At 47.5% G+C, this 57,671-nt stretch carries 51 protein-coding genes and 2 tRNA genes (2 of these 53 only partly in view); 43 read left to right on the top strand and 10 right to left on the bottom strand.

Annotated elements, in window-relative coordinates:
* Positions 1 to 734, bottom strand: partial view of an NADP(H)-dependent aldo-keto reductase gene (locus BCT27_RS13175; protein WP_102395996.1) — the 5' portion only. Its footprint begins 301 nt before the window's first position; the window shows 734 of its 1,035 coding nt (coding positions 1–734); it begins with the start codon at positions 732 to 734; its stop codon lies off the left edge, out of view.
* A gap of 326 nt (positions 735 to 1,060) precedes the next feature.
* Here BCT27_RS13175 and BCT27_RS13170 point away from each other — a divergent pair, with 326 nt between their 5' ends.
* Complete coding sequence (locus BCT27_RS13170; protein WP_102317444.1) at positions 1,061 to 1,360, top strand: DUF6482 family protein; 300 nt, start codon at positions 1,061 to 1,063, stop codon at positions 1,358 to 1,360.
* On the opposite strand, the gene mutH is transcribed toward BCT27_RS13170, so the two are convergent.
* A complete protein-coding gene (mutH, locus tag BCT27_RS13165; protein ID WP_102317445.1) occupies positions 1,357 to 2,043 on the bottom strand; it encodes a DNA mismatch repair endonuclease MutH in 687 nt (228 codons plus the stop codon). The two genes, BCT27_RS13170 and mutH, sit on opposite strands and share 4 nt — an antisense overlap.
* 620 nt (positions 2,044 to 2,663) lie before the next feature.
* Here mutH and rppH point away from each other — a divergent pair.
* The 5 genes from rppH (at position 2,664) to BCT27_RS13140 (ending at position 8,078) form a co-directional block, all read left to right on the top strand.
* Positions 2,664 to 3,188: an RNA pyrophosphohydrolase gene (gene rppH / locus BCT27_RS13160; RefSeq protein ID WP_017009117.1), complete on the top strand. Its 525-nt coding sequence runs from the start codon at positions 2,664 to 2,666 to the stop codon at positions 3,186 to 3,188.
* Between the two features lie 66 nt (positions 3,189 to 3,254).
* Complete coding sequence (ptsP, locus tag BCT27_RS13155) at positions 3,255 to 5,513, top strand: phosphoenolpyruvate--protein phosphotransferase (protein WP_102317446.1); 2,259 nt, start codon at positions 3,255 to 3,257, stop codon at positions 5,511 to 5,513.
* A 10-nt stretch (positions 5,514 to 5,523) separates the two neighbouring features.
* Positions 5,524 to 6,330 carry a sulfite exporter TauE/SafE family protein gene (locus BCT27_RS13150; protein ID WP_102317447.1) on the top strand — a complete coding sequence of 269 codons (807 nt, stop codon included), beginning with the start codon at positions 5,524 to 5,526 and terminating at the stop codon, positions 6,328 to 6,330.
* 13 nt (positions 6,331 to 6,343) lie between these two features.
* The gene (gene lgt / locus BCT27_RS13145) at positions 6,344 to 7,141 is read left to right on the top strand and encodes a prolipoprotein diacylglyceryl transferase (RefSeq protein WP_102395995.1); all 798 of its coding nucleotides are present in this window, start codon (positions 6,344 to 6,346) and stop codon (positions 7,139 to 7,141) included.
* Positions 7,142 to 7,238: 97 nt separating this feature from the next.
* A complete protein-coding gene (locus BCT27_RS13140; protein WP_102390905.1) occupies positions 7,239 to 8,078 on the top strand; it encodes a thymidylate synthase in 840 nt (279 codons plus the stop codon).
* 189 nt (positions 8,079 to 8,267) lie between these two features.
* Here the strand turns inward: BCT27_RS13140 and BCT27_RS13135 are convergent, their stop codons facing one another.
* A complete protein-coding gene (locus tag BCT27_RS13135) occupies positions 8,268 to 9,413 on the bottom strand; it encodes a Na/Pi symporter (protein ID WP_102317448.1) in 1,146 nt (381 codons plus the stop codon).
* 422 nt (positions 9,414 to 9,835) lie between these two features.
* On the opposite strand from BCT27_RS13135, the gene nhaA reads away from it, so the two are divergent.
* From nhaA to BCT27_RS13115, 4 genes are all read left to right on the top strand, one after another.
* Positions 9,836 to 11,026 carry a Na+/H+ antiporter NhaA gene (nhaA, locus tag BCT27_RS13130; RefSeq protein ID WP_017012539.1) on the top strand — a complete coding sequence of 397 codons (1,191 nt, stop codon included), beginning with the start codon at positions 9,836 to 9,838 and terminating at the stop codon, positions 11,024 to 11,026.
* Positions 10,998 to 11,270, top strand: coding sequence for a hypothetical protein (locus tag BCT27_RS13125; RefSeq protein WP_017008764.1), 273 nt, complete (start codon positions 10,998 to 11,000; stop codon positions 11,268 to 11,270). Before nhaA ends, BCT27_RS13125 begins: the two co-directional genes overlap by 29 nt.
* Before the next feature lie 76 nt (positions 11,271 to 11,346).
* On the top strand, positions 11,347 to 12,234 hold the full coding sequence (gene nhaR, locus BCT27_RS13120; RefSeq protein WP_017008765.1) for a transcriptional activator NhaR: 888 nt from the start codon (positions 11,347 to 11,349) through the stop codon (positions 12,232 to 12,234).
* A 105-nt stretch (positions 12,235 to 12,339) separates the two neighbouring features.
* On the top strand, positions 12,340 to 12,633 hold the full coding sequence (locus tag BCT27_RS13115; protein ID WP_102317449.1) for an ArsR/SmtB family transcription factor: 294 nt from the start codon (positions 12,340 to 12,342) through the stop codon (positions 12,631 to 12,633).
* A gap of 244 nt (positions 12,634 to 12,877) precedes the next feature.
* Here the strand turns inward: BCT27_RS13115 and rpsT are convergent, their stop codons facing one another.
* Positions 12,878 to 13,138: a 30S ribosomal protein S20 gene (rpsT, locus tag BCT27_RS13110; RefSeq protein ID WP_017008767.1), complete on the bottom strand. Its 261-nt coding sequence runs from the start codon at positions 13,136 to 13,138 to the stop codon at positions 12,878 to 12,880.
* Positions 13,139 to 13,432: 294 nt separating this feature from the next.
* On the opposite strand from rpsT, the gene murJ reads away from it, so the two are divergent.
* The 10 genes from murJ to BCT27_RS13055 all read left to right on the top strand — a co-directional run bounded on the left by murJ (position 13,433) and on the right by BCT27_RS13055 (position 28,288).
* On the top strand, positions 13,433 to 14,992 hold the full coding sequence (gene murJ, locus BCT27_RS13105) for a murein biosynthesis integral membrane protein MurJ (protein ID WP_026024473.1): 1,560 nt from the start codon (positions 13,433 to 13,435) through the stop codon (positions 14,990 to 14,992).
* 61 nt (positions 14,993 to 15,053) lie between these two features.
* On the top strand, positions 15,054 to 16,013 hold the full coding sequence (ribF, locus tag BCT27_RS13100) for a bifunctional riboflavin kinase/FAD synthetase (protein ID WP_102395994.1): 960 nt from the start codon (positions 15,054 to 15,056) through the stop codon (positions 16,011 to 16,013).
* Positions 16,014 to 16,020: 7 nt separating this feature from the next.
* A complete protein-coding gene (gene ileS / locus BCT27_RS13095; RefSeq protein WP_102390903.1) occupies positions 16,021 to 18,849 on the top strand; it encodes an isoleucine--tRNA ligase in 2,829 nt (942 codons plus the stop codon).
* A 34-nt stretch (positions 18,850 to 18,883) separates the two neighbouring features.
* Positions 18,884 to 19,396, top strand: a complete 513-nt coding sequence (lspA, locus tag BCT27_RS13090) for a signal peptidase II (RefSeq protein WP_017012543.1) — start codon at positions 18,884 to 18,886, stop codon at positions 19,394 to 19,396.
* A gap of 175 nt (positions 19,397 to 19,571) precedes the next feature.
* A complete protein-coding gene (gene fkpB, locus BCT27_RS13085; protein WP_017008771.1) occupies positions 19,572 to 20,003 on the top strand; it encodes an FKBP-type peptidyl-prolyl cis-trans isomerase in 432 nt (143 codons plus the stop codon).
* Between the two features lie 11 nt (positions 20,004 to 20,014).
* Positions 20,015 to 20,959 (top strand): 4-hydroxy-3-methylbut-2-enyl diphosphate reductase, encoded by a 945-nt coding sequence (ispH, locus tag BCT27_RS13080; protein WP_102317454.1) that lies wholly within the window; start codon positions 20,015 to 20,017, stop codon positions 20,957 to 20,959.
* Positions 20,960 to 21,166: 207 nt separating this feature from the next.
* Positions 21,167 to 21,976, top strand: a complete 810-nt coding sequence (gene dapB / locus BCT27_RS13075; RefSeq protein WP_102317455.1) for a 4-hydroxy-tetrahydrodipicolinate reductase — start codon at positions 21,167 to 21,169, stop codon at positions 21,974 to 21,976.
* A 494-nt stretch (positions 21,977 to 22,470) separates the two neighbouring features.
* Positions 22,471 to 23,610, top strand: coding sequence for a glutamine-hydrolyzing carbamoyl-phosphate synthase small subunit (carA, locus tag BCT27_RS13070; protein ID WP_017008774.1), 1,140 nt, complete (start codon positions 22,471 to 22,473; stop codon positions 23,608 to 23,610).
* A gap of 16 nt (positions 23,611 to 23,626) precedes the next feature.
* Positions 23,627 to 26,863 carry a carbamoyl-phosphate synthase large subunit gene (carB, locus tag BCT27_RS13065; RefSeq protein ID WP_102317456.1) on the top strand — a complete coding sequence of 1,079 codons (3,237 nt, stop codon included), beginning with the start codon at positions 23,627 to 23,629 and terminating at the stop codon, positions 26,861 to 26,863.
* A 573-nt stretch (positions 26,864 to 27,436) separates the two neighbouring features.
* Positions 27,437 to 28,288 carry a magnesium transporter gene (locus BCT27_RS13055; RefSeq protein ID WP_102395993.1) on the top strand — a complete coding sequence of 284 codons (852 nt, stop codon included), beginning with the start codon at positions 27,437 to 27,439 and terminating at the stop codon, positions 28,286 to 28,288.
* On the opposite strand, the gene dacB is transcribed toward BCT27_RS13055, so the two are convergent.
* Both dacB and BCT27_RS13045 read right to left on the bottom strand, forming a co-directional pair.
* Positions 28,263 to 29,684 (bottom strand): serine-type D-Ala-D-Ala carboxypeptidase, encoded by a 1,422-nt coding sequence (dacB, locus tag BCT27_RS13050; protein WP_102395992.1) that lies wholly within the window; start codon positions 29,682 to 29,684, stop codon positions 28,263 to 28,265. The genes BCT27_RS13055 and dacB overlap by 26 nt on opposite strands.
* 99 nt (positions 29,685 to 29,783) lie before the next feature.
* Entirely contained in the window at positions 29,784 to 30,713 is a 930-nt protein-coding gene (locus BCT27_RS13045; protein ID WP_102395991.1) for a porin, read from the bottom strand.
* A gap of 488 nt (positions 30,714 to 31,201) precedes the next feature.
* On the opposite strand from BCT27_RS13045, the gene greA reads away from it, so the two are divergent.
* Entirely contained in the window at positions 31,202 to 31,675 is a 474-nt protein-coding gene (greA, locus tag BCT27_RS13040; protein ID WP_198597560.1) for a transcription elongation factor GreA, read from the top strand.
* Between the two features lie 64 nt (positions 31,676 to 31,739).
* On the opposite strand, the gene yhbY is transcribed toward greA, so the two are convergent.
* The gene (yhbY, locus tag BCT27_RS13035) at positions 31,740 to 32,036 is read right to left on the bottom strand and encodes a ribosome assembly RNA-binding protein YhbY (protein WP_017008781.1); all 297 of its coding nucleotides are present in this window, start codon (positions 32,034 to 32,036) and stop codon (positions 31,740 to 31,742) included.
* Between the two features lie 131 nt (positions 32,037 to 32,167).
* Between yhbY and rlmE the strand changes: the two genes are divergently transcribed.
* From rlmE to nlpI, 15 genes are all read left to right on the top strand, one after another.
* Positions 32,168 to 32,797 (top strand): 23S rRNA (uridine(2552)-2'-O)-methyltransferase RlmE, encoded by a 630-nt coding sequence (gene rlmE / locus BCT27_RS13030; protein ID WP_017008782.1) that lies wholly within the window; start codon positions 32,168 to 32,170, stop codon positions 32,795 to 32,797.
* Positions 32,798 to 32,847: 50 nt separating this feature from the next.
* The gene (gene ftsH / locus BCT27_RS13025) at positions 32,848 to 34,794 is read left to right on the top strand and encodes an ATP-dependent zinc metalloprotease FtsH (RefSeq protein ID WP_102395989.1); all 1,947 of its coding nucleotides are present in this window, start codon (positions 32,848 to 32,850) and stop codon (positions 34,792 to 34,794) included.
* 86 nt (positions 34,795 to 34,880) lie between these two features.
* On the top strand, positions 34,881 to 35,732 hold the full coding sequence (gene folP, locus BCT27_RS13020; protein ID WP_140425050.1) for a dihydropteroate synthase: 852 nt from the start codon (positions 34,881 to 34,883) through the stop codon (positions 35,730 to 35,732).
* Positions 35,729 to 37,066, top strand: coding sequence for a phosphoglucosamine mutase (gene glmM / locus BCT27_RS13015; RefSeq protein ID WP_102395988.1), 1,338 nt, complete (start codon positions 35,729 to 35,731; stop codon positions 37,064 to 37,066). Before folP ends, glmM begins: the two co-directional genes overlap by 4 nt.
* 199 nt (positions 37,067 to 37,265) lie before the next feature.
* Complete coding sequence (secG, locus tag BCT27_RS13010) at positions 37,266 to 37,601, top strand: preprotein translocase subunit SecG (protein ID WP_102317463.1); 336 nt, start codon at positions 37,266 to 37,268, stop codon at positions 37,599 to 37,601.
* A 21-nt stretch (positions 37,602 to 37,622) separates the two neighbouring features.
* Positions 37,623 to 37,709 (top strand) — tRNA-Leu (locus BCT27_RS13005).
* A 77-nt stretch (positions 37,710 to 37,786) separates the two neighbouring features.
* A tRNA-Met gene (locus tag BCT27_RS13000) sits at positions 37,787 to 37,863 on the top strand.
* A gap of 171 nt (positions 37,864 to 38,034) precedes the next feature.
* The gene (gene rimP / locus BCT27_RS12995) at positions 38,035 to 38,490 is read left to right on the top strand and encodes a ribosome maturation factor RimP (protein WP_026024477.1); all 456 of its coding nucleotides are present in this window, start codon (positions 38,035 to 38,037) and stop codon (positions 38,488 to 38,490) included.
* A 21-nt stretch (positions 38,491 to 38,511) separates the two neighbouring features.
* On the top strand, positions 38,512 to 39,999 hold the full coding sequence (gene nusA / locus BCT27_RS12990) for a transcription termination factor NusA (protein ID WP_017008787.1): 1,488 nt from the start codon (positions 38,512 to 38,514) through the stop codon (positions 39,997 to 39,999).
* 21 nt (positions 40,000 to 40,020) lie between these two features.
* Positions 40,021 to 42,705 (top strand): translation initiation factor IF-2, encoded by a 2,685-nt coding sequence (gene infB / locus BCT27_RS12985; RefSeq protein WP_102317464.1) that lies wholly within the window; start codon positions 40,021 to 40,023, stop codon positions 42,703 to 42,705.
* 85 nt (positions 42,706 to 42,790) lie between these two features.
* The gene (gene rbfA, locus BCT27_RS12980; RefSeq protein WP_017008789.1) at positions 42,791 to 43,189 is read left to right on the top strand and encodes a 30S ribosome-binding factor RbfA; all 399 of its coding nucleotides are present in this window, start codon (positions 42,791 to 42,793) and stop codon (positions 43,187 to 43,189) included.
* Positions 43,189 to 44,136: a tRNA pseudouridine(55) synthase TruB gene (gene truB / locus BCT27_RS12975; RefSeq protein WP_017008790.1), complete on the top strand. Its 948-nt coding sequence runs from the start codon at positions 43,189 to 43,191 to the stop codon at positions 44,134 to 44,136. The genes rbfA and truB overlap by 1 nt, the downstream gene beginning before the upstream one ends.
* A gap of 143 nt (positions 44,137 to 44,279) precedes the next feature.
* Positions 44,280 to 44,549 carry a 30S ribosomal protein S15 gene (rpsO, locus tag BCT27_RS12970; protein ID WP_017008791.1) on the top strand — a complete coding sequence of 90 codons (270 nt, stop codon included), beginning with the start codon at positions 44,280 to 44,282 and terminating at the stop codon, positions 44,547 to 44,549.
* Between the two features lie 427 nt (positions 44,550 to 44,976).
* On the top strand, positions 44,977 to 47,109 hold the full coding sequence (gene pnp, locus BCT27_RS12965; RefSeq protein WP_102395987.1) for a polyribonucleotide nucleotidyltransferase: 2,133 nt from the start codon (positions 44,977 to 44,979) through the stop codon (positions 47,107 to 47,109).
* A 149-nt stretch (positions 47,110 to 47,258) separates the two neighbouring features.
* Positions 47,259 to 48,161 (top strand): lipoprotein NlpI, encoded by a 903-nt coding sequence (gene nlpI, locus BCT27_RS12960; RefSeq protein ID WP_102317467.1) that lies wholly within the window; start codon positions 47,259 to 47,261, stop codon positions 48,159 to 48,161.
* A gap of 119 nt (positions 48,162 to 48,280) precedes the next feature.
* Here nlpI and BCT27_RS12955 read toward each other — a convergent pair whose 3' ends face one another.
* The 3 genes from BCT27_RS12955 to BCT27_RS12945 form a co-directional block, all read right to left on the bottom strand.
* Complete coding sequence (locus BCT27_RS12955; RefSeq protein WP_102395986.1) at positions 48,281 to 49,147, bottom strand: U32 family peptidase; 867 nt, start codon at positions 49,145 to 49,147, stop codon at positions 48,281 to 48,283.
* A gap of 13 nt (positions 49,148 to 49,160) precedes the next feature.
* Positions 49,161 to 50,156: a ubiquinone anaerobic biosynthesis protein UbiU gene (gene ubiU, locus BCT27_RS12950; protein WP_102395985.1), complete on the bottom strand. Its 996-nt coding sequence runs from the start codon at positions 50,154 to 50,156 to the stop codon at positions 49,161 to 49,163.
* Positions 50,157 to 50,348: 192 nt separating this feature from the next.
* On the bottom strand, positions 50,349 to 52,409 hold the full coding sequence (locus BCT27_RS12945) for a sensor domain-containing protein (RefSeq protein ID WP_198597559.1): 2,061 nt from the start codon (positions 52,407 to 52,409) through the stop codon (positions 50,349 to 50,351).
* A 199-nt stretch (positions 52,410 to 52,608) separates the two neighbouring features.
* Between BCT27_RS12945 and ubiT the strand changes: the two genes are divergently transcribed.
* The 7 genes from ubiT to BCT27_RS12910 all read left to right on the top strand — a co-directional run.
* Positions 52,609 to 53,136, top strand: coding sequence for a ubiquinone anaerobic biosynthesis accessory factor UbiT (gene ubiT, locus BCT27_RS12940; RefSeq protein WP_198597562.1), 528 nt, complete (start codon positions 52,609 to 52,611; stop codon positions 53,134 to 53,136).
* Positions 53,120 to 53,623 (top strand): GNAT family N-acetyltransferase, encoded by a 504-nt coding sequence (locus BCT27_RS12935; RefSeq protein ID WP_017008798.1) that lies wholly within the window; start codon positions 53,120 to 53,122, stop codon positions 53,621 to 53,623. The genes ubiT and BCT27_RS12935 overlap by 17 nt, the downstream gene beginning before the upstream one ends.
* Before the next feature lie 118 nt (positions 53,624 to 53,741).
* Positions 53,742 to 54,137: a DNA polymerase III subunit psi gene (locus tag BCT27_RS12930; protein ID WP_102317472.1), complete on the top strand. Its 396-nt coding sequence runs from the start codon at positions 53,742 to 53,744 to the stop codon at positions 54,135 to 54,137.
* Positions 54,127 to 54,573 carry a ribosomal protein S18-alanine N-acetyltransferase gene (gene rimI, locus BCT27_RS12925; protein WP_102395983.1) on the top strand — a complete coding sequence of 149 codons (447 nt, stop codon included), beginning with the start codon at positions 54,127 to 54,129 and terminating at the stop codon, positions 54,571 to 54,573. Before BCT27_RS12930 ends, rimI begins: the two co-directional genes overlap by 11 nt.
* Before the next feature lie 405 nt (positions 54,574 to 54,978).
* Positions 54,979 to 56,568 carry a peptide chain release factor 3 gene (gene prfC, locus BCT27_RS12920; protein WP_102395982.1) on the top strand — a complete coding sequence of 530 codons (1,590 nt, stop codon included), beginning with the start codon at positions 54,979 to 54,981 and terminating at the stop codon, positions 56,566 to 56,568.
* 99 nt (positions 56,569 to 56,667) lie between these two features.
* Complete coding sequence (locus tag BCT27_RS12915) at positions 56,668 to 57,453, top strand: TatD family hydrolase (RefSeq protein WP_102389591.1); 786 nt, start codon at positions 56,668 to 56,670, stop codon at positions 57,451 to 57,453.
* A gap of 184 nt (positions 57,454 to 57,637) precedes the next feature.
* Positions 57,638 to 57,671 carry the start of a NupC/NupG family nucleoside CNT transporter gene (locus BCT27_RS12910; protein ID WP_102317476.1) on the top strand. It continues 1,208 nt past the right edge of the window, so 34 of the gene's 1,242 nt are visible here — the first part of the coding sequence; it begins with the start codon at positions 57,638 to 57,640; its stop codon lies beyond the right edge, outside the window.

Here is a 57,671-nt window from a genome sequence, read left to right as displayed (position 1 = left end):
TCGAGGTATTTGCCCGTTAATGCCCCAAAGGCAAGGGGCGAATACGCTAGCAGTTCGACACCTTCGTGGTGGCTGATTTCCGATAAACCAACTTCGAAACTGCGGTTTAACAGGCTATAGGGATTTTGAATGGAGACGATGCGGCTCAAGCTGTGCTTTTCTGCCAACTTTAAGTAATTCATCACACCCCAAGGGGTTTCATTGGACACACCGATGTATCGAATCTTTCCTTCGCGCACGAGTTCCGTCAAGGCATCCAACGTTTCTAGGATGCTGACCCCTGAATTTTCGTCTTCATGCTGGTAGTTGAGCTGACCAAAGCTGTTCACATGGCGTTGTGGCCAATGCACTTGATACAAATCGATATAGTCGGTCTGTAATCGGGCAAGGCTGTCTTCAACGGCTTGGCGAATGTTACGACGATCCAATGACATGTTTTCGCGAATGTAGGGAACACCGCGTGGTCCGGCAACCTTGGTGGCAATGATGCGTTTGTCACGCTGGCCTGATTTTTTTAACCAAGTGCCGATATAGGATTCGGTTAATCCCTGGGTTTCAGGTGTTGGCGGCACGGCATACATTTCAGCGGTATCAATAAAATTCACGCCAAGATCGGTGGCGAGTGCGAGCTGTTCGTGCGCTTCAGCTTCCGTGTTTTGTTGGCCATATGTCATGGTGCCTAAACAGATCTTGCTGACGTCTAAGCTGGTATGAGGAAGGGTATGGTATTGCATCCGATCTCCTTGGATTGCGAGCGTAGTCAGTGAAAAACAATGCGTTACAGACAGGACATGCCCAATGGCGATATTGGGCGAAGAAATACGACAAACACTTCCATCTTAGGAGATTTTGTTGGAGGTACAAACTCCTTTATGACTGTTGAAAGCAAGGCAGCCTTGGACGCCGCCATTTTTGCAGGATCGAAGAGGATCTCTCCTCACCTTTAGTGTGTTTAATTCTTGAAACTGGTGTGAATTAACGTCTGTTTTCACCATGGGAAGTGTTTGTTTTTCGATGAAATGCACTATAGTTAACATATGGTTAACAATGTGGTAACGATATGAAATTAAAGCAATTGAAGAACTGGATTCTTTCTCACCCAGATAATGTACCTCATTGTTACGTTGTGGCACACGCGGGTGGCGCTAAGTACATTGTGGAAGTGGAAGTTAGGCATCAGCTTGAACCCCTTAAAGATGACAAGCATGACGAAGTGATGCACTTCGATAGCATTGAGCAGGTGAGTGATAAGCTGCGAAAAATAGGGATAAAGAAAGTGACGTTGAGGCTGCTTGACCCTTATGACGAGTTTGGCCCTGCTGATACATCATGCAAAGAAGACATGGAAATCACGCTTTAAAAGGCATCGTCCTCTGGCAGCATGAAGTGTGCTGCCAGTATCCTGCTTGTAAACTGCTTCCTGAGATAAAACCCCCTTGGCAGCGTTTTTATTGGTTGTCCGTTTGCGCCATATGCTTCGGTTACGACTTTGCTATTGGCTGCCTTAGGGCGCAATTGAAGATATTCACCATGCTTCGCGGTTATTTGATGCACTTTTCCAAGGACAATAAATTCCATCAACTCTTCCCAGTCCGCTTTTAGCTGCGCTTCTTCTTCTTCTGATGGTTGCCATATCAGTGGCATGCCAACATGTCGCTCGCAAACGGGGATTTCACGCTCACCTTCTACCGGTATCCACAGCACTTTCGAAAGCTTATTGCGGATATGACTACTTTCCCATGTTAGGCCATGCACATTGGTGAGCGGGGCTACGCATACAAAAGTGGTTTCAAGTGGTTTTCCTATGTGGCTAATAGGGATCGATTTGAGCTCTATGCCCAAGTCTTGAAAATCTTGTTCCGGCTTGCTTCCTGCGGTTGCGCCTAAGCAGGTTTCGAGCAGCATACCAACCCAACCTTTCTCCCGACGAAGATCGGCAGGGCAGACCAAACCATACTGCTCTGCCAATTCACCAAGCGTAAACCCAGCCAATGCTGTTGCTCGCTCAAGCAATTCGTTTTCAGAAGTAGGTGCAGGGATCATGGTCTATTCCGTTCAAGATTCTTCGCTGAGCACGCTACCAGCCTCGTTGAGAAAAAACCAGTGTCGAGAAGATGATCATATGGGATTACCCATTAAATGCAGTTATCCACAGCGAAAAGTGTCGATTTAGTGCTGAACGATAATATGTATGCTTATACAGTGTTTTTTTAGGTTTAATTTGAAGGTTTTGCAGGTTTAAGGCGATAAATTGCACAAGTGGTGTGGGTAACTCTCGCTTTGGTGGATCTTTAACCAGTTTAAGATCTTGCCGTTTTTATCCGACACGATCTTCTTTCTATTCTCTTGTGGCTTGCTTTTATCTTGTTGTAATTATTGGTTTTATGTTTTATTTCTCTAGGTGTGTAAAACGCAGTTAGCATGGTGAATTAAAATGAAAACAGATGTTTAAGTCCTTTCTACACAAATCTATCCACAGAAAGCGTGAATAAATGTGCGCTTGGTCTCACCGAACTGTTTATAACTCTAGGTTTAATGTCTTTTCAGCACAGAAGGCGGTTGAAGCCCCCAAAAAATGCGTTTCATACGCAATGTTTGTTTACCACTGTGCACATAGTATGAAAAAATCACTGTTAATAGAGATTTATATTTGAGGTCGTCCAGTGATAGATGGCGATGGCTACCGTCCCAATGTAGGGATTGTTATATGTAATAGCCACGGTCAGGTTCTCTGGGCTCGTCGATACGGACAACACTCTTGGCAGTTTCCACAAGGTGGCATTGATGAAGGAGAAACCCCTGAACAAGCCATGTTTCGAGAGTTATACGAAGAAGTCGGATTAACTAAAAAGGATGTCCGAATTCTGGCAACAAGCCGACATTGGCTACGCTATAAGTTGCCTAAACGTTTAGTTCGTTGGGATTCAAAGCCTGTGTGTATCGGACAAAAACAGAAATGGTTTTTGCTGAAACTGGAATGTGACGAGTCTAAGGTGAACATGCAACGCGGGGGTACGCCAGAATTCGACGGTTGGCGTTGGGTGACTTATTGGTACCCTGTGAGGCAAGTGGTGTCATTCAAGCGCGACGTGTATCGCCGTGCAATGAAGGAATTCGCCGCCATTGCGATGCCTTTTCGTGAGCGAAAAGTGAAGCGCAAAGGAAAGCGAGGTTCTCCAAAAAACTAGAACAGTAAATTGCGCGTTCGGTAAAGGCTAGGTCTACGAAAGCAAAGGAAAAGAAAGAGGGTGCTGATGCTAACGAAACTGCGAGACATCGTGCACAACGTTGCGTCATCAAGCGACGTGAAGCAAGCCCTCAATACTTTGGTGGGAGAGACCTGCACTGCAATGGAAACAGAGTGTTGCTCTGTTTACATTGCGGACCATGAACGACACGTTTACGAACTGATGGCGACGAAGGGATTGAACTCCCGTGCACGCCGTGTTTCTCTCTCTTTCGAAGAAGGTTTGGTCGGGCTAGTTGGTCGTCGTGCTGAACCCATCAACCTTGCCAATGCATCAACCCATGCGGACTTCAAACACTTTCCTGATATCGGCGAAGATCATTTCAATTCCTTCTTAGGCACGCCCATTATTTATCGTCGACAAGTGCTCGGTGTGCTGGTGGTTCAGCAACGCGCACCTCGTCAGTTTGATGAAAGTGAAGAATCGTTTCTTATTACACTCGCCGCGCAACTGGCTGTCGTGTTTGCACATTCTAAAGCACAAGGTGTGTGGCCAAGTGACGGCAGTGGGTCCATGTTATTGCAGGGGGCTGCAGCGTCGCCGGGTGTTGCTATTGCCGAAGCGTGGTGTGATGTCTCTCAGCCGCGCTTAGATCTTGTTCTTCCTGCTTCTTGTCTTGATATTCAACAAGAGCGCGATCGTTTCGACGGTGCTGTCAGTGCCGCCATTATTGAGTTTGGACGTCTTCGAAAACGTTTCGACAGCGAACTCAATCAAGACACCTTGGCGATCTTCGATCTCTTTATCCACTTGCTGAATGATCCTGTGCTCCGAAAGGCCATGAAGGAACGCATTCACAGTGGTGATATGGCTGAGTGGGCTGTGAAGCAAACCATTGATGAGTTTGCTGAACGTTTTAACAACATGTCTGATCCGTATCTTCGTGAACGCGCGAACGATGTGAAGGAGTTGGGTCAACGCCTGCTGTATTTCCTCGAAAACCAAGAAACCAAGCAGTGGCAGTTTGATAAACCCATCGTATTGTTCGCCCGTGAATTGACGGCTGGTATGTTGGCAGCCATCCCTCGCGATCAGCTCGCAGGTGTTGTCGCCGAAGAGGGGGCGGTCAATGCCCATGCTGCGATTTTAGCGCGTGCGTTAGGCATTCCCGCGGTGATGGGGGTGGAGTTTCGCCCTGAGCTCGTTCACCGTAAGAAAGTAGTGCTGGACGGCTTTAAAGGACGTTTGTTGGTTGAGCCTGCACCACAGGTACTTAAAGAATATAAGCGTCTGCGAGACGAGGAGATTGAGCTTCAAAAAGAAGTTGATAATGCCTTCACCAAGCAAACCAAAACTGCAGACGGCGTTCGTGTTCAAATACACCTCAATGCGGGGTTGAGTGCAGATACCAGTATTGCCATTAACCGCGGGGTTGATGGCGTTGGTCTTTACCGTACTGAAGTGCCGTTTTTGATGCAGCGTAGCTTTCCATCCGAAGATGATCAGGTCAATCAGTACCGATCCATTTTGGATTGTTACCCGGGGCAACCTGTGGTCATGCGTACGCTCGACATTGGCGGTGATAAGCCGCTCCCGTATTTGAAAATTGAAGAAGATAACCCGTTTTTGGGGTGGCGAGGCATTCGTTTTACGCTGGATCATCCTGACATCTTCTTGATTCAAGTTCGCGCCATGCTTCGCGCAAGCATTGGCCGAGAGAACCTTGCCATTCTGTTGCCGATGATCTCCGGATTGTCCGAGTTGCTGGAAGCCAAAACGTTGATTGAACGTGCGTTTGCTGAAGTGACAGAGCTTGCGGAAGCCGAAGGGGAAGTGCTGCATCGTCCACGTTTGGGGATCATGGTGGAAGTGCCGTCAGTGCTGTATCAATTTGATGCTGTCGCACCCCATATCGACTTTCTTTCCGTCGGTACGAATGACTTAACCCAATACCTGCTGGCAGTAGATAGAAATAACGCTCGAGTCGCAGATGTCTATGATACATTTCACCCATCGGTGATCGCAGTGCTTGTTCAAATACTTGCGCAAGCCCAACGGTTGAAATTACCTGTCAGTGTTTGTGGGGAATTTGCTGGTGATCCGATAGGTGCAACCTTACTTGTGGGCATGGGTTACCGCCAATTGAGTATGAACACGCGCAGTGTTGCAAAAATTAAATATGTACTTCGTCATATCCCCTCTGACGCGTTGCAAAACCACGTCAACGCGATGCTCGGTCTTTCTCTGGCGAGCGATATTCGCTCGGCGTCAGAAGACTTTCTGGAGCAGTACAACCTGGGTGGCCTCATTCGGGTCGGTAAATAGGAATACATTCATGTTAGATGCCACCTTGTGGCTGTTCGCTGTGTGTCTCATGTTAGGCTGCTGCGTGGGGTTGTTGGCTGGCTTGCTGGGTATTGGCGGCGGCTTGTTGATCGTTCCTGCCTTGTCGGTGCTGTTACCATGGGCCGATATTTCTCCCTCTTTGATCATGCCAATGGCGCTCGCGACATCTTTAGCCAGTATTGTTGTGACTTCTTCTTCTTCCGCGTTCTCTCATTATCGTCTGGGCAATGTTCAACCCTCAGTGATCAAAACGCTGCTACCGGGCATTTTGGTCGGTGGATTAATGGGGAGTGGAATAGCAGATAAACTGCCAACAGAGTATTTGCCGAGAATTTTCGGTGTGATTGTGCTGTTGCTCGCGCTACAAATGGTGCTTTCTTTACGTGTAAGGGCGGAAAAGCCATTGCCTTCTGTGGGCAAAAACGTGCTGAGTGGCGGTCTTATAGGTGTGACATCAAGCCTTGCAGGGATTGGTGGGGGCTCGCTTACCGTACCTTATTTGAATTATCATGGTGTTGAAATGCGCAAAGCCATCGGCACGGCATCTTTGTGCGGTGTGTTTCTTGCGTTGTCTGGGATGACGGGGTTTATCTTTTTTGGACTCTCACAACCGGAATCTTTGCCAGAATACAGTGTCGGATATGTTTACTTACCCGCGTTGATTGGTATCGTAAGCACCTCTGTGTTCACCACTCGTTATGGTGCCAAGTTAGCATCGCGGTTACCTACACCAATCATAAAACGCGTGTTTGCAGTATTTTTGCTCCTTGTTGGGGCGAGTATGTTTTTAAGCTAAGGAAGACAAGCTAATGTCACTGACATTTCCCCAAATAGATCCTATTTTGATTGAAATCGGCCCTGTTGCCGTGCGCTGGTATGGTTTGATGTACCTCGCGGGCTTTGCGTTTGCATTGTGGCTAGCAAACCGTCGCGCCGATAAGCCGGGAAGTGGTTGGACGCGTGATGAAGTGAGTGATTTACTTTTCGCAGGCTTCCTTGGTGTGATATTGGGCGGCCGTATTGGCTACGTCTTGTTCTACCAATTTGATACCTTCCTCGCTGATCCTCTGTTCCTGTTTAAAGTTTGGACGGGAGGCATGTCTTTCCACGGCGGCCTATTAGGTGTGATCTCCGCGATGGCGTGGTATGCGTTCCGCACCAAGCGCACTTTCTTTGCGGTTTCCGATTTTATCGCGCCACTTGTGCCGTTTGGCCTTGGCGCGGGTCGCCTTGGTAATTTCATGAATGGCGAGCTGTGGGGACGTTCAACGGATGTTGCATGGGGCATGGTATTCCCAACTGGTGGTCCACTGGCTCGACATCCTTCCCAGCTTTATGAATTTGCCCTTGAAGGCGTTGTACTCTTCTTTATTCTTAACTGGTTCATCAATAAACCACGTCCAGCGGGTGCGGTATCTGGATTGTTCCTCATGGGTTACGGTACATTCCGTTTCATCGTGGAATTCTATCGCGAGCCTGATGCGCACTTAGGGCTGTTCGGTGAATGGATCAGCATGGGACAGATTTTGTCATCACCAATGATCATTCTTGGTGCCTTAATGATACTGTGGGCGTACCGCCGCCAGAGCGTATCTCAGTCCGCATAATGCCAAATTTAAGCCGCAGCCCTGTCTGCGGTTTTCTTTATTTCATCAAACACTATGGTCACGCCAGAAGGCGTGCGGGGTAACGAAAGGAAATGCCATGAAGCAATATCTTGATTTAATGCAGGATATCATCGAAAACGGGAGTGATAGAGGTGATCGCACGGGAGTGGGAACGCGTTCTGTATTTGGTCGTCAATTGCGTTTTGACCTTAGCGAAGGCTTTCCGCTTCTAACGACGAAGAAACTGTATACCCGCGCCATCATTCACGAACTGCTTTGGTTCTTGAATGGCGAAACTAATATCAAATACCTGCAAGACAACAAGGTATCGATTTGGGATGAATGGGCAACAGAAGCTGGTGATCTTGGTCCTGTATACGGTGCGCAATGGCGTTCATGGGCATGTCCTGATGGCTCAACGGTTGATCAAATTGCCGATCTGATCGAGCAGATTAAAGCCAAACCAAACTCTCGCAGACACATCATTACTGCATGGAACCCTGCTGATTTACCCGATGAAGGCATTGCTCCGCAAGCGAACGTAGAACAAGGCCGTATGGCGTTGGCGCCTTGCCATTGTTTGTTCCAGTTCTATGTTGCTGACGGCAAGCTATCTTGCCAGCTTTACCAGCGCAGTGCAGATTACTTCCTTGGTGTGCCGTTCAACATTGCAAGCTACGCGTTGCTCACGCACATGATTGCGCAGCAGTGTGATTTGGACGTGGGCGACTTCGTACACACCTTTGGTGATGTTCACCTGTATGGCAACCATCTGACAGATGATATCGTCTATGAGCAGCTTAAGCGCACGCCAGGGTCGATTCCGACACTGACCATCAAACGTAAGCCAGACTCTATCTTCGATTACAAACTGGAAGATTTTGAGATTGAAGGTTACGAAGCACAAGCCGCTATCAGAGCGCCTATTGCAATTTAATCGTTCAGTGCAATGACAATAATATCGAAACCGGGGCATTCCCCGGTTTTTTTATGGGCAAAGATACACAAATAGGCGCTAAGGGTGCGTGTTCGGGTTGCTGTGGGAAGCGAAGGAAAGTGCAAGATGAAGAGAACCAGAAACAAAAACGCCCGCGTTAGCGGGCGTTTTTCGTCTCTTTCTGCGCAATTACTGTGTTGCTAGCATCACAGCAGATGGGATTGCTACGAAGACGAGACCAAGGTATGCAACCACAGCCAACTTGCTCTTCGCTGCAGCTTCACCCAGCATCTCAGCACACTTCAATGGGATTTCGCGTAGGAACGGCGTACCAAAGATGAGCAGTGTCGCGAGAATGTTGAACGTTAGGTGAACCAATGCGATTTGCAGAGCAAATATTGCGTTTGGACCTGTTACCGCTGTCGCTGCAAGTAGTGCAGTGATACATGTACCGATGTTTGCGCCAAGTGTGAATGGGTAAACATCGCGAACTTTTAATACGTTTGTACCTACCAGTGGAACCATCAGGCTTGTCGTCGTAGAAGAAGACTGAACCAGAATCGTTACCAAAGTACCTGATGCGATACCGTGGATTGGACCACGACCGATGGCATTGTGAAGAAGTTCTTTTGCACGACCAACCATCAGCTTACGCATCAGTTTGCCCATCATAGTGATAGAAGCAAAAATCAGTGCGATACCCAGAACAATCAGTGCAACGCCGCCCCAGTCGCCAGGTAGTGCTGATAGCGCGCCTTTGGTGCTGTTAACCAGAGGCTTAGTCAATGGACCCATGAAGTCCATGCCTTTCATGCTTAGGTTGCCATCAAACATCAATGGAGCCACAAGCCAGCTAGAGATTTTATCAAGAAGGCCAAACATCATTTCCAAAGGAAGGAAGATTGAAACTGCCATCAAGTTAAAGAAGTCATGAACGGTTGCACAGGTAAATGCACGACGGAATTCGTCTTTGCAACGTGCGTGTCCTAGGCTTACCAAGGTGTTGGTAACTGTGGTACCGATGTTAGCACCCATAACCATAGGAATAGCGGTCTCTACAGGTAAGCCACCAGCTACCAGACCAACGATAATTGACGTTACTGTGCTTGAAGATTGAATCAGTGCAGTCGCAACGATACCAATCATCAAACCAGCAACAGGGTGAGACGCGAATGCGAATAAGGTCTTAGCCTCGTCGCCTGCAGCCCACTTGAAACCACTACCAACCATGGACACTGCCAAAAGCAGAATATAAAGCATTAGTGCCAGGTTAGCCCAACGTACCCAATTCTTAGAGCTGTTAATCGGTGCAGCAGTAGAAGCTTGGGAGGTCATAAAGAAATCTCCGTGACAGTTGTATGTCAGATTTATGTCAATGAAAGAATCTGAGGGCGATAGTAGGCATGAAATATTTCACTAATATTACAGTTTTACGGCTTACCCATAATCAATCATTTCCATAGGGGGCTAAGTAGTGGTTGGATGGTTGTTTATATGCTTATAAACAATCACTTAGGTTCTGTTCTGGTAGGGGTGTTTGATTGGTCGTTTTTCACGCATTCGCGCTAAATTAGGCTCACATCACAACAAAAAAAACAGCATTTATGACAATAGGGAAATTCATATTGCGAAAAAATCATCAATAATTATTGAATTGTTCGGGAATTCCGAGGTTTAATCTCCGAAGAACCGATTTTTCATACTTGCTGGTCGACGCCTAGACTAGTATCGAATAACTATTTTATGGAGTGCTTTTAATGACTGATGCCATTCGTCAGTTTATGAAGATGGAATCAGCCGGTGGTTTAGTGCTGATCGTTGCTGCTATTTTAGCAATTATCATCGCAAACTCACCGCTGCAACCTGTTTACGAAAGTGTGCTTTACAGCTACGTCGCAGGTCTATCTATCGAGCATTGGGTGAATGATGGCTTGATGGCTGTCTTCTTCCTCTTAATTGGACTGGAAGTCAAACGAGAACTGATCGAAGGCGCACTCAACACTAAAGAGAAAGCGATCTTCCCTGCCATTGCCGCCGTTGGTGGTATGGTGGCGCCAGCTCTGGTTTATCTAGCATTCAATGCTAACGACCCTGTTACTGCAAGTGGTTGGGCTATTCCAGCGGCAACCGACATTGCTTTTGCACTGGGTGTGATGGCGCTGTTGGGTAAACGCGTCCCTCTTTCGTTGAAAGTGTTCCTGCTGGCTTTAGCCATCATCGATGACTTAGGTGTCATTGTGATCATTGCGCTGTTCTATAGCAGTGACCTTTCTGTTACCGCCTTGACTGTTGCCTTCCTCTCTACCATTGCACTGTTCTTAATGAACAGTAGAAACGTGACTGGGGTTAAATGGTACATGCTGGTAGGCGCGATCTTGTGGTTCAGCGTGTTGAAATCCGGCGTGCATGCAACGCTTGCGGGTGTCGTGCTTGGCTTTGCGATCCCACTTGAAGGGGGCAAAGATGGCAAATCACCGCTTAAGACGCTTGAACATGCCATTCACCCATATGCTGCATTCTTTATCCTGCCGTTGTTTGCGTTTGCAAATGCAGGCGTGTCTCTTGAAGGTGTCTCTTTTGACAGCCTAACGAACACATTGCCTTTGGGTATTGCGCTTGGTCTCCTTGTGGGCAAGCCACTGGGTATTTTCACCTTTAGTTGGTTATCGGTGAAAATGGGGGTTGCAACTCTTCCTGAAAGTGTCAACTTCAAACAGATCTTTGCTGTGTCCCTGTTGTGCGGGATTGGCTTTACGATGTCGATTTTTATCTCGTCGTTGGCGTTTGTTGGTGTAGATCAAAGCTACATTACGTTCTCTCGACTGGGTATTTTGATTGGTTCAACGCTATCGGCCCTAGCAGGTTATGCCTTACTGAATGCTGTATTGCCGAAATCGAGTCAGGTGGAGGAAGAAAGCGATGAAAAGAAAGTGGGTATTGATTATTAGTGGTGCGTTACTTGCCACACCAGCGTTAGCGTCGGAAGACTATTCGCATTGCTTTGACGATAACACGACCGATGTTTGCCAAGCGTTTATCGCTGGCACGGAAAGTGGATACTCGGAAAGTATTGATACAGAGAAGGCGGTATTTGTTGAGCGTAGTGCTGACAAAGACAGCTGGTTTAGCCGAGCGTTAGAACAAAGAGCCGGAGGGCGTAACCGCACGCCTACGTCTCTCGAGAAAGGCTAAACTTCCCACCCATTAAATTTAAAGACGTCAGAATCCCATTTTGGGGCAACTCTGGCGTCTTTTTCGTTGAAATCATATGTCACATTTAAACTATAACCATTTGTACTATTTTTGGATGGTCTGCAAGCAAGGCTCGGTGACCAAAGCGGCTGAAGCCTTATTTCTCACGCCTCAAACTGTGACGGGCCAAATTCGTGCGCTGGAAGAACGTCTAAAAGGGCGACTCACTAAACGTGTTGGAAGAAACATTGAACCCACAGAGCTCGGGCAGTTGGTTTATAAGTACGCGGATAAAATGTTCGGTCTTAGCTACGAAATGCTGGATATCGTGAACTATAGCCAACAAGAGAACGTATTGTTCGATGTAGGTGTCGCTGACGCGCTATCGAAGAGTCTTGTCAGTAGGGTGCTTCTGAAGGCCGTTCCTGAGGACAACAGCATACACTTACGCTGTTTTGAATCGACTCATGAGCTTTTGCTTGAACAGCTTAGCCAGCACAAGCTCGATATGATTTTGTCTGACTGCCCTGTGGACTCCACCCAAAGCCCCGGCTTGTTTAGCGTGAAGTTGGGGGAAAGTGTCATGAGCTTCTTCTGTTCTGACTCGTTGATTGACGCATCATTTCCTGCTGTGATCGAAGAGTACAAACTCTTGATTCCAGGCACAAGAACGGCAATGGGACGCAAACTGATGCACTGGTTTGATAGCCAAGGTATCACGCCGAATATTCTGGGTGAATTCGATGATGCGGCGCTGATGAAGGCGTTTGGGTCGAACCATCGCGCCATGTTTGTCGCACCGACTTTTTACTCAGAAGACGTTCTGGAACTACCAAATGTGCAAGAAGTTGCAAAAGTGAAAGAGTTGAAAGAAGAGTATTACGTTATTTTTGCAGAGCGCATGATTCAGCATCCTGCGGTAAAAAGAATATGTGAAGCAGATTTTAGCAAGTTGTTTCATTAGTTTTTAACGCCTTTCTTAAACGATAGGCATTGTTAACAAAATGATCAGTGTTAAACTTAAATGAAACCAAACAACCCGTTACATGGAAGACAGTAGGCAGTAAGTATGGATTTGGAACAGATGCAAGAACAAGGGCCAAAAGCGGTACAGTTGTTAAAAGCAATGGCCAATGAGCGTCGACTTTTCATTCTATGCTATTTGCTGGAAGGTGAGTTGTCAGTGGGCATGCTCAGTGACAAATTACAACTCAGTCAGTCAGCGTTATCGCAACACCTTGCTTGGCTTCGTCGTGATGGGCTTGTGGCCACACGCAAAGAAGCGCAAACGGTGTACTATTCGCTGAAAAGTGTTGAAGTTCAAACGATTATGTCGACACTTCACCAGCTATATTGTAAGTAACCACCGTCGAGCAAAGCAAAGTATTCATACCTGATCAGTCATCTTGCCAACACAATACTCGGCCTTGTGAGGCTTCGTTCTTAATGGGCGTTTTACTATGGAAATCATAGACAAGAGGTGTTGAAGCTTTTAAAGCGAATGAGTGATGAGGTGTGAAGATTCGTTTAGTTAGCACTCAAGTCTAAATAACACGTATAAAAAAACCGGCCATAAGCCGGTTTTTTTATTTCAAATCTAAGCGCTATTAAAGAGCTTTGATTTGAGCAACTAGGTTCGCTTTATGACGAGCAGCCTTGTTCTTGTGGATAAGGCCTTTAGTAGCCATACGATCCAAGATAGGTTGCATTTCGCCAAACGCTTTAGTAGCCGCTTCTTTATCACCAGCTACGATAGCTGCGATAGTTTTTTTCATGTAAGTGCGCATCATTGAGCGACGGCTTGCATTGTGCTGGCGGCGCTTCTCAGATTGGATTGCACGCTTCTTAGCAGATTTGATATTCGCCAAGGGTCTAACTCCCAAATCTTATATTCGGTGACAATTTAAGGCCGAGGAATATGCCCCGTTTTACCCGAGTTGTCAATTCATTTGTGCAATAATGCGCCGCATTACCATAGCAATGGCATGTGACGAACATCGCGGTTAATATGGCGGCAGATTCTACCAGCATTCTTAGTATGAAGTAAGCCTTTTATCTGCCTTTTCGCATTTGTTGTTCTGTCTAGAATTCAATTAAAACAGACGTGATAACATGAACAGACAGATGCATCTTACTTTATTTTTGGTTTTAAGGGGTTATAGGTGTCAAAGCGATTGCTTCGCTCGGGAATGATTGTCAGTTTTATGACCATGGTGTCTCGCGTGATGGGGTTGGTGCGCGATGTGGTTATCGCAAACTTAATGGGGGCTGGTGCCGCCGCGGACGTTTTCTTTTTCGCGAATAAAATCCCTAATTTTTTACGTCGTCTGTTTGCAGAAGGTGCATTTTCACAGGCGTTTGTGCCTGTTTTAGCCGAGTACCAAGCCAGTGATGATAAAAATAAAACCCGTGAGCTGATTGCTTACGTATCAGGCACCTTGGGTGTATTGGTGACCATTGTCACCGTGGTCGGCGTGATTGCATCGCCTGTGATCACAGCACTATTTGGTGCGGGTTGGTTTTTGGATTGGGTCAACGATGGCCCATCGGCGCACAAATTTGAGTTAGCGTCTCTGATATTGAAGATCACCTTCCCTTATCTTTGGTTTATTTCCTTTGTGGCGTTGGCAGGATCCATCCTCAACACGCTCGGACGATTCGCCGTTTCATCATTTACGCCGGTATTTCTCAATATTGCGATGATTTCGGCGGCCATTTGGATAGCGCCCAATTTAGAACAGCCCGAAATTGGATTGGGTATTGGTGTTTTCCTTGGCGGTTTGATCCAGTTTGCATTCCAGTTTCCGTTTCTTTACCGCGAAGGAATGCTGGTTAAACCGAAATGGGGATGGTCTCATCCAGGTGTTGTGAAAATTCGCACCTTGATGATTCCTGCCCTGTTTGGTGTGTCTGTTAGTCAGATCAACCTACTACTTGATACCTTTATCGCGAGTTTTCTTGCGACCGGTTCCATCAGTTGGTTGTATTACTCTGATCGCCTCTTAGAGTTCCCGTTGGGGTTGTTTGGTATTGCAATTGCCACCGTAATATTGCCGGCATTGTCGAAAAAGCATGTTGAGCAATCATCCGGTCAGTTTGCCAGTACGATGGACTGGGGCATTCGCATGGTGCTGTTGCTTGGCTTACCCGCTATGGTAGGCATGATGGTGTTGGCCAAACCTATGTTGATGGTGCTCTTCATGCGTGGCGAGTTTAGCCCGTCAGACGTGGATGCCGCGGCGCTGTCGTTAATGGCCTACGCGTCGGGCTTGCTTAACTTCATGCTCATCAAAGTGCTTGCACCTGGTTATTATGCTCGCCAAGACACGAAGACGCCTGTGCGCTATGGCATCATAGCTATGGTTAGCAATATGGTGTTTAACCTGATCTTTGCTTCATTTTATGGCTATGTCGGTCTTGCTATGGCAACGGCGTTGTCAGCGTTGGTGAATGCGGGCTTACTTTACAGAGGCCTCCATAAGCAGGGTGTATACCGTGTGAGTCGTGAAACACTGTTCTTCACGCTACGTCTCGTGATTGGAGCGGCATTGATGGGCAGTTTGGTGTTTTGGTTGATGCCTGAAAATACAGATTGGCTCGCGATGGGGCTCTGGGAACGTACCTACATTCTTTTTGGCTTAATCGCTTTGGGTGCAGTGACTTACCTAGTGTCTTTGGCCGTATCTGGTGTAAGGCCGCGCCAACTTCGAGCAGAAAGCTGATTGCTGCGCATAACTAGTATATAATCCGTCGGTTTTTTTAGGGGAAAGCAGTTTTACCATTATGGAATTGATCCGAGGCATTCATAACATCCGAGACAGACACCGAGGGTGCGTACTGACGATCGGTAACTTTGATGGTGTGCATTTAGGCCACCAACAAGTGCTTATTCAAGTGGTAAAGAAGGCCCGAGAGTTGGGCGTTCCGCCCACGGTCATGCTGTTTGAACCGCAACCAAGAGAACTGTTTGCTGCTGATGGAGCGCCTGCGCGATTGACCCGCTTACGTGACAAATACACGCAGCTGGCAAAATTAGGCGTTGAGCGGTTACTTGTGGTGAATTTTAATGCGAAATTCGCTGCGATGACGCCCTATGACTTTGTTCACCGCTTGTTGGCTGAACAATTGGGTGTTAAGTTTCTCGTAGTCGGCGATGACTTCCGCTTTGGCGCTAAGCGTCAGGGCGATTTTGTCTATCTGCAACAAGAAGCAAAATCTGCACATTTTGATGTGGTGAGTACGCAAAGTTTTTGTGTCTCAGAGCAGCGTGTTAGCAGTACGGCCATTCGTGATGAATTGGCACGAGGCGAGCAAGACGCAGTGGAGCAGATGCTAGGGCGACCTTATAGCATCAGTGGGCGAGTTTCCCACGGTAAGAAGCTGGGTCGTACCATCGGATTCCCTACCGCAAATGTACCTTTGAAGCGACGTGTCACACCCGTGTCTGGCGTGTATGTCGTTAAGGTCGGCGGTATTGATGAGAACACATGGTTAGGTGGTGTTGCCAACGTAGGCACGCGACCAACTGTTAACGGTGTGCGCCAACAACTGGAAGTGCACCTGTTTGACTTCGCTGATGACCTTTACGGTCGACATGTTGAAGTGCAGCTTCTTCATAAGCTGCGAGATGAGAAAAAATTTGGCTCGCTAGACGAGCTAAAAGCCCAAATTGAACTTGATGCCCAGACAGCGCGTGCGTGGCTGGCTGGTCAAGATAATGTCGAAAACGTCCATACGGAATGAACAATCAATGAGTGACTTTAAAGATACCTTAAACCTGCCGGAAACCGCGTTTCCGATGCGAGGTAATCTTGCACAACGTGAGCCGCAAATGCTCAAGCGTTGGTACGATGAAGATCTTTACGGCGAGATCCGTAAAGCGAAAAAAGGCAAGAAATCTTTCATCCTGCATGACGGCCCTCCGTATGCAAACGGCAACATCCATATTGGTCACTCAGTAAACAAGATTCTTAAAGACATTATTATTAAGTCCAAAACATTGTCGGACTTTGACGCACCTTACGTACCGGGTTGGGACTGTCACGGTCTGCCAATCGAACTGATGGTTGAGAAAAAAGTCGGCAAGCCGGGCAAAAAAGTGACGGCTGCTGAATTCCGCCAGAAATGTCGTGAATATGCAGCGAAGCAAGTTGAAGGCCAAAAGGCTGACTTCAAACGTCTTGGTGTGTTGGGTGAGTGGGACAAGCCATACTTGACCATGGACTTCAACACCGAAGCGAACATCATTCGTGCGCTAGGTAAGATCGCAGACAACGGCCATCTTCATAAAGGCTTCAAGCCTGTTCACTGGTGTACTGACTGTGGTTCAGCACTGGCTGAAGCAGAAGTAGAATACGAAAATAAAGTATCGCCTTCTATTGATGTGATGTTCCGTGCAACAGACGAAGCTGCTGTATTGGCAAAATTCGGTTTGGCGGAAGGCCATGAAGGTCACGGTGACGTGTCTATCGTTATCTGGACCACCACGCCTTGGACGTTGCCTGCAAACCGTGCAGTGGCTGTTTCTGATGCGCTGGAATATGTACTTGTTCAAGTGGAAGGCGAGACACCTCGCCGTTTGATCGTGGCATCTGAACTTGCGAAGCAAGTGATGGATCGCGCAGGTATCGAACATTTCCATAACCTTGGTTTCTGCCAAGGTGACGCGTTGGAGCTATTGCGCTTCAACCACCCGTTCTACAGCTTTGATGTGCCAGTTATTTGTGGCGAACACGTAACGACTGAATCAGGTACGGGTGTTGTTCACACTGCACCTGGTCACGGTCAAGAAGACTTCGTGGTAGGTCAAAAGTACGGCCTAGAAGTGGCGAACCCTGTCGGCAGTAACGGCGTTTACTTGCCTGATACCGAGTTGTTTGCGGGTCAACACGTGTTAAAAGCAAACGACAACGTGATTGACGTGTTGAAAGAACACGGTTCTTTGCTTCACCACCACGCGTACGAGCATAGCTACCCGCATTGCTGGCGCCACAAAACACCGATCATTTTCCGTGCAACACCGCAGTGGTTCATCTCTATGGAGAAAGCAGGTCTGCGTGCGAAAGCACTGGAAGAGATCAAAAACGTACAGTGGATCCCTGAGTGGGGTCAAAACCGCATCGAGTCGATGGTTGAAGGTCGCCCTGATTGGTGTATCTCCCGTCAACGTACGTGGGGCGTGCCAATCGCACTGTTCGTTCACAAAGAAACCTCAGATCTTCACCCGAACACGGTTGAATTGATCGAGAAAGTCGCGAAGAAAGTTGAGCAATCAGGCATTCAGGCGTGGTGGGATCTCGACACGGCTGAGTTGCTTGGTGACGATGCTGAAAGCTACGAAAAAGTGCTAGACACGCTAGACGTTTGGTTCGACTCAGGTGCTACGCACTATGCGGTTGTTAACCAACGCGCGGAATTCAACGGCAATGAAGCTGACATGTACTTGGAAGGCTCGGATCAACACCGTGGCTGGTTCCAATCGTCACTCATGACGTCTGTTGCAATCAAAAATGCAGCGCCTTACAAGCAAGTGTTGACTCACGGTTTCACCGTTGATGGCCAAGGCCGTAAGATGTCTAAGTCGATCGGTAACGTTGTATCTCCACAAGAAGTGATGAACAAGTTGGGTGGCGACATCCTACGCTTGTGGGTGGCATCAACGGATTACACGGGCGAAATGACCGTGTCAGATCAAATCCTAAACCGCAGTGCTGATGCGTATCGTCGTATTCGTAACACGGCGCGCTTCCTGCTGGCAAACTTGAACGGTTTCAACCCTGAAACTGATTTGGTTGCAGCGGAAGACATGGTGATTGCAGACCGCTGGGCGGTTGGTAAGGCACTTGAAGCACAAGAAGAAATGCTGAAAGCGTTTGAAGAGTGTAACTTCCACGCAGTAACACAACGTCTGATGCAGTTCTGTTCTGTTGAGATGGGTTCATTCTACTTGGACATCATCAAAGACCGTCAATACACCGCGAAAGCAGGTGGTCTTGCGCACCGCAGCTGTCAAACGGCCTTGTTCCATATCATGGAAGCCTTGGTACGTTGGATGGCGCCGATCATGTCGTTCACTGCAGATGAGATCTGGAACGAAATGCCGGGTGCGCGCAGCAAATACGTATTCACTGAGGTGTGGTACGACGGTTTGTTTGGTCTGAATGATGACGAAACATTGAATAACGCATTCTGGTCTGAATTGCTGCGTGTTCGTGGTGCCGTTAACAAGGTTCTAGAACAAGCGCGTAACGATAAGAAAATCGGGGGTTCACTCGAAGCTGAAATCACCCTTTATGCGAAACCTGAGTTTGCTGCCAAGCTAGAAGCGATGGGCAATGAGCTACGTTTCGTGTTGCTGACCTCAAAAGCAGACGTTGTTGCGACTGACGCAGCGCCGGAAGCTGCAGTGGCAACGGAAATCGATGGTTTGTCTGTGGTTGTTGCGAAATCAGATGCAGAGAAGTGTGAGCGTTGCTGGCACCATGTTGCAGATGTAGGCACAATCGACGCACATCCAACCCTTTGTGGTCGTTGTGTAAGTAACATTGATGGTGAAGGCGAAACGCGTCAATTCGCGTAATCGTCACCACGCATAAAGAGAGTAGGAAGGCTGGATGAAAGATCTGACAGTAAAACAGTCGGGTGTGCGTTGGCTGTGGCTAGCACTGCTGGTGTTCGTGTTGGATATTGGCAGCAAACTGTTTGTTATGGACACGATGGGATATGGTTGGGCGAACCGCATTGAGGTGCTGCCTTTCTTTAATCTTTTGTATGTTCACAATTACGGCGCTGCATTCAGCTTCTTGAGCGATGCCGGTGGCTGGCAGCGATGGTTCTTCGCTGCTATTGCACTGACCGTATCAGGCATGTTGGCGTACTGGATGCGCCAAACGCCTGCGAGCAACAAGATCTTGAACATCGCTTATGCCTTAGTCATTGGTGGTGCGATCGGTAACTTGTTTGATCGCCTTGTTCATGGCTTCGTGATCGATTTCCTCGATTTCTTTATCGGAAAGAATCACTGGCCAGCCTTTAATCTGGCAGATACGGCAATTTGTATCGGTGCTGGTTTGATTGTGCTGGAAAGTATTTTGTCCTCAAGAAAACAAGCCGCTGAAACTGAGTAAACGGTTTGTGGTGAGACAAAAGAAATAACACTATGGCGCTGGTCGTTTTACGGGCAGCGCCGTATTGTATTAAAAAATACATAACCCAATTAGAATTGGGGTTTATACCCAACATTAAGATGTTACCGGGTAAGATTGGGCGGTATACGTCCTCATTGAATTCAAGGATGGTTGAATGGCAAACATTAGCGCTAAGAGTGAAGTGGTTATGCACTTCACCATTAAACTAGAAGACGGCTCTGTAGCAGATAGCACGCAGACATCTGGCAAACCTGCGAAGCTTGTGATGGGCGATGGCAGTTTGACGGATAACTTTGAAAAGTGCCTGCTAGGGTTATCCGAAGGCGAGAAAGCCAGTTTTACACTGGGTCCTGATGATGCGTTTGGCCAATCCAACCCTGACAACATCCAACATATGGATCGCAGTCAATTTTCTGGGGATATTCCTTTAGAGGAAGGTACCATCGTCGCGTTTGCTGGCCCTGGTGGTCAGGAAATTCCTGGTGTCATTACGGAAGTGTCGGGTGAGTCTGTCACGGTGGATTTTAATCACCCACTCGCCGGCCAAAATGTCATCTTTGATGTAGAAATAGTGAGTGTCGGTTAAAAGGCGTTGTAATGAAGATTTTGCTAGCTAACCCTCGTGGGTTTTGTGCCGGTGTCGATCGTGCTATCAGCATTGTTGAGCGTGCACTAGAAATGTATCAGCCTCCTATTTATGTGCGTCATGAAGTCGTGCATAACCGCTTTGTTGTGGAAGGCCTAAAGTCTCGTGGTGCTGTGTTTGTTGAAGAGCTCAGTGAAGTGCCAGATGACAGCATTGTTATTTTTTCAGCCCACGGTGTGTCACAAGCGGTTCGCAATGAAGCAAAATCTCGCAGTCTAACCGTGTTCGACGCAACGTGTCCGTTAGTGACAAAAGTGCATATGGAAGTTGCGCGTGCAAGTCGTAAGAATATGGAAGTGGTGCTGATTGGCCATGCTGGCCATCCAGAAGTGGAAGGCACCATGGGACAATATGCCAGCGAAACAGGTGGTATGTACTTGGTGGAAACGCCGGAAGATGTCCATACCATCAATGTGAAAGACCCGTCGAACTTGCATTACGTCAGTCAAACCACCTTGTCTGTGGATGAAACTGCAGACGTGATCGACCGATTACGTGAGGTATTCCCTGAGATCCAAGGTCCACGTAAAGATGACATTTGTTACGCTACCCAAAATCGCCAAGATGCAGTTCGAGAGTTGGCGACACAATGTGATGTGATGGTGGTGGTGGGGTCGAAGAACAGTTCAAACTCCAATCGCTTACGTGAATTGAGTGAAAAACTGGGAACGCCAGCATACCTGACGGATTGCGCAGAAGATGTGAAAGCGGAATGGTTTGAAAGCAAGGTGAAGGTCGGGGTGACGGCGGGTGCGTCAGCACCAGAAGAACTTGTGAATCTTATCATTGCTCAAATTGAAGCGTATGGCGGTACGGCGGTGGAAGAATTGAAAGGACGTGAAGAAAACATGTTCTTTGAAGTGCCGCGCGAGCTTCAAGTTAAGCATATTGACTAACGACACCTTGATTATTCTCGACTGTGTTAAAGGAGCCTTTGGCTCCTTTTTGCGTTTTAGCGAGGGAAGAATTTCGTCGACGATACAGAGCGTCATTCCAAGCATTGCTCGGATATACATCACTGTTTGAAAAAGGTAGAGTGACAAACGAATGATTTTATTGCGCCGCGTTGACGTGGCGCTGACCAAGATTGAAAGGGGATTTACATGGTTCGCATTGCAATTGCGGGCGCTGCTGGCCGTATGGGCCGACAGCTAATTCAAGCCACGGATGGAATGGAAGGCGCAATACTGACTGCTGCAAGTGAACGTCCTGAATCGAGTCTTATTGGCGCTGACGCAGGTGAGCTCGCCGGCATTGGTAAGCGCGACGTGACCATTGTGGATGATTTAGCAAAGGTGGCAGGTGACTTTGACGTCATCATTGATTTTACTGCGCCTGTCGTGACGTTAGCCAACCTTGCACTGTGCCAACTGCATGGAAAGAAACTGATCATTGGTACAACAGGTTTTACTGATGAGCAGCGCGCACTGATTGATGCTGCAGCTTCTGACACCGGTATTGTGATGGCGCCAAATTATAGCGTTGGCGTAAACCTTGTCTTTAAGCTGCTTGAGAAAGCCGCAAAAGTGATGGGTGACTACTGCGACATTGAGATCGTTGAAGCGCACCATCGTCATAAAGTGGATGCACCTTCGGGCACTGCTATAGGCATGGGTGAAGCCATTGCAGGTGCGATGGGCAACAAGTTGAGTGATGTTGCTGTGTATGCACGTGAAGGTATCACTGGTGAGCGAAGCCGCGATGAAATAGGTTTTGCCACGATCCGTGCTGGCGACATTGTGGGTGAGCATACAGCCATGTTTGCTGACATTGGTGAGCGCGTTGAAATCACTCACAAAGCGACAAATCGAATGACGTTTGCTAACGGTGCTGTTCGCGCAGCGATTTGGCTCAATGCGAAACCATCGGGCTTTTTTACGATGCAAGATGTATTAGAGCTCGATACCCTTTAATCAAAATTCGATTAACTATGCAGTTTGCGTGAGCGGGCTGCATGGTGTTTCCCCCTTTTTCTGGTTCTTTCCTTTCTCTCTTTCCCTGCCATATTCCCACCTTGTTTAGGTATGCTTTTGTGCCTTTACCCCTGCTTATGCTGCTCTAACCTCTAAAAGTATCGAAAAGACAACATTAGGAAACGGTTGCGTAATGGTCTGATTGCTTCCCTTTCTTTTTGAATGCTCAGCCAACCATGGTAAGAGGTGTTTTCATGGGAAATACGTATTTTGCTTGAGTTTAGTGGGGTTTTTATGCGCTTGAGGGTGAAAACCACTTAGGGTGGTCGAAAGTTATGTTCTTTTTTGCGAGTCCTGTTGACACGTTCGGCGTGGATCTCTAGAATGCGCGCAATTTGTCAAATTTCGGCTTGACGTCGAACTGGCAATTGTATGGAATGACTTAATGCGAATTTATCTATTTATTTTGCATTTTTATTGATTTGGAGGTTGTCTTGAGCAAGTCTGCGCTCTTAGTCCTAGAAGATGGGACTGTATTCCACGGTGTGTCCATTGGTGCTGATGGTTCTGCTGTTGGTGAAGTTGTTTTTAATACCTCGATGACGGGGTATCAAGAAATTCTCACTGACCCTTCTTACTCTCAGCAAATTGTTACTCTTACTTATCCCCACATTGGCAACACCGGTACTAATACCGAAGACGAAGAATCCTCAAGAATCCACGCGCAAGGCTTGGTAATTCGTGACCTTCCCCTTATAGCTTCAAACTTCCGCAGCCAACAAACACTTTCCGATTACCTCAAGTCTCAAAACATCGTTGGTATCGCCGACATCGATACCCGTAAGCTGACACGTCTATTACGTGAAAAAGGCGCACAAAACGGTTGTATCGTTGCAGGTGACAACCTTGACGAAGCATTGGCACTTGCTAAAGCGAAAGCATTCCCAGGTCTGAAAGGCATGGATTTGGCGAAAGAAGTGACCACAGCAGAAGCTTATGAGTGGAAGCAAGGCTCTTGGACGCTAGAAGGCGGTTTGCCAGAAGCAAAAGACAGCAGTGAATTGCCATTCCACGTTGTTGCTTACGACTTCGGTGCGAAGCGCAATATTCTGCGTATGCTGGTGGATCGTGGTTGTCGTTTGACCGTCGTCCCTGCACAAACGTCTGCTGAAGATGTATTGGCGCTTAACCCTGATGGTGTATTCCTGTCGAATGGCCCGGGTGACCCTGAGCCATGTACTTACGCTATCGAAGCAACAAAAGTATTCCTAGACAAAGGCTTGCCAATTTTTGGTATCTGTCTTGGTCACCAAATTCTGGCTCTGGCATCGGGCGCCCAAACGGTAAAAATGAAGTTTGGTCACCACGGTGCAAACCACCCAGTAAAAGACTTGGATCGCAGCGTTGTGATGATCACATCGCAAAACCACGGTTTTGCCGCTGACGAAGCCACGCTTCCTGAAAATCTACGTGCTACTCACGTATCGCTATTTGATGGTTCTCTGCAGGGTATTCACCGCACAGATAAACCAGCCTTTAGCTTCCAAGGGCACCCTGAAGCGAGCCCTGGTCCGCACGATGCGGCACCGCTTTTTGACCACTTCATTGAACTTATTAAGCAACACAGCGCGTAATCCGGAGTAGCAGAGAATGCCAAAACGTACAGACATAAAAAGTATTCTTATTCTAGGCGCAGGCCCAATTGTTATTGGCCAGGCGTGTGAGTTTGACTATTCAGGTGCGCAAGCTTGTAAAGCGCTGCGTGAAGAGGGTTACCGCGTTATTTTGGTGAACTCTAACCCAGCCACCATCATGACCGACCCAGAAATGGCGGATGCGACTTACATTGAGCCAATTCAATGGGAAGTTGTTCGCAACATCATTGAAAAAGAGCGTCCTGATGCGGTTCTACCGACAATGGGCGGTCAAACGGCATTGAACTGTGCGCTTGAACTTGAAAAGCACGGTGTACTGGCTGAGTTCGGCGTCGAAATGATTGGTGCAACGGCGGATGCGATTGATAAAGCTGAAGACCGTTCACGCTTCGACAAAGCAATGAAGTCTATCGGTTTGGAATGTCCAACCGCAGACACAGCGAAAACGATGGAAGAAGCTTACAAAGTTTTGGACATGGTCGGTTTCCCTTGCATCATCCGTCCTTCTTTCACCATGGGTGGTACCGGTGGTGGCATCGCGTATAACAAAGAAGAGTTTGATGACATCTGTCGTCGTGGTTTGGATCTTTCTCCAACCAACGAACTTCTTATCGATGAATCTCTGATCGGTTGGAAAGAATACGAAATGGAAGTTGTTCGCGACAAGAACGACAACTGTATCATCGTATGTGCCATCGAAAACTTCGATGCAATGGGCATCCACACGGGTGACTCTATTACTGTGGCGCCAGCACAAACACTGACCGACAAAGAATACCAATTGATGCGTAACGCATCGCTAGCGGTTCTGCGTGAAATCGGCGTAGAAACCGGCGGCTCAAACGTTCAGTTTGGTATCAACCCGAAAGATGGCCGTATGGTTATCATCGAGATGAACCCACGTGTATCTCGCTCTTCTGCGCTAGCATCGAAAGCAACTGGCTTCCCGATTGCAAAAGTGGCAGCGAAGCTAGCCGTTGGTTTCACCCTTGATGAGTTGATGAATGACATCACTGGCGGCGCAACACCAGCATCATTTGAACCAACCATCGATTACGTTGTGACTAAGATCCCTCGTTTTAACTTCGAAAAATTTGCTGGTGCGAATGACCGTCTGACCACACAGATGAAATCTGTGGGCGAAGTCATGGCCATTGGTCGTAACCAGCAAGAATCGCTTCACAAAGCATTGCGTGGCCTAGAAGTTGGCGCGACAGGCTTTGATGAGATGGTCGATCTGGATGAACCAGACGCAATGACCAAGATTCGTCACGAATTGAAAGATGCTGGTGCAGAGCGTATTTGGTACATCGCTGATGCATTCCGTGCAGGCATGTCGGTTGATGGTGTATTTAAGCTGACCAATGTTGACCGCTGGTTCTTGGTACAGATTGAAGACATCGTCAAAATCGAAGCTGAAGTCAAAGAAAATGGCTTCGCGGGTCTAAACAAAGATGTACTGCGCAAACTGAAACGCAAAGGCTTCGCTGATGCACGTTTGAGCAAGCTACTGGGTGTGAGCGAAAACGAAATCCGCAAGCTTCGTGACCAGTACGACATCCACCCTGTTTACAAGCGCGTGGATACTTGTGCCGCAGAGTTCTCGTCTGATACCGCGTACATGTACAGCTCTTACGATGACGAGTGTGAAGCGAACCCAACAGACAAAGACAAGATCATGGTATTGGGCGGTGGTCCAAACCGTATCGGTCAAGGTATTGAGTTCGATTACTGCTGTGTACACGCATCACTAGCACTTCGTGAAGATGGCTATGAAACCATCATGGTTAACTGTAACCCTGAAACGGTTTCCACCGATTACGATACGTCTGACCGTTTGTACTTCGAGCCAGTAACACTTGAAGACGTGCTCGCTATCGCTCGTGTTGAAAAGCCTAAGGGCGTTATCGTGCAATACGGTGGTCAAACGCCACTGAAATTGGCACGTGCATTGGAAGCAGCTGGTGTGCCAATCATTGGTACGAGCCCTGATGCGATTGACCGTGCAGAAGACCGTGAACGTTTCCAATCTGCGGTTGACCGTTTAGGTTTGAAAACACCAGAAAACGCGACTGTGACAACAATGGAACAAGCCATTGATAAGTCAAAAGAGATTGGCTTCCCTCTGGTTGTTCGTCCATCGTATGTTCTGGGTGGCCGTGCAATGGAAATCGTGTATGACGAAAACGACTTGCGCCGTTACTTCAATGAAGCGGTAAGCGTTTCTAACGAATCACCAGTGCTGCTTGACCGTTTCCTTGATGATGCGACCGAAGTGGATGTGGATGCTATCTGTGACGGCGAACGCGTTGTGATTGGCGGCATCATGGAGCACATCGAACAAGCGGGTGTTCACTCAGGTGACTCTGCATGTTCACTGCCAGCTTACACCTTGAGCCAAGACATTCAGGACGAGATGCGTCGCCAAGTTGAAAAACTGGCGTTTGAACTGGGTGTTCGTGGTTTGATGAATACGCAGTTTGCAGTAAAAGACGGCGAAGTTTACCTGATTGAGGTGAACCCGCGCGCAGCACGTACGGTGCCATTTGTATCGAAAGCGACTGGTGCACCACTTGCGAAAATTGCAGCGCGTGTTATGGCTGGCCAATCGCTTGAGTCACAAGGCTTCACACAAGAAATTATTCCACCGTATTATTCTGTGAAAGAAGTGGTATTGCCGTTCAACAAGTTCCCGGGTGTCGACCCACTGTTGGGTCCAGAAATGCGCTCTACCGGTGAAGTCATGGGTGTGGGTGACACATTTGCTGAAGCGTTTGCGAAAGCAGATCTTGGCTGTGGTAAGCAATACAGTGAAAAAGGCCGCGCACTTCTGTCTGTCCGTAATACTGACAAGCAGCGTGTTGTTGACCTTGCCGCGAAGCTTATCAAGCTTGGCTTTGAACTGGATGCGACACACGGTACTGCTGTTGTTCTTGGTGAAGCGGGCATTAACCCTCGCCTAGTGAACAAGGTACACGAAGGTCGTCCTCACATTCTTGACCGTATCAAGAATGGTGAATACAGCTACATTGTGAACACCACTGAAGGCCGCCAAGCGATTGAAGACTCAAAAGTACTTCGTCGTGGCGCATTGGCTGAGAAGGTAAGCTACACCACAACGCTAAACGCGGCGTTTGCGACTTGTATGGCGCATGCTGCTGTAGATATGTCGAAAGTGAACTCAGTACAAGAGCTTCACGCACGCGTTGCTGAGAAATACGGTAAAGCGTAATTTCTCAAAAAAGGTAAAAACATAATCAATGAGTCGGCAGGAAGCCGACCTAGATAACAACCTCCTTGCCCGCCTTTATGGCGGGCTTTTTTGTGCCATTTATTGACGGAGACAATGCCAATATCGTGTTGTATTTTGCAGATAAATCAGCGCATGGCGTGTCATTAAATCTTCACAATTTAACCGTGGGTGAATGTTTTCTATCGCACGAAAGAGGCGTAGTATTGCTCCGTCGCAATACTGCGGCACTTTTGGAGAAAACCATGAACGTTATCGACCATCCTCCGAGTTGTCAGGGAGGCCAGCAAGTCCGGCGGTGACGTTAGTGTGTTTTCACATTTCGACTGCCCGGTCGGAATGATCTTTGCTTTTCCATTCCCAGTGCTTCCCCAATATTCTGAGTGAAAATACGTCTAGAAACCTTTGGGTTTTAAATCTTGCGTAGTGAGTAATCACTGTGCGGGAACATTTGCTGTTTTATTTCTCTAAAGCAACATGCTGCTGAAACACGTATTTTCATGGTCGTTACCCTCACCAGATGATGTCTGGCACTAGCCAATCGGGAGGTTCGCTATGGCGGTAATGAATGCCACCTTGCTGGAATACCAGCACAATCATGTCGCTGCTCATGAAATTGAAGCAGCAAAAAACGCGTTTCTTATTCACAGTGAAGAAGACAGAATTCGGTTGCTGTCTGTGATGCCTGTGGCTGAAGCGATTGGTGTACTAAATTGCTGTCCATTGGACTTGGTCAGAAAGCTACTTGATGATCTGGCTGAAACTGGCGATGCGATTAGGGTAAGGCAAATCGCGACAGGGCTGGGTTTGATTAACTCTGAAGTAGAGCCTGATGGGGACTATCTAACGAATTCAGTCATGTCACATGTCCGACAGCGCATTGGTTGGATCATTGGTCTTGCGTTACTGGGCGTTGTCTCGGGGCTGATCATTTCTCATTACGAGGATTCGATCAGCCAGCTGATTTTACTGGCGATTTATATGCCCGTGGTTGCGGCGGCGGGGGGGAATGCAGGCTCACAAGCAGCCACGTTAGTTGTTCGCGCCATGGCGATGAACGAAGTGCATCCGTCTCACTGGCCACGTGTCATGTGGAAGGAAGTACGCGTGGCGGTCGTCATCGCGTTTGCACTGGCTGCCGTCATCATGGCAAGGGTGATGCTCTTTAGTGACAGCGCTGCGCTGCCATCTGGCTTTTCGTTAGATGACATTGCTGTAGCGATTGGTATGGCGCTGATCATTCAAGTGCTGTTGTCTACCACAATAGGCGGCGTGCTCCCACTTGTGGCAACAACGTTTCGCCTCGACCCCGCTGTGCTCGTGAGTCCCGTTCTGGCATCCGTTGTCGATATCAGCGGGATGGCGATTTATTTCATGACAGTTAACGCGTGGTTAGACTTGATGTAAGCAAGGCCTGGTACAATTCGCGCTCAAATTGCGTAATGGGGCTGGCGAGGTTCGCTGGGCGCTCGTCTGTTTTTGGGATGTGGTAGTTGGTGACCAATTGCACCACTAACACATCCTGCCCTTTATCATTTCTTATCACACCAGCTAAGTTGTAACTGCCGTAGAGCGAGCCAGACTTGGCTTTTAACCTTTGCTTCAAAGGCGCATTCCTCACGCTACTACGATACTTCAACGTGCCATCAACGCCGGATACTGGCAGCATCGCTAATACACCTAAATCTTGATGAGAGTAGGTGTAGTGGATGACATCCATCAATTGTTTTGCAGACATACGGTTGTTTCTTGAAAGCCCAGAGCCATCAACGATTACGGCGTGGGATAAATCAATATTGGCACGTTCTTGCATGATGGCTTTCACGGCTGCAGCGCCGTTAGAGAAAGAGCCCGGTTGGTTGAAATACTGATGCCCCAGTGTTTTTAACAGATTGTCTGCGATCAGGTTGTCTGAACGTTTGAGCATTTTCTTAAGCAATACATCGCGAGGCGCCGAGGCGTGCGTGGCGATGAGTTGTTTTGGTGCATTGCTGATGGGATTACCAATGCGGATTTGCCCTGTGAGACCCATTCTTGCTTTTTTGAGCTCCGCTGAAAGTACATCGCGCATGTACTTCTCAGGGTTTTGAACCGCGAATTTTAGCGGTAAGGGTTTGCTTCTGTGGGGTAAACAACCAGTTAATTTGTAGCTATTGTTGTTTTCGTAGTGCAGCTCTAGGTCGCAATGCTTGGCGTTCATTTCGTCTTTCGTCACAGCGAGTGCATCAGTGGTGACAGAAACAGGCTGATGCTCGGGAACAAAAACGCGCGTCGTTATTTTACCTTTTTCGCTGTAAATCGAACCCTGAACACAGTTTCGCTCTAGGGCAATAGAGGTTGAGGGAGCGCTATAACATACCCCTAGGATATCCCATGGCCAGCCGACTGCACGCTCATAGCCTGTAAAAATACTGCCATCCAGCCACACATCACCATTGATACGGGTAACGCCTGCTGCCTTGATGTCTCTGAGCAAGGATTGGATGTTTTTACGCGTTAACGTTGGGTCACCTGAGAACGAAAAAATAACGTCTTTACCTGAGCGATATGCGCGTGTAGTGAAGGTGAAGTCTTTAGGAAGATAAAGTGCAGAGGCGAGTGCGGTGACGACCTTTTGAGTACTGGCAGGGGGAAGTAAAATCTGATCATCCAGCGCAACCATCTGCCGTTGAGTGTTGATGTTATAAACAGAAAGGGCGAGTTGACTGCCCGCAGGAAGCATAGCTTCAAGCGTGTTAACAGGCACCGATGATGCACGAAATGATAAGCAAAGGGAAAGAATGAGAAGGCAATAACGCACCATATTAGGCTCCAGCGTAGACGGCAGATCCAGTATGGTACAAAAAACGCCTACTCGGAGGTAGGCGTTTGTCTCTGTATTAAGTGTTTAACCTAACTCAGATTAGAAATCGTAACGTAGACCGAATACTAGCTCGTCTTCTGCCTTCGCTTTGCCAACTTTATCTGCATCAAGCAGGTTGAAGTTGTAAGACGCGTAAGTGCGGAAGTTACCGTTGAAGTAATGCGTCGCGTCGATTGCGATAGAGTCTGCAGTGTCGTCTGACTCAGTTTCAGCTTTACCGTAAGTGGTAGTGAACTTGGTTTGGCCCATGGTGTAAGCCGCCGCCAATTCGTAACCAGTTAGATCTTTGTCAGAGCCTGAAACGTTGCTTTCGCCATCTTTGTAAAGTGCAGCAACGTAGATGTCGCCCATGGTGTAAGAAACAGCCGCTTCGATTTGGCTTTCAGTTGTTTTGGTTAGGTTGTCTTGGTCTGCGTAACCTAGACCCATTGCCAGACCGTTCTCCATCGCGTAAACCGCACCTAGAGAGTAACCTTTGTCGATGGTGTCATTGTTGCCAACGTAGTTAGCTTTAACCGTTAGACCACCGAACTCGCCTTTGTAAGCGATGTTGTTGTTAGTGCGGTCAGCAACAGTGATTTTTGAGCTAGCAGCAGCACCGTGGTAAGACATGATATCAGTGAAGTCAGTGATCATGCCTAGAGAACCGTCGTTCTTACCGTAAGTTACTAGACCGAACTCAGTGCCGATACCAGCGAACAGGTAACGGTTTTCGTCATCAGCTTTGTCTGATTTGAATTCACGTTCGAAGAAACCAACACCGTATGCTTCTTCTGAGATTTGAGTGGTACCCAGAACATTGATACGTACGCGGCTTGCATCATTCATTTCGCCATCTTTGATAGACGCACGTGCTTCTGCACGACCGCCGATAGCCATAGAAGAAGTACCGTCATTGAAAATTTCAGCAGCAGAAACAGAGGTAGACGCTAGAGCAGCTACAGCAAGTGCGATAAACGTTTTATTCATTACGTTGTCCTTTATAAGGTTTTGAGTTTCTTGATGGCATCTCCAACCATCTCGATGCCTTGTTTGTACCCGCTGACGATTTACAACCGCTAGTAAAACAATCAAAAATCACATTTAAAACAGTGTTTTTTATGTTGTCAGTATGATTTTACTCTAATTATTTCAGTGGCTTGCAGTTTTGCATTAAAGTTCCGTTACATTCCTCGCATTTATGTTTTTTTATCTTTTTATGCGAGCTAAATCTCTCGCCATGCATTTGTTTATGTGAGCTTTGATTGGTTTTTTAATTTTGATTTGTGTATCTACCATCTAGGGGTGACGTAGGGTTTTAGTGAGCGCTAGGAGGAAGAAAAATGATTGGTGACCTTCAGTGATAAGTTGTTTACACTGAAAACACAGATATTCGTTTGCTGCGCTCATCATTGTATATGGGCGTGGCTTTGTTATTGCCAAAACCAAGGGTTTTGGAGACAGAGGTAATGTCATTTATGGATAAAGTACCCATGACTGTTCGTGGCGAACAGCAGCTTCGTGTAGAGTTAGACCGCCTGCTGAAACGTCGTCCAATTATTACTCAGGCGATCGGTGAAGCTCGTGAGTTGGGCGATCTTAAAGAAAATGCTGAATATCACGCGGCGCGTGAAGAACAAGGTATTTGTGAAGCGCAGATTCGTGATATTGAATACAAACTTTCAGTTGCTCAAGTCATCGACATCGCAAAGATGCCAAACAATGGCAAAGTGATCTTTGGTTCAACTGTAGGCTTGATTGACATTAATACAGATGAAGAATTGTCTTACCAGATTGTTGGTGATGACGAGTCTGATATTAAGAAGAACCTGATTTCCATCAACTCACCCATTGCACGTGGTTTGATCGGTAAAGAAGCAGGCGACGAAGTGTCAATCAACACGCCGGGTGGCGTGAAAGAATTCGAGATCGATAGCGTAACGTACGCCTAATCGAAAAAAATGTTAGCGGTTGTTACTATCGCAGAAACAAAAAAGGCCGCGATGCGGCCTTTTTTTATTTGCGTGGGATTTCTATTTTACGTTCTGCGCTCTGGCGGTACAGTACAAGTGTTTTACCAATAACCTGTACTTTCTCTGCCTTGGTTTCACGAACAATTGCGTCTACAATCAAGTTCTTAGTGTCGCGATCTTCTGATGCAACTTTCACCTTGATTAGCTCGTGATGATCGAGAGCGATTTCAATCTCAGCAAGCACTGCTTCTGTTAGGCCGTTGGCGCCCATCAATACGACAGGTTTAAGAGAGTGTGCCAGTCCTTTTAGATGCTGCTTTTGTTTTGTGCTTAGATTCATGTTGACTCGATTTGTTGTTTTATCGGGGTTGAAAACGTGACATTCTACCGCCATATCTATACAAACTGAACAAATATCCCCCTAAGCAGTTCGTTAACATTTAACGACAGTAAATGTGGGCTAGGTAAAACATGAGCAAAAAGAAACACTCAGCGAGTTCTGGCCGCTGGTTGAAAGAGCATTTTGATGATAAATATGTTCAAGAAGCCCAGAAAAAAGGCTTTCGTTCACGTGCGATTTTTAAGCTAGATGAAATTCAAGGCAAAGATAAACTGCTTAAACCTGGTATGACTGTGGTCGATTTGGGTGCCGCTCCTGGTGGGTGGTCTCAGTACGCTGCAGAACAAGTTGGTGACAACGGTCAAGTTATAGCATGTGACATCCTTCCTATGGACTCCCTGCCTGGAGTAAGCTTCTTGCAAGGGGACTTTCGTGAAGAAGCAGTCTTGAATGCGTTATTAGATCGTATTCAACCTGACATGGTGGATGTTGTTATGTCCGACATGGCGCCAAATATGAGTGGTAATTTGGCATCAGATCAACCCAAAGCAATGTACTTAGTTGAACTTGCGATGGAAATGTGTCGAGAAGTTCTCGCACCAAATGGCGCATTTATTGTTAAAGTTTTTCAAGGCGAAGGCTTTGATCAATATTTAGCTGAAGTGCGTAAAATGTTTAAAGCAGTAAAAATTCGTAAACCCGATTCTTCTCGTGCTCGATCACGTGAAGTCTACATTGTAGCTACAGGTTATAAACTGTAGTACTCTACCATTATTCTTATAGTTTTCGCGGGGCTAACACCTTGAGTGACATGGCAAAAAACTTGATTTTATGGCTGGTCATCGCTGTTGTGCTGATGTCTGTGTTCCAAAGCTTTGGACCTGGCGACAGTGCTGGCCGTCAAGTCGACTACACAACGTTTGTCCAAGAAATAGGGCAAGATAAATTACAGGAAGTACAGTTCGATAATCGCGAGCTGAAAGTCACGCGTCGTGATGGCACGAATTATGTCTCTTACATGCCTGTTCTCCAAGATCCTAAATTGCTTGATGACCTGATCAATCACAAAGTTCAGGTTCGTGGCACGCCTCCTGAAGAGCCAAGCATTCTTGCGTCTATCTTCATCTCTTGGTTCCCAATGCTTCTGCTTATCGGTGTATGGATTTTCTTCATGCGTCAGATGCAAGGCGGCGGTGGCAAAGGTGCGATGTCTTTCGGTAAATCGAAAGCGCGCATGATGAGCGAAGAGCAGATCAAAACAACTTTCGCGGATGTCGCTGGTTGTGACGAAGCGAAAGAAGACGTTAAAGAATTGGTTGACTACCTGCGCGACCCAAGTCGCTTCCAAAAACTCGGCGGTAAAATCCCAACGGGTGTTTTGATGGTAGGTCCTCCTGGTACAGGTAAAACCTTGCTGGCGAAAGCCATTGCAGGTGAAGCGAAAGTACCGTTCTTTACGATTTCCGGTTCTGATTTCGTTGAAATGTTCGTTGGTGTGGGCGCATCTCGTGTCCGTGACATGTTCGAACAAGCGAAGAAAGCCTCGCCATGTATCATCTTTATTGATGAGATTGATGCCGTAGGTCGCCAACGTGGCGCTGGTCTTGGTGGTGGTCACGACGAACGTGAACAAACATTGAACCAAATGCTGGTTGAAATGGATGGCTTTGAAGGTAACGAAGGTATCATCGTTATCGCAGCGACTAACCGTCCAGATGTTCTTGACCCTGCCTTGTTGCGTCCGGGCCGCTTTGACCGTCAGGTTGTTGTTGGCTTACCAGATGTACGTGGTCGTGAGCAAATTCTTAAAGTACACATGCGTAAAGTACCACTAGGTGGTGATGTTGAAGCATCGCTTATCGCACGTGGTACCCCAGGGTTCTCTGGCGCAGATTTGGCGAACTTGGTCAACGAAGCAGCATTGTTTGCTGCACGTGGTAATAAGCGCGTTGTATCTATGATCGAATTCGAACTGGCGAAAGACAAAATCATGATGGGCGCTGAGCGCAAATCAATGGTTCTGACTGAAGAAACCAAAGAATCGACCGCCTACCACGAAGCGGGCCACGCTGTTGTAGGTCGACTTGTGCCTGAGCATGATCCGGTTTACAAAGTGTCTATTATTCCTCGCGGACGTGCGCTGGGTGTGACGATGTATCTGCCTGAGCAAGATCGTGTGAGCATGTCTCGTCTACACCTAGAATCCATGATTTCGAGCTTGTACGGTGGCCGTCTAGCGGAAGAGATTATCTATGGTGTTGAGAACGTTTCAACGGGTGCGTCGAACGACATCGAACGTGCTACGGATATCGCGCGCAAGATGGTGACGCAATGGGGCTTCTCAGATAAGTTGGGACCTCTATTGTACGCTGAAGACGAAGGGGAAGTTTTCCTTGGTCGTTCCGTTGCGAAGTCTAAGCACATGTCTGATGAGACCGCGCGTCTTATTGATAGCGAAATCCGTTTGTTGATTGACCGTAACTACATCCGTGCTCGCAAGCTCATCGAAGAAAATATGGACATCATGCATGCAATGAAAGATGCACTGATGAAGTATGAAACGATTGATGCTGGTCAAATCGATGATTTGATGGAGCGACGTCCAGTGCGTGAACCTGCAGGTTGGGGCGTTGAACCAGATAATTCTGGCAATACGCCGAAAAAACCGGATGCAGATGCTGATGTGGAAGCTGAAAAGCCTTCATCGTCAGACGCCAGCGCTAAGCCTGTCGACCCTGATAATCAGCCGGACGCGTAATTGCGTTTTAGTTAAAAGAAACCCCGGGCTTACTCGGGGTTTTTCTTTTGGTAGTGACAAATTCTAGCCTCAAACAAAGCCCAACTATGATACTGACCAGCAAAGAATTCTTTCTCGATCTATCTTCCCCGAAAGTAATGGGTATCCTCAACGTCACGCCTGATTCTTTTTCAGATGGCGGTAAATTCAATCATCTCGATACGGCGCTTTATCATGCAGAAAGTATGCTCAGTGCGGGTGCGTCGGTATTGGATATTGGCGGTGAGTCTACGAGACCTGGTGCAGTAGATGTTTCGCTGGATGAAGAGCTATCAAGGGTTATTCCCGCGATAGAAGCTATTCGAGAAAGGTTTGATTGCTGGATTTCAATTGATACCAGTAAAGCTGCAGTAATGACCGCTGCGGTGAATGCAGGTGCTAATCTAATCAATGATGTGCGTGCACTTCAAGAGCCAGGGGCGCTTAACGCGGCAGCCATGGCTGATGTGCCAGTATGTATTATGCACATGCAAGGACAACCTCGTTCGATGCAGGTTGATCCAACCTATGACGATATTTTTGAAGATATCCATTGTTTCTTCAATGAAAGAATTGAAGCTTGTGCGGCAATGGGTATTGCCAAAGAAAAACTGATTTTAGACCCAGGGTTTGGGTTTGGTAAAACACTGACACATAACTACCAGCTGTTAGCAAAGTTGGAATTGTTTCACCGTCATGGACTGCCGATACTGGCGGGTATGTCACGGAAGTCTATGATTTTTAAATTATTGGATAAACCCCCTGCCGATGTTTTGGGGGGAAGTTTAGCTTGCGCTACCATTGCTGCTTCGAAAGGGGCTCAGCTCATTCGCGTGCATGACGTAAAAGAAACCGCAGATGTGGTTCGCGTTGTCAGCATGATGCAAGAAGCAGCAGATCTACTTGGAGATACACAATGACAGAACGTAAATACTTCGGCACCGACGGTGTACGCGGTAAAGTTGGCCAGTTCCCAATCACGCCAGATTTTATGCTGAAATTAGGTTGGGCTGCGGGTCGTGTACTGAGCCAGCAAGGCACGAAGAAAGTATTGATAGGCAAAGATACACGCATCTCTGGCTACATGCTTGAATCTGCGTTGGAAGCTGGCTTATCAGCTGCTGGTCTTCAGGCTGCGTTTACAGGCCCAATGCCAACGCCTGCCATTGCGTACTTAACGCAAACGTTCCGTGCGGAAGCGGGGATTGTTATCTCAGCATCGCATAACCCTTACTATGACAACGGCATCAAATTCTTTTCATCAGAAGGCACAAAATTGCCTGATTCGGTTGAGCTTGCGATTGAAGCTGAACTCGAAAAGCCACTGACCTGTGTTGAGTCAGCAGAGCTGGGTAAAGCAAGCCGTATCGTTGATGCTGCGGGCCGTTACATTGAGTTTTGTAAAGGCACGTTCCCGTCAGAAATGAATCTGAAAGGCCTTAAAATCGTTATCGATTGTGCACACGGTGCGACGTACCACATTGCACCTGCCGTGTTCTCTGAGCTGGGCGCTGATGTCATCGCTATGGGTGTTGAGCCAAACGGCACAAACATCAATGCAGAAGTGGGTGCAACCGATGTACGTGCACTTCAAAAGCGTGTCGTTGAAGAAAACGCAGTATTGGGTATTGCCTTTGATGGTGATGGTGACCGTATCATCATGGTCGACCATGAAGGTAACAAAGTAGACGGCGACCAAATTGCCTACATCATTGCGCGTGAATCGTTACGTCGAGGCGAACTGAAAGGCGGTGTTGTTGGTACTTTGATGACCAATATGGGCATGGAAGTGGCGCTGAAAAAACTCGGTATTCCGTTTACCCGCGCGAAAGTTGGCGACCGCTACGTCATGGAAAAACTGCTTGAGAACGATTGGAAGATCGGCGCAGAAAACTCAGGTCACGTTATCCTTCTTGATAAAGTTACCACTGGTGATGCTATCGTTGCGGCGTTGCAAGTATTAGCGAGTGTTGTTGGAACAGGGCTAACACTCAAAGATCTGTGTGATGGCATGAGCATGTTCCCACAAGTCCTTGAGAATGTTCGTTTTAGTGGTGATAGCGATCCATTGCAATCAGACGCAGTGATGACTGCAACTGCAGCGGTTGAAGAGAAGCTAGGTGACACGGGTCGTGTATTGTTACGTAAATCTGGCACTGAACCATTAATCCGTGTCATGGTTGAAGGTGAAAACGCTGATGAAGTGCAAGCGTATGCACTTGAAATTGCAGATGCGGTAAAAGCGAACTGCTAATAACAAAAGGAAAGCGGAAGGGACGCGAGTCTGTTTGGTTATAAGATGCGCAAACGGGATGAAAAGTACCGCTTTTTTGTAATTTTCTCTTGTTTCGTATGCCGGCATTCGTTAGTATTCTTCCGCTCCCAATGATGGGAGTTGCGCTAGTGAACTGAATAGTCAGCTGGCTCAACAATTTGGAACATAGGTGGAACCCATGTACGAAATTCTACTTGTGATTTATCTGTTGGCCGCGCTTGGTGTAATTGGCCTAGTTCTGGTTCAACAAGGTAAAGGCGCAGATATGGGAGCCTCTTTCGGGGCTGGGGCATCAAATACAGTATTTGGCTCTGGCGGCTCTGGAAACTTTCTGACCCGAATGACCGCGATTTTCGCGACAATATTTTTTGTTCTTAGCCTAGTGCTGGGTAACATGAGTACTCAAAACGCAACCGTTGGTAGCGAGTACGAAGACCTGAGTGTACCTGCCAGTGAGCAAGTAACTCCGGCGAGCGATGTCCCTGCTGAAAGCAATAGCGACATCCCTCAGTAAAAGAATTAAGCAGTAATGCTTGCCGAGGTGGTGAAATTGGTAGACACGCTATCTTGAGGGGGTAGTGCCTGTATAGGCATGCGGGTTCAAGTCCCGCTCTCGGCACCATTTTAAAATCCTTACTTAGTAAGGTCGCAGTACTTGAAAAAGAACGCGAGGCGACGATATAATAATCGCCAATCGGACGCGGGGTGGAGCAGTTTGGTAGCTCGTCGGGCTCATAACCCGAAGGTCGTCGGTTCAAATCCGGCCCCCGCAACCACTTTATCGACAATTGTTTAGTGAGACCAAAACAGTTGTTGGCCATGGGAAACCATGGCATCAGGGTCCAGTTGCATTAAACCCCGTAATTCGGGGTTTTTTATTATCTGAACATGACCCATTCGGATGGATATCTGGGCTTTTAAGCCCTTTTTTTATTTCTGGGGTTTGTATGACCGGACTAGAAAAACAGCTTGTAGCATTGCTAGAAGCACCTGTTGAAGCATTGAACTATGAGCTTGTTGGGCTTGAGTTTGTTCGTGCGGGACAACATTCAACCCTGCGGATCTTTATTGATCATGAAAACGGCATCACTGTTGATGCTTGTGCCGAAGTGAGCCGCCAGGTTAGCGCTGTGATGGACGTAGAAGATCCAATTACCGTTGCTTACAACTTGGAAGTTTCATCTCCAGGGTTGGAAAGACCACTATTTAAAGCCGCGCATTATCAGCAGTTTATCGGTCACGAAGTGAACGTAGTGCTGAAAATGGCGATGCAAAACCGTCGCAAATGGAAAGGGCTGATTCTTTCTGTTGACGGCGAGACCGTCACCATCAACGTGGATGGAAACGAAGAAGCGTTCGCCCTGAGCAATATCGCCAAGGCTAACCTGGTTCCTTCATTTTAAATTTAAATGAGGCATTAGTTCATGAACAAAGAAATCTTGGCTGTCGTAGAGGCGGTGTCGAACGAAAAAGCTGTTCCACGTGAGCGCATTTTTGAAGCGTTAGAAATAGCGCTGGCGACGGCAACAAAGAAAAAATACGAAGCAGAAATCGAAGTACGTGTAGAAATCGACCGCAAAACCGGTCAGTTCGAAACACTTCGTCGTTGGGAAGTGGTTGAAGAAGTTACTCAGCCTACTCGCGAAATTACGCTAGAAGCGGCACAGTTTGAAGACGAAACAATGTCTGTCGGCGATTACGTTGAAGATGACATTGAGTCAGTAACGTTTGACCGTATTACGACTCAAACTGCAAAACAAGTTATCGTACAAAAAGTACGTGAAGCTGAGCGTGCACAAGTGGTTGAGCAGTTCATGGACAATGAAGGTGAGTTGATCACTGGTATTGTTAAGAAAGTGAACCGCGAAGTGGTTATCGTTGATTTGGGTAGCAATGCAGAAGCGGCAATCCAACGTGACGATCAATTACCACGTGAAAACCTACGTCCAGGCGACCGCGTGCGCGGTTTGCTGTATGCTGTGCGTCCAGAAGCTCGTGGCTTCCAGTTATTCATGACCCGTTCTAAGCCAGAAATGCTGATCGAATTGTTCCGCATTGAGGTGCCAGAAATCGGCGAAGAAATGATCGAAGTGATGGGTGCGGCTCGTGATCCGGGTTCTCGTGCGAAGATTGCTGTTAAAACTAACGACAAGCGTATCGACCCTGTAGGTGCGTGTGTTGGTATGCGTGGTGCGCGTGTTCAAGCCGTTTCGGGTGAACTTGGCGGCGAGCGTATTGATATTGTTCTTTGGGACGATAACCCAGCGCAACTTGTTATCAACGCGATGGCGCCTGCAGAAGTAGCATCTATCATCGTTGACGAAGATACCCACACAATGGATATCGCTGTAGAAGCTGATAACTTGGCTCAAGCTATCGGTCGTAACGGTCAAAACGTTCGTCTAGCCTCTCAACTTACTGGTTGGACGCTGAACGTAATGACAGTGGAAGATCTACAGAAGAAACACCAAGAAGAAGCTGGCCAGTCAATTGAACTGTTTAGTAAGCACTTGGATATCGAAGAAGATTTCGCAGCACTGCTGGTTCAAGAAGGCTTCACCACGCTAGAAGAAGTTGCATACGTTCCTGCAGCAGAACTTCTAGAAGTTGATGGTCTTGATGAAGATACCGTTGAAGAACTGCGAAGCCGTGCGAAAGAAGCGCTGACCACAATCGCGCTTGCGAAAGAAGAAATCCTTGACGGTGCTGAGCCGGCTGAAGATCTGTTGGGTCTTGAAGGTTTGGATCGCGACCTTGCGTTCCGCCTTGCAGCGAAAGGCATCTGCACTTTGGAAGATCTTGCTGACCAAGGCACTGATGATCTTCTGGATATCGAGGGAATGGATGAAGTTAAAGCGGGTGAGCTGATTATGGCCGCGCGCAATATTTGCTGGTTCAGCGACGAAGCTTAAACGCAGCAAAGGAGGAGCAGAATGTCAGAGGTTACAGTTAAAGCACTGGCGAGCGAGATCGATACGCCGGTAGAACGTTTGCTGAAGCAATTTCAGGATGCAGGCATTCAAAAGTCGGCAGACGACAGCGTAAGCCAGGATGAGAAACAAACCTTACTGTCTCACTTAAAACGTGAGCATGGTGACGATGGTAGCGCTCCAACTCGACTGACGTTACAGCGCAAAAAACGCAGCACCCTAAGTGTTTCTGGTGCTGGCGGAAAGAGTAAGGATGTTCAAGTAGAAGTGCGCAAAAAGCGCACCTACGTGAAGCGCAGCGAACTAGAAGAACAACGTGTGGCTCAAGAAGCCGCACAACGTGATGCTGAAGACGCAGCACAACGCGAGGCTGAGGAAAAAGCCCGTCGTGAAGCTGAAGAAGTAGCGAAGCGTGAAGCTCAAGAGAAAGCGAAACGCGAGGCCGAAGAAAAAGCCCAACGTGACGCTGAAGAAAAAGCACGCATTGCCGCTGAGAAAGCGCAGCAATCACAAGAAACAGCAGAAGAAACATCTGCTCGTGAAGCTGCAGAAGCGCAAGTGAAGAATGAAGCTGATGAACTCAAGCGCCGCCAGGAAGAGGAAGCCAAGCGTAAAGCTGAAGAAGAAAGTCAGCGCCAGCTAGAAGAGGCACGCAAAATGGCAGAATTAAACGAAGAGCGCTGGAGTCAACAAGAAGCAGTGCCAAACGTGATGGAAACTGCAGACCATCACACAGTAACATCTACGTATGCACGTGAAGCAGAAGATGAGGCGGATCGTCGCCAAGAAGCTGCGCCACGTCGTCGCAAAAAGAAAAAATCAGCACAAGACAAAGATGATAGCCGTAACCGTGGCAATCGTGGGAAAAGCAAAGGCCGTTTGGCTAAGCCAACTTCTATGCAGCATGGTTTCCAGAAACCAGCTCAGAAAGTTAACCGCGATGTAGAAATCGGTGAGACCGTTACTGTTGCTGAACTTGCTAACAAAATGGCTGTTAAAGCCACTGAAGTTATCAAGGCGATGATGAAGATGGGTGCTATGGCAACCATCAACCAAGTGATTGACCAAGAAACAGCAGCACTTGTTGCTGAAGAAATGGGCCACAAGGTTGTTCTTCGCAAAGAAAACGAATTGGAAGAAGCGGTACTGTCTGACCGTGATGACACTGCGTCACGTGAACCACGTGCGCCAGTTGTTACCATCATGGGTCACGTTGACCACGGTAAAACGTCGCTACTTGACTACATCCGTAAAGCACACGTTGCTTCGGGCGAAGCTGGCGGTATTACGCAGCACATTGGTGCTTACCACGTTGAAACTGACAACGGTATGATCACCTTCCTGGATACTCCAGGACACGCAGCGTTTACATCTATGCGTGCTCGTGGTGCGAAAGCGACAGATATCGTTGTTCTGGTTGTTGCAGCTGATGATGGCGTAATGCCACAAACTATCGAAGCTATCCAGCACGCAAAAGCGGCAGAAGTGCCACTGATTGTTGCTGTGAACAAGATCGATAAAGAAGCAGCAAACCCAGACCAAGTTAAAAACGAACTTGCTCAGTATGATGTTATTCCTGAAGAGTGGGGCGGTGAGAACATCTTCGTTCACGTTTCAGCGAAACAAGGCATCAACATCGATAGCTTGCTTGAGGCAATTCTTCTGCAATCAGAAGTTCTTGAACTTGACGCAATCCGCGATGGCATGGCAAACGGCGTTGTTATCGAATCACGTCTAGACAAAGGTCGTGGCCCAGTTGCTACGGTTCTTGTACAAGAAGGTACGCTGAAAAAAGGCGATATCGTTCTTTGTGGTCTTGAGTACGGTCGTGTTCGTGCAATGCGCGATGAAAACGGTCATGACGTTGACGTGGCTGGTCCTTCAATTCCTGTGGAAATCCTGGGTCTTTCAGGTGTTCCTTCAGCAGGTGATGAAGCGACAGTTGTTCGTGACGAGCGTAAAGCACGTGAAGTAGCACTTTACCGCCAAGGTAAATTCCGTGACGTTAAACTGGCTCGCCAGCAGAAAGCGAAACTGGAAAACATGTTCTCTAACATGACCGAAGGTGAAGTATCTGAACTGAACATCGTACTGAAAGCTGACGTACAAGGTTCTGTTGAAGCGATTGCTGACTCACTGGTTAAATTGTCCACTGACGAAGTGAAAGTGAAGATCATCGGTTCAGGTGTTGGTGCTATCACCGAAACTGACGCTGTTCTTGCTGCTGCTTCTAACGCGATTCTGGTTGGCTTTAACGTCCGTGCTGATGCATCTGCACGTAAGACGATTGATGCTGAAAGCCTAGATCTACGTTACTACTCAGTTATCTACGCCTTGATTGATGAAGTGAAACAAGCGATGAGCGGTATGCTTGCGCCTGAGTTCAAACAAGTCATCATGGGTCTAGCTGAAGTGCGTGAAGTCTTCAAGTCACCTAAGATTGGTGCTATTGCTGGCTGTATCGTTTCTGAAGGCACCATCAAACGTAACAACCCAATCCGCGTTCTGCGTGATAACGTTGTTATTTATGAAGGTGAGCTAGAGTCACTACGTCGCTTTAAAGACGACGTAAATGAAGTTGCGAAAGGTTACGAGTGTGGTATCGGCGTTAAGAACTACAACGATGTTCGCGTAGGCGACCAAATCGAAGTATTCGAAATCGTTGAAGTGAAACGCACCATCGAATAATAGCTGCCTGTAACAGGTTGTTTATACACACCATGGGGGGAAGCGCTTTGCGCTTTCCCCCCATTTCTTATGAGAGAAGAGCGTTATGGCCAAAGAATTTAGCCGTACTCAACGCGTATCGCAGCAAGTGCAAAAAGAAATCGCACTGATCCTGCAACGCGAAATTAAAGACTCACGTATCGGCATGGTGACGGTATCGGGTGTTGATGTTTCTCGTGACCTTGCTTACGCAAAAGTTCACGTGACCTTCCTGACTACGGGTGATCAAACCGCAGAAGAAGGCCTAGAAGCATTGAATGAACAAGCTTGGTACGTACGTACTTTGCTTGGTAAAGCGATTCGTCTTCGTATTACCCCTGAAGTGATTTTCATTTTTGACCAATCACTGACTGAAGGTATGCGTATTTCCAACTTGGTAAGTCAAGCGGTTAAGTCTGACGAAGAACGCCATGTTGAAGATGATAAAGATGGAGAGGCCGAATAATGGGCCGCCGTCCACGTCGTCAAGGACGTCCTGTTGATGGGATTGTTCTGCTAGATAAGCCAAGTGGCATCACGTCAAATGGTGCTTTGCAGCAAGTTAAGCGCATTTTCTTCGCAGAAAAAGCGGGTCACACTGGCGCACTGGATCCTTTAGCAACGGGCATGCTGCCGATTTGCTTTGGTGAAGCGACGAAGTTTTCCCAATTTTTGTTAGATTCTGACAAGCGTTACCGTGTGGTGGCGAAATTGGGCGAACGTACCAATACATCAGATTCTGATGGTGAAGTGGTTGAAACACGTGACGTAAACGTCAACCTAGAACAGCTTGAAGGTTTTATCGCGGGATTCCGTGGTGAAACAATGCAAGTCCCTTCTATGTTTTCTGCATTGAAGTTCGAAGGTAAACCACTTTACGAATACGCACGAGCAGGCATCGAAGTGCCGCGCGAAGCGCGTAAAATTACGGTTTACGAAATCTCATTACTGCGCTTTGAAGGCGACGAAATTGAGATGGAAGTGCACTGCTCTAAAGGCACGTACATTCGTACTATCGTTGATGATCTCGGCGAGATGCTGGGTTGTGGCGCACACGTAACGGCACTTCGTCGTATTGGTGTTTCTCACTACCCGGTCGAGAAAATGGTCACGTTGGAACAACTGGAAGAATTGCTAGAACAAGCGCGTGAGCAAGGCATTCAGCCTCGTGAACTGCTTGATCCATTGCTGCTTTCTCTTGATTCAGCGGTACAAGATCTTGAAGAAGTGAACCTTCAACCTGATGTCGCAAGCTATGTCTTGCAGGGCCAAGCTGTTCAGGCTGCGAATGCGCCGTCTGAAGGCCAAGTTCGTATGACGATGGGCGAAGAGCGCACCTTTATTGGTGTGGGTGAAATTGATGCCGATGGCATGATCGCGCCAAAGCGTTTGGTTAAGATCCGTCAGCAATAAGTTTCCCAAGCTGAAATTAGTTATTGGTGGGGACTATATCGATTGCCTTATTGGGGCAAGCGCTGTAGAATCCGCCGCTCGGGTGTCGGCTGAATCAGAGATTGGCTGGCGCAAATATAACCTTTTACATTTAGGAATAGACTATGTCTCTGAATGCAGAAACTAAAGCAGCAATCGTTGCTGAATACGCACAAGGCACTAACGACACTGGTTCTCCAGAAGTTCAAGTAGCGCTTTTGACTGCTTCTATCAATCACCTGCAAGGCCACTTCGCTGAGCACAAAGGTGATCACCACAGCCGTCGCGGTCTACTGCGCATGGTTTCGCGTCGTCGTAAACTGCTTGACTACTTGAAAGGCAAAAACGCTGACCGTTACCTTGAGCTGATCAAGCGTCTGGGTCTGCGTCGCTAATAAGCCTTTGGCTTATAAGTACCGCATACCGAAAAGGAGCCTTTATGGCTCCTTTTCTCGTTTTTGTTCCCGCCCAATTTAGTGTTTTAACTAGGCTTAAGCGTCAGGGATTGTTGGTCAAGAATCGGCGTTAGGTCATTTTTGATTCCGTCTTTTCGCATTGCAGCCTCAAGCCTTGAGCATAACCCCAGTTATTCGTGCCGAAACATGCAACTTGCACCCGTTTGGGTATATAATATTGGCGCTTTCATTGGCTTCGCAGTCTACGAAGTCGACCATCAGGTCGCGACTATTGAGAGTACTCCGCTAATCTCTTACTTTTCAATTCAGTAAGAAGGCTGAGTATTGTCATTAGTCGCGATTGGTGAAGCCTTTGAACAAAAAGTGACTCGCACTAAGTAAGTGCAAATAAAACAAGGAATTTCTCGTGAATCCAATCGTAAAAACATTCCAGTATGGCAACCACACCGTTACGCTAGAAACCGGTGTTATGGCTCGCCAAGCGACTGCTGCTGTTATGGCTAGCATGGACGACACTTCAGTATTCGTAAGTGTTGTTGGTAAGAAAGACGCTGTTGAAGGTCAAGATTTCTTCCCGTTGACTGTTAACTACCAAGAGCGTACTTACGCTGCAGGTAAAATCCCTGGTGGTTTCTTCAAGCGTGAAGGCCGTCCTTCTGAAGGTGAAACGCTGACGTCTCGCCTGATCGACCGTCCAATTCGTCCACTGTTCCCAGATGGTTTCAAAAACGAAGTTCAAGTTATCGCTACTGTGGTTTCTGTAAACCCAGACGTTAGCCCTGACATCGTAGCAATGCTTGCAACCTCTGCTGCTCTGGCGATTTCTGGTCTTCCGTTCAATGGCCCTATCGGTGCTGCACGTGTTGGTTTCATCAACGATCAGTTGGTGCTTAACCCAAGCAACACTGAACTTGAAAACAGCCGTTTGGACCTGGTTATCGCGGGTACTGAAGGCGCGGTTCTGATGGTTGAATCAGAAGCTGACCGCCTAAGCGAAGAGCAAATGCTGCAAGCCGTTGTGTTTGGTCACGACCAACAACAAGTTGCGATCACTGCAATCAATGAGTTTGCTGCTGAAGTTGCAACACCTGCTTGGAATTGGGCTGCTCCAGAAGTCAACGCTGAGCTAAAAGCACGCGTTGCTGAACTGACTGAGTCTCGTTTCGTTGAAGCGTACCAAATCACTGAGAAAATGGCGCGTTACGCTCAAGTTGGCGAAATCAAGCAAAGCGTTATTGCTCAGCTGAGCGAAGAAAACGAAGATCTTAACGTTCGTGAAATCCAAGGCATGCTAGGCAGCCTTGAGAAGAACGTTGTTCGTGGCCGTATCATTGCGGGTAACCCACGTATCGATGGTCGTGAAAAAGACATGGTTCGTGCGCTAGACGTTCGTACTGGTGTACTTCCACGTACCCACGGTTCATCTTTGTTCACTCGTGGTGAAACTCAGGCATTGGTTACTGCAACATTGGGTACTAAGCGTGATGCGCAAATCATTGATTCAATCACTGGTGAGCGTACTGACCACTTCCTACTGCACTACAACTTCCCTCCATACTGTGTAGGTGAGACGGGTTTTGTTGGTTCACCTAAGCGTCGTGAAATCGGCCACGGTAAACTGGCTAAGCGTGGTATTGCTGCAGTAATGCCAAGCCAAGATGAATTCCCATACACCATCCGTGTTGTTTCAGAAATCACTGAATCAAACGGTTCGTCTTCAATGGCGTCTGTATGTGGTACATCTCTTGCGCTGATGGACGCAGGTGTTCCAATCAAGAAATCTGTTGCGGGTATCGCGATGGGTCTTGTGAAAGAAGACAACGACTTCGTTGTTCTTTCTGACATCTTGGGTGACGAAGACCACCTAGGTGACATGGACTTTAAAGTAGCGGGTACTGATGATGGTGTTACTGCATTGCAGATGGACATCAAAATCGAAGGTATCACTAAAGAGATCATGGAAATTGCTCTGAACCAAGCGAAAGGTGCGCGTCTGCACATCCTTACCGTTATGGACGAAGCAATTGGCTCTGCACGTGAAGATATTTCACAGTTCGCGCCACGTATCCACACTATCAAGATCAACCCTGAGAAGATCAAAGATGTGATTGGTAAAGGCGGTGCGGTCATTCGTGCACTGACTGAAGAAACTGAAACCACCATCGAAATCGAAGATGACGGTACAGTGAAAATTGCTGCAACTGATGGTGACAAAGCGAAAGCCGCTATTGCACGTATCGAAGCGTTGACTGCAGAAGTTGAAGTTGGCCGTATCTACACGGGTAAAGTAACACGCATCGTTGACTTCGGTTGCTTTGTGTCTGTTATCGGCACCAAAGAAGGTCTAGTACACATTTCTCAAGTTGCTGATAAGCGCATCGAGAAAGTGTCTGACTACGTAGAGCAAGGTCAAGAAGTGCAAGTTAAGGTTCTGGAAATCGACCGTCAAGGCCGTATCCGTCTGAGCATGAAAGAAGCTTTGGAAGCGCCAGCCGCTGAAGCAGAAGCTTCTGATGCACAGCCAGAAGCTGACGCATAAGATAGCCTGACTCTGCCACTGATCGTGTTGAACGGCGTTTCGCCCACACAACATCACTCAGGTAAGGCATAGAGGTTTACGCCACACGCGTAAACAAGGTATAAGAAGGGGGCTATGCCCCCTTTTTTAATGGTAGGAGATTGGTGCGAATGCGAAAAAATAGATGGCTAACGTTCACGCTTGTGGGCTCGTTGTTGTTGCTTTCAGGGTGTGCGTCGACGTCGTCAGTCAGTAGTGCTCAACCTTGGCATTTACTGCCAATGGCCGTGCCTCTGCAACCTACCACACAGCAAGAAGTGCAATTGGCACGTATTGATCAAATCCTCACGCGTTCTGATTTAAGCGAAAAAGACCGAGCGCAGATTTATTATGAGCGCGGCTTAATTAACGACAGTTTAGGTTTACGTGACCTTGCGCGTCTCGATTTCAATCGTTCTCTTTCTTTTAATCCCGCTCAACCGGATGTGTTTAACATCTTGGGTGTGTATTTCACGCAAAGCGGTCTTTACGACGCCGCCTATGAAGCGTTTGATTCCACATTGGAGCTTGATGAAGCGCATCAGTTTGCTGAGCGTAACCGTGGCATTGCGCTTTATTACGGTGGTCGTTACGAACTTGCTGAGCGTGATTTGCTCAAGCATTACAAAGACAACCCTCATGATGCGTATCGCGCGCTATGGCTGTATTTGGTTGAAGTTGAAAAAGACGGCGATGTGCTTGCAAGGGAGCGTTTAGCGTCTCGCTATCAAGCCTCTGACAAACAAGATTGGGGATGGCAAATTGCACGTCTCTATATTCGTGATGTCAGTGAAAGCGAATTCTTTGAAAATATCGGGCGTACAAGCCGAGACAACACGCAACTGGCGGAGAGACTGTGTGAAGGGTATTTCTATTTAGCGAAACGCTACCAGACCATGGGTGATTACCGTTCCGCTGTGGCTCTCTATAAGCTGGCGATGTCCGGTAATGTGTATGACTTTGTTGAGCATCGTTACTCCATGTTAGAACTCGGTCTTATCGCACAGAAGATGAGGCAAGCTCCATCGTCATAACGATGGATCCCACACTGTGCTATTCATGACTTAGCACGGGTTTGACGCAGAAAAAAAGCCGCATAAGCGGCTTTTTGTTTTTTATCTATTACAGCGTTGTCCGGTAACGCTTGATACATTTAGCCTTGTGTCGCCATGCCTTCGATGCCGTGCCAGTAGCCGTTACATTGATGACTACGTGGCGTAAAGCCTGATTGACCTGATTTGAAGCCAGCAAGAACGTCTAAGGTATCTTTACCCTGCGGGCTAATACGAACCACATCGACCACGCCATCCATTGAAACAAGGTCGCCACTCAGATCGTAGCAATAGCCAGATTGTGTCTGAATGCCATTTAACGTAAAGACCGATTGGCCTTCTTGGCTTTTTACGTCAATGCCTTGTGGGTAGCGAATACAGCAGGTTTCGCATTTGTCTTTGGGTTTGTCTTCAGCTCTTGCTGTGAAACAGCGTGCCGAATAGGCCAATGGCAAATGCCCATAGCTGAAGACTTCAACCTCAAATTTGTCTCGAATACCTAAGGCCTCAGCTTCAACAAGCACCTTTTGCAGCCAATCACGTGATAACTCGACGGGCATGCACCAGCGAGTCATGCCTTTTTTCAGCATCACGTTTAGTGCTTGTGCGTTGTATAGGTTAAGCGCTGGGCCCGCGACAAAAGGCACCCCTTTCGCGTGAGCAAGCTGAATGGCTGACACATCGTTTGCTTCAACAATGAATTCGCCATTGTCGATCAAGGTTTTCATGATGTTGACTTCAGACGGTGCTTCGAGCAATGCCATGGTGGAAAGCACCACTTGTTTGCCACTGTTTGCGAGTTCTCGTGCCAAATCTAGCCAGTCGTTAGTGCGCATCTCTCTGCGCTTGGAACATACTGTTTCACCGAGATAAACAATATCAGCTTGGCCAGTAGCAGCTTGATGGTAGAAATCTTCAACGTCGTTTTTCGGCCAAAAGTACAGTAGCGGGCCAAGAGAGTATTTCATAAGTGGTTAGCTCCTACTGCCATTTGCGGTGGTATGCGCCAAGGGTGGTTTGCGCCCCTTCAGACACGCTGTCTAAGCATTGATTCCATTGAGGCAGTACGTGGTAGCCCTCAGGGTTTGCTTTGTAGCTATCAATGGCTTGTCGCCATGTGCGTGTTACTTGTTCGACATAAGCTGGGCTTCGTTGGCGGCCTTCAATCTTGACGGAAGCTATGTTTGCTTCAAACAGCTCAGGCAGGATAGACAGGGTATTCAGACTCGTTGGCTCTTCCAGTGCGTGGTACGGCTCACCATCGGTGATGAAACGGCCTTTACACAAGGTCGGGTAACCGGCGTTTTCGCCTGTTTTGTAACGGTCGATCAAAATCTCATTCAGACGAGACTCTAACCCTTCGTTGGTTTCTTTCCAGCGCACATATTTTGCCGGAGAGCATGCACCGACCGTGTTCGGCGATTCTCCTGTGAGGTATGACGACAGATAGCAACGCCCCTCAGACATGATGCAAAGGCTGCCGAAGGCAAAGACTTCTAGATCGACATCTGTGGTGCGAGAAAGCTGTTTTACTTGGTGCATAGACAGCACACGAGGAAGAACCACACGCTTTACGTTGAAATGATCGCGGTAGAAATCGATGGCTGCACTGTTTGTGGCTGATGCCTGCACTGACAGGTGAATTTCCATGTCTGGGTGTTTGGTCGCGGCATAATCTAGCACGGCCAGATCGGCCACGATCAAGGCATCAACACCGAGATCGACCGCAGCATCAACGGCATCCGTCCAACGGTGGAAGCCATCAGGGTGGGCAAAGGTGTTGAGTGCGACATGCAGTTTCTTATTGCGATCGTGCACATAACTTGCTGCTTTTTGAAGCTTCTTTCCGTCGAAGTTTAATCCAGCGAAATGACGGGCGTTAGTGCCATCTTTAAAACCGATGTAAACGGCGTCCGCACCATTATCGATGGCGGTTTTTAGGGCGGGTAGATTCCCTGCCGGGCAAAGTAATTCCATATAATTCCCCACGTCAAAGAATATGACGTGTTGTGTTAATGAACCTAATGAAGGGATTTTAGGGAGTCACTTCTGACGGGGCATTGATATAAGGCAGGTTTACGCGTCATACGCCGCGTTTCATTTCGGAAAGCCATGAAAAAAGCGGTCGGGTTGATGGCTTTTTCGCTCAGCAACCCGACGCAATAGGGCTTATGACGCTTTTGCTTTGACTTTTTTGTTGCCTACCAAGATGGCTTCAAATTCTGCACGAGGCATGGGTTTATAGAAGTGGAAACCCTGAATGGTGTCGCACTTTAGGTTGGCTAATACGCTTGCTTGCTTGCCAGTTTCGACGCCTTCGGCCACTAACGACATGTTCAATGATCGACCAAGGTTGATGATGTTTTCAATCAAGGTGACCTGTTTAGGAAACGTCTCCATGTCGCAAATAAATGCGCGGTCGATTTTCAACTCATCAAGCGGGAATTTAGCCAGATAAGACAACGACGAATACCCAGTACCAAAATCGTCAATCGACAAGGAAAAGCCGAGATCTTTAATGGCGTTGAGCATTTGGATGGCGTGTTCGCCGTCATTCATGACCGCACTTTCCGTCAGCTCAAAGGTAATGAGTGATGGATCGGTTTGCGTCGCGATCTGAAGTTTTTTCATGTGCGAAGTGAGGTTCGGGTTTTTGAACTGTTGTGGCGAGAGATTTATCGCCACACGACCCGGCAATACCTTCATGTTTTGCCAGCGCCTCACGGTTTGGAACACCTCGCGCATGACATTTCGGCCTAGTAATTCAATCATGCCAGAACGTTCAGCCACAGGGATAAAGCGTGCAGGGCTTATGTAGCCTTCAACAGGGTGCTTCCAGCGAACTAGCGCCTCTGCACCATTGATGGTGTAATCTTTCGCACTAACCTTAGGCTGATACCACACTTCCAGTCCGTTGTTTTGCAAGGCTTTCTGGAGCTCTATTTCCAGCCATAAACGCATGCGCGCTTCTTTGTTCATGTGTTGGCTGTAATTCACCACCCGATTACGGCCTTGCTCTTTGGCTTCGTACATCGCGGTGTCGGCATTTTGCAGCAAACTGCGTGCATCTTTACCATCGCCCGGGTATTTCACCAATCCAATGGAACACGCGAGGAATTTACTGAAGTGGTAAAGATCGAAAGGTTGGCTGATCACATCCACAATGCGGTTAGCGAGGTCTGTGGCCAAGGCTTGATCGCTTTGTTCGGGCATCAATACTGCGAACTCATCACCACCGAGATGGCCGAGGATGGTTTCTGGCGGCAACTGCTTTCTTAGACGTTGAGCGATGTCTTGCAGAACACGATCACCAATGTGATGACCAAGAGAGTCATTGATGTTTTTGAAATTATCGACATCAAGATAGAACATGGCCAGCGGCGTTTTATTGGCGATTAACTGCTCTAATCGACGCGAAAAGCCGTGACGATTATACAGCCCAGTGAGTGCATCAAACTGTGCTAATTTTTCAATGGTTTGCTTGTGGTTTTCAGGCTCTGACACGGAGCGGGAAAGGGTGATGATCGACCCTTCACTGCCTAGTACATTGATGGCACTGAATGCGATATTGATCGGGCTGCTATCTGCAGCGGTGCAAACCGGTTGGCAAGCGAGTTGCTGTCCGGGTTTCAACGACGTTAACGCTGCCACAATAGAGCGCCCTTTTACGGGGCTTATCAGCAGCTTTTCGATATCCTCACCAAGGATTTCATTGACGTTGTCATAGCCCAGTAAGGCGACTGCGCGTTCGTTAGCGCTTAAAACAATGCCATCATCCAATACACAACAGCCATCGCTCACAAGCTGGCTAAGGTGTTTAAATCTGTGTTCGGATGATTCAAGCGCACTGGTGAGTATCTGACGCTCAGAGGTATCTACAGCATGAAAAACGATCGCACCTTCAGGCAATCCTTCATGCAGAGAAGGACCGATCGTGGAAACGCTGAAGTGAAAGCTGGAGTCATGTACACCATCGTTGAGAACGATTTCACCTTCGGAGTTTTCTCCGTTAACGGCACGTAAATAATGGGGTTTTAATGCCTCGTAGAACGTCGAACCCAATATGTCCTTATCGTGTTTTCCTACTAACTCATCCTGATTCAATCCACTGATTTCACAATAACGCTGGCTGACCCATAGGTACTGGTGGTTTTTGTCGAGAACGGCGAAGAGAAAAGGGCTGTTATGAGTGAGACGGGAGAACCAATATGTTAACTGCTTCATTGGCATTAAGGCACCACACATCCGAACTGGCGGAGTATTTCCAAATACAACTCCGAATTAATTCAATACTATATAACGTTGAGATAGCAGAGATAAACCTTTATAGCGATGAGCACTGTTTTTTTGACTCAAGGCATAAAAGTTAGGTGATCCACTGGCATACAATACATGTTCGTTTCGACTGACCTTAAATTGGATGGCTATTTTGCTCGACAAGATTCACACTAAGTTAGTACAGCAAGCTCCTGCTTTTCTTCGCTTACCTGTTAAGCTTGTTCCAGCATCAGTTCAGCAATCATTGATGCTTGAAACATTGAAACGTGTTTTTCAAGAAGCGTTAGACGATGGTGAGTTCGAGTTCCTCGAAAATCGTTGGTTAGAAGTGCACGTTCGCGATATTGGTTTTCAAAGCTACATCAGCTTTGAAAATGAAAAGCTGGTGGTTCGCAGTGATATTGAAAACGCCGATGTGCGCTTCAGTGGCGATCTTAACGATTTGATTTTAATCGCTGCACGTAAAGAAGATCCTGATACCTTATTCTTCCAGCGTCGTTTGATTATTGAAGGCGATACAGAATTAGGTCTAGAAGTGAAGAATTTGATGGACAGCGTGGATCTGGACTCGTTACCCTCCATGCTTCGACAGGCATTGTTTTCCTTAGCTGATTTTGTTCAGAAAGGCCTGCAAGCCCCAACCTCTTTGGAAGAAGCGCACTATGCTCCTAAGATCTGAAGCTCCAGCTGACCTCCTGCCTATCGATCGATTGGTAAAAAAAGCGTTCGATACTGATGCAGAAGCTAAATTGGTCATGACATTGCGTGAGAATGGACATAACACCTTGTCCCTCGTTGCATGCAATGACGACGGTAAGGTTGTTGGACACATTATGTTTAGCCCTGTGATTATTGGCGGGCGAGACACGGGCATTCAAGGTTTAGCGCCCGTTTGTGTGCACCCTGATTACCGAAAACAAGGCTTGGCGTCTGACATGATCCGTGAAGGCTTTGAAATTCTGAGTGAGTTTGGTTATCCCGCCTGTGTTGTTCTGGGCGATCCTGCTTACTATTCGCGTGTTGGTTTTGTTCCAGCTTCTCAATATTCGTTGACCTGCAAGTGGGATGTGCCGGCTGATGCCTTCATGGCGATCGAGCTACTCGATGGTGCATTCAGCGATGTAACAGGGTTAGTCGAGTATTGCGCAGAATTTGACGCGCTATAATCCTCACTCAACTTGTCAGCGCTTCACCGTTATGGCGCGCGCTGACATTCCTGCTTTACCTGTTTTTTGATAGCATGCCTTCATTAACCTTACCTCGTGAAACGGGCTCTCGCTTTTTATGAACGATGTTCAACGTCTCAAAGAAATGGGTATTCCCGTATGGGGATTGCGACGCCCTGAATTGTTTCCCAACGCTGCGTTAAACACATTGACGTTACCGGATACCTGTAAGCTGTTGTTTGTGTCTGAAACAACGCCGAATGAACATGACGCATGGCTGTTTGGTAAGATCTTAGCCAGTATGAAGCTTACGCCGGATCAAGCACTGCGCTTGCCGAGAGAAGCACTTTCAAATCTCAAATCACACGCCTTGGAATGGTGTTGGTTTGCGGGTGTTGATGCCATCGCGATGGCAGATGTAAAGCAACTTACGTCGCCGTCACTTTCACTTCTTCAAGATAACCCTGATGCGAAAAAAGCATTGTGGGTGCAGATCCGACAATATGAACGCTGAATTTCTCACGCTAGACGAGCAGTGGTTTGACTCTGTTATTAAGATAGAGCGTGCTGCACATACGCATCCGTGGGCCGAATCGATGTTGGCTCAAGCTGAAACCAAGTTTGCTTGTAACCGTGTCCTTGTCGTGGATGGCGACGTGGTGGGGTATTTCTATGGGCAATGTGTAGCGGGTGAAGCGTCTTTATTAAATATCGCTGTTGCACCGACACAACAAGGTAAGGGCTATGGGAAGCAACTTCTCTTAGCGTTTATCGATTGTATGCAGTCTGCTGGTGCCCAGGAAGCATGGCTTGAGGTGCGTGAAAGCAATGTAAACGCTATTAGGCTTTATGAATCTCAAGGTTTTAATGAATTCGATCGTCGCTTCGATTACTACCCTATAGCGGGTGGACGAGAGGATGCGTTGATCATGAGTTACTGGTTTGAGTAGGGGGTGATTGAACCCTTGAACCCTTTCCCGCAGGTGGGGAAACAAATGTGTATGCATGTGATTGTTTAAGCCGATACTTCAAAAGGCTGTAAGTGCAGCAACGTTCGATTGATGATTAAACACTGATTTATAAATGATATTTGAAAAGGGTCTCTTGGTGTGCTTTTCACTCAGTATACAAATGGGTGAGGAGTGAGCTAGATAGGTTCTCTCAAATCAGTTTACGGTTTTGAGGGACATTTCGCGTAACAACAACACTGGGCGATAATTATCTCAGCGTAATTTAGGCTTCAACGTTGAGTCTATGCGCCAGATCGTACAAAATACCCGCCGATCACATATGACGCGCAGAATTGCGGTACCTTCAGGTTCCTCCGCACTGCCTAAACCGGAAATTGTCTAAGCATGTCAAACTCTCCATTCCAACAAGAAGTCGACAAACGCCGTACGTTTGCGATTATTTCGCACCCGGATGCCGGTAAAACAACGATCACCGAAAAGGTTCTGTTGTTCGGAAACGCGCTCCAGAAAGCCGGTACTGTAAAAGGTCGAGGCTCTAACCAGCATGCGAAATCTGACTGGATGGAAATGGAAAAAGAACGTGGTATTTCGGTGACAACGTCCGTGATGCAGTTCCCTTACAACGATTGCTTGGTAAACCTTCTCGATACACCGGGACACGAAGACTTCTCTGAAGATACTTACCGTACATTGACGGCTGTTGACTCATGTTTGATGGTTATCGATGCCGCAAAAGGTGTTGAGGATCGCACACGTAAGTTGATGGAAGTGACGCGTCTTCGCGATACGCCGATCGTCACCTTCATGAACAAATTGGACCGTGATATTCGTGATCCAATGGAAGTGCTTGATGAAGTTGAAAATGAGCTGAAAATTGCTTGTGCACCGATTTCATGGCCAATTGGTTGTGGTAAAGAATTCAAAGGTGTTTACCACATCCACCGTGATGAATCGATTCTGTATCAAACAGGTCAAGGCCACACCATCCAAGAAAAACGCATCATTAAAGGGTTGGATAACCCAGATCTTGATACGGCGATTGGTGATGATCTTGCTGCGCAATTGCGTGAAGAGCTTGAACTGGTTATGGGCGCGTCGCATGAGTTCGATCAAGAGCTGTTTTCGAAAGGCGAACTAACACCAGTATTCTTCGGTACGGCATTGGGTAACTTTGGTGTTGACCATATGCTGGACGGCTTGACAGAGTGGGCACCTAAGCCGTTGTCTCGCCAAGCGCATGAGCGTGCGGTTGAATCAAGTGAAGAAAAATTCAGTGGTTTCGTGTTTAAGATCCAAGCAAACATGGATCCAAAACACCGCGACCGCATTGCATTCATGCGTATCGTGTCTGGTAAATACAGCCAAGGCATGAAAATGAAGCATGTACGCACCGGTAAAATGGTGTCTATCTCTGATGCTGTAACCTTCATGGCGGGTGACCGTTCACGTGCAGCTGAAGCCTATGCGGGCGACATCATTGGCTTACACAACCACGGTACGATTCAGATTGGTGACACCTTCACACAAAGTGAAGATTTGAAGTTCGCTGGTATTCCTAACTTTGCACCAGAATTGTTCCGTCGCATTCGTTTGCGTGATCCACTGAAGCAAAAACAATTGCTGAAAGGCCTTGTTCAGTTGTCTGAAGAAGGTGCAGTGCAGGTGTTCCGTCCACTGATCTCAAACGATTTGATCGTGGGTGCGGTCGGTGTGCTTCAGTTTGACGTGGTTGTTGCGCGTTTGAAATCTGAGTACAACGTAGAAGCTATCTATGAACCAATAAACGTTGCGACAGCGCGTTGGGTTGAATGCACTGATGGTAAGAAGTTGGATGATTTCCAGCGTAAGAACCAATCTAACCTTGCGCTTGATGGTGGTGACAACTTAACGTACATCGCGCCAACCATGGTAAACCTCAATTTGACGCAAGAGCGTCATCCTGATGTCAGTTTCCGCGCCACTCGCGAGCATTGATTCAGCACTGTTGCGTTTGGCAACATGCCTGATCTAAACAAAAGCCGTCTTAATTGACGGCTTTTTTGTATGCTAAGGGAAAATGAAAAAGGAATTCAGATGATAGATACTCACTGCCACTTCGATTTCCCTCCTTTTAGTGATGATCCTGCTTATTGGGTCTCTCGCTCCGTGGATGCGGGGCTCACGTCGATCATCGTGCCCAGTGTGACGGCGGATCGATGGCCATCTGTGCAATCGCTCTCTACCTCTCATTCTCCGCTCTATTTTGCCGTGGGCTTGCACCCTGTGTGGTCATCTTCACACCAAGAGGGAGACATCGCCGCGTTGGAAGCGTTTTTAGCAACATCCCCTGAAAAGTGTGTTGCGGTAGGCGAGTGTGGGCTGGATTTTATGATCGATGATGCAAACCCTCAGGCACAAATTGACATATTGAAGCAGCAACTCACCCTTGCAGAAACATTCCAACTTCCCGTGATTCTCCACTGTCGAAAAGCACACAATGAACTGCTGCAGGTGCTCAATGGCTTTCCAAATGTAAAAGGTGTTTTGCACGCATTTAGTGGCAGCAAAGAGATGGGGCTGAACTATATTAAACGGGGTTTTTTGCTCGGCATCGGCGGAACTATCACCTACGAGCGTGCCAATAAGACGCGAAACGCAATTGCAGAGTTACCGCTTTCGGCGATGGTGTTGGAAACGGATGCACCGGACATGCCTGTCTCTGGCTATCAAGGTGAACCCAATTTACCTGAGCGTTTATTGCTCATCGCTGAGGCCCTATCTGGTTTAAAAGGCAGCAATGTTGGTGAAGTTATTCAAGCCACATCCCAAAATGCACGTCGGCTATTTTCGTTGAACAGCGAGATTTCATCGTTTGCCTAAACGTTTGCGTAAGACATGCGTCACAAAACATGATCAACATCACCTTTATGAATGAATTGCGCCGTAATTTTCACTCTAAGTGTGACTAATGCATTCCTATGGGCGCGAACTCAAGCGTATAATCGCCGCCGGAAATACATTCCAATTTGTCGAGACGCCAAGATTTTTTTAGGAACCCCTTAATATGAGCCTGATTATGAGCCTTGTAGGGATGGTTG

It is taken from the genome of Enterovibrio norvegicus (genome assembly GCF_002876705.1).
GTDB classification, from domain to species: domain Bacteria; phylum Pseudomonadota; class Gammaproteobacteria; order Enterobacterales; family Vibrionaceae; genus Enterovibrio; species Enterovibrio norvegicus_B.
This window is presented reverse-complemented; position numbering and strand designations above follow the sequence as displayed.

Bases quoted from the DNA above. Each gene is read 5' to 3' on its own strand.
- BCT27_RS13170 (WP_102317444.1), top strand. From the start codon at position 1,061: ATGAAATTAAAGCAATTGAAGAACTGGATTCTTTCTCACCCAGATAAT.
- mutH (WP_102317445.1), bottom strand. From the start codon at position 2,043: ATGATCCCTGCACCTACTTCTGAAAACGAATTGCTTGAGCGAGCAACA.
- ptsP (WP_102317446.1), top strand. From the start codon at position 3,255: ATGCTAACGAAACTGCGAGACATCGTGCACAACGTTGCGTCATCAAGC.
- BCT27_RS13150 (WP_102317447.1), top strand. From the start codon at position 5,524: ATGTTAGATGCCACCTTGTGGCTGTTCGCTGTGTGTCTCATGTTAGGC.
- lgt (WP_102395995.1), top strand. From the start codon at position 6,344: ATGTCACTGACATTTCCCCAAATAGATCCTATTTTGATTGAAATCGGC.
- BCT27_RS13140 (WP_102390905.1), top strand. From the start codon at position 7,239: ATGAAGCAATATCTTGATTTAATGCAGGATATCATCGAAAACGGGAGT.
- BCT27_RS13135 (WP_102317448.1), bottom strand. From the start codon at position 9,413: ATGACCTCCCAAGCTTCTACTGCTGCACCGATTAACAGCTCTAAGAAT.
- nhaA (WP_017012539.1), top strand. From the start codon at position 9,836: ATGACTGATGCCATTCGTCAGTTTATGAAGATGGAATCAGCCGGTGGT.
- BCT27_RS13125 (WP_017008764.1), top strand. From the start codon at position 10,998: ATGAAAAGAAAGTGGGTATTGATTATTAGTGGTGCGTTACTTGCCACA.
- nhaR (WP_017008765.1), top strand. From the start codon at position 11,347: ATGTCACATTTAAACTATAACCATTTGTACTATTTTTGGATGGTCTGC.
- BCT27_RS13115 (WP_102317449.1), top strand. From the start codon at position 12,340: ATGGATTTGGAACAGATGCAAGAACAAGGGCCAAAAGCGGTACAGTTG.
- ribF (WP_102395994.1), top strand. From the start codon at position 15,054: ATGGAATTGATCCGAGGCATTCATAACATCCGAGACAGACACCGAGGG.
- ileS (WP_102390903.1), top strand. From the start codon at position 16,021: ATGAGTGACTTTAAAGATACCTTAAACCTGCCGGAAACCGCGTTTCCG.
- lspA (WP_017012543.1), top strand. From the start codon at position 18,884: ATGAAAGATCTGACAGTAAAACAGTCGGGTGTGCGTTGGCTGTGGCTA.
- fkpB (WP_017008771.1), top strand. From the start codon at position 19,572: ATGGCAAACATTAGCGCTAAGAGTGAAGTGGTTATGCACTTCACCATT.
- ispH (WP_102317454.1), top strand. From the start codon at position 20,015: ATGAAGATTTTGCTAGCTAACCCTCGTGGGTTTTGTGCCGGTGTCGAT.
- dapB (WP_102317455.1), top strand. From the start codon at position 21,167: ATGGTTCGCATTGCAATTGCGGGCGCTGCTGGCCGTATGGGCCGACAG.
- carB (WP_102317456.1), top strand. From the start codon at position 23,627: ATGCCAAAACGTACAGACATAAAAAGTATTCTTATTCTAGGCGCAGGC.
- BCT27_RS13055 (WP_102395993.1), top strand. From the start codon at position 27,437: ATGGCGGTAATGAATGCCACCTTGCTGGAATACCAGCACAATCATGTC.
- dacB (WP_102395992.1), bottom strand. From the start codon at position 29,684: ATGGTGCGTTATTGCCTTCTCATTCTTTCCCTTTGCTTATCATTTCGT.
- BCT27_RS13045 (WP_102395991.1), bottom strand. From the start codon at position 30,713: ATGAATAAAACGTTTATCGCACTTGCTGTAGCTGCTCTAGCGTCTACC.
- greA (WP_198597560.1), top strand. From the start codon at position 31,202: ATGGATAAAGTACCCATGACTGTTCGTGGCGAACAGCAGCTTCGTGTA.
- yhbY (WP_017008781.1), bottom strand. From the start codon at position 32,036: ATGAATCTAAGCACAAAACAAAAGCAGCATCTAAAAGGACTGGCACAC.
- rlmE (WP_017008782.1), top strand. From the start codon at position 32,168: ATGAGCAAAAAGAAACACTCAGCGAGTTCTGGCCGCTGGTTGAAAGAG.
- ftsH (WP_102395989.1), top strand. From the start codon at position 32,848: ATGGCAAAAAACTTGATTTTATGGCTGGTCATCGCTGTTGTGCTGATG.
- folP (WP_140425050.1), top strand. From the start codon at position 34,881: ATGATACTGACCAGCAAAGAATTCTTTCTCGATCTATCTTCCCCGAAA.
- glmM (WP_102395988.1), top strand. From the start codon at position 35,729: ATGACAGAACGTAAATACTTCGGCACCGACGGTGTACGCGGTAAAGTT.
- secG (WP_102317463.1), top strand. From the start codon at position 37,266: ATGTACGAAATTCTACTTGTGATTTATCTGTTGGCCGCGCTTGGTGTA.
- rimP (WP_026024477.1), top strand. From the start codon at position 38,035: ATGACCGGACTAGAAAAACAGCTTGTAGCATTGCTAGAAGCACCTGTT.
- nusA (WP_017008787.1), top strand. From the start codon at position 38,512: ATGAACAAAGAAATCTTGGCTGTCGTAGAGGCGGTGTCGAACGAAAAA.
- infB (WP_102317464.1), top strand. From the start codon at position 40,021: ATGTCAGAGGTTACAGTTAAAGCACTGGCGAGCGAGATCGATACGCCG.
- rbfA (WP_017008789.1), top strand. From the start codon at position 42,791: ATGGCCAAAGAATTTAGCCGTACTCAACGCGTATCGCAGCAAGTGCAA.
- truB (WP_017008790.1), top strand. From the start codon at position 43,189: ATGGGCCGCCGTCCACGTCGTCAAGGACGTCCTGTTGATGGGATTGTT.
- rpsO (WP_017008791.1), top strand. From the start codon at position 44,280: ATGTCTCTGAATGCAGAAACTAAAGCAGCAATCGTTGCTGAATACGCA.
- nlpI (WP_102317467.1), top strand. From the start codon at position 47,259: ATGCGAAAAAATAGATGGCTAACGTTCACGCTTGTGGGCTCGTTGTTG.
- BCT27_RS12955 (WP_102395986.1), bottom strand. From the start codon at position 49,147: ATGAAATACTCTCTTGGCCCGCTACTGTACTTTTGGCCGAAAAACGAC.
- ubiU (WP_102395985.1), bottom strand. From the start codon at position 50,156: ATGGAATTACTTTGCCCGGCAGGGAATCTACCCGCCCTAAAAACCGCC.
- BCT27_RS12945 (WP_198597559.1), bottom strand. From the start codon at position 52,409: ATGCCAATGAAGCAGTTAACATATTGGTTCTCCCGTCTCACTCATAAC.
- BCT27_RS12935 (WP_017008798.1), top strand. From the start codon at position 53,120: ATGCTCCTAAGATCTGAAGCTCCAGCTGACCTCCTGCCTATCGATCGA.
- BCT27_RS12930 (WP_102317472.1), top strand. From the start codon at position 53,742: ATGAACGATGTTCAACGTCTCAAAGAAATGGGTATTCCCGTATGGGGA.
- rimI (WP_102395983.1), top strand. From the start codon at position 54,127: ATGAACGCTGAATTTCTCACGCTAGACGAGCAGTGGTTTGACTCTGTT.
- prfC (WP_102395982.1), top strand. From the start codon at position 54,979: ATGTCAAACTCTCCATTCCAACAAGAAGTCGACAAACGCCGTACGTTT.
- BCT27_RS12915 (WP_102389591.1), top strand. From the start codon at position 56,668: ATGATAGATACTCACTGCCACTTCGATTTCCCTCCTTTTAGTGATGAT.